Source organism: Micromonospora sp. NPDC050980 (assembly GCF_040653835.1).
Taxonomy (GTDB): domain Bacteria; phylum Actinomycetota; class Actinomycetes; order Mycobacteriales; family Micromonosporaceae; genus Micromonospora.
Map to the genome: position 1 here is coordinate 1 of NZ_JBFAGS010000023.1, position 57,671 is coordinate 57,671.

Here is a 57,671-nt window from a genome sequence, read left to right on the forward strand (position 1 = left end):
GAACACGAGGCCCTACACGCGATGACCCACCCGGTCACCGCACCCCTGAAAACCAGCTAACCAACTCTCCACCAAACCCGGGGCTTGACAGCCGGTCAAAGATTCCGTCCGGCAGGGTCATCATGTTGGAGTGGTAGGCGAGGTGGATACCCGGAGCCGCGCCTGTTTCAACGAGGAGATCGAGGAGACGGGCGTGTCCCCGCTGGAGGAACGGCTCGCCACCCGCGAAGTACACCCGGCGCAGCTCTCCGGCATTGGCTCGAAGGACTTCCCAGAGCTGCTGGTCATCGCGGTACGGGTCGATGTGGGCGGGTGCCCAGGACGGGTGCTGATCAAGTCCCCAGCGTGAGCTGACGGGGTAGCCGCACATGATGCATTTGAGGTTGCAGGCGTTGCCGAAGCGAAGGTCAAGGTACGTGGGGAAGTTCGGAACCGTTCCGCTGGCATCGGTTGCGGCCACCAGGCCGAGGATGTCGACGTCGTCGCCGATGATCTGGAGCGCTTTCTGACGGTACGATTCGCCGCCTGCGGCCTCTCGTTCATAGCAATAGGAGCAGGCATTGACCTGTTCTCCAGCGAGCATCGACAGGCGCGTCTGGCGCATCTTGGGGCTGTTGAACGCCTCCATGAGGCCGTAGACCCGTTCAGGGTTTTCCGTGGCGAAGCGCGACTTGGGCAGGCACCCCAGCGCGTCCGCATTGAGCGTGAAGTTTGGTTCGAGGTCGTTGTTGTAGAAGTCGAGGTGGTTCATGGATCGGTCGACGCAGCACCGTCCCCAGACTCCGTCGACCGAGCCGCACAGATGCACCCATGGGAAGATGCAGAACACATCGTTGTCAGGCAGGTCCACAGTTCCGCTCCTATCTCGACCTGGATTCGGACTTCCTTAGCGGCAGTGCGCAGTCCGCGCGGCGGCAAAGAGCGGCCCCTTTCGACCTGGGCTGGCTGGTGGATCACAACCAGACGTCTCCCCTGAGCAGGCGCTCGTAGACGGCAAGATATTCACGGGTGACTCGGTGGTGGCCCCACCGTTGCAGAGCGGCGGCCCTCACCTCGTCGGGCTGCGGCAGTGCTGCCAGCGCCTTCTCGGCGGCTTCCGCGGTGATGCCGTCCGCGCTGTCAGGCAGGACCAGGCCTACGTCAGGAACGATCTCGGGCAGGCAGCCATTGGCGGTGGATATGACCGGAGTGCCGCTGACAGCCGCCTCTGAGACGACGGTGGCGCCTGGCTCACTCCACACGTCCCCGAACGACCCACGTACCGGTTGCGACATGACGAGTATCGCGCGAGCACCGCTGATCAGTTCCAACCTGGTGCGGCCTCCGACGTCTCCGAGGTACTCCACCGTCCCCGGGTATTGCGTGGTGATTTCAGTTAGATACTCCGGTTCCCAGCTCGGACCTGCGACCCGTAGCGGTAAGCCTGCGGCTGCGGCGAATGCCGCAGCCTCCTTTGCCCCCTTGTGGCGTGAGACCCGTCCGAGAAACAGCAGGAAGTCCTGCTTCTGATCGGTGTAGAGGTGTCGCTCGGGGTTCACCGGCAGTCGGATCACGGGCGCTGTTGCTGATCCGGCACCCGTCCTCTGGGCCTCGGAGACGTACACGCAGTTGGTCCTGTACTGCGGGGTCCCGGTGAGGTGGAACGTGCTGATGGTTGGCGGGGTGGTCCTGGCGGGGCGCAGGTCGCCGTTGGTGTGGTCATGCACCACGTCGACGCGGTTGTTCGCCAACCACAGTTCGGTATCCGTGGCGTCGACGACATCGGGGACGGTCAGTCCCGACCTGGCTGGGCTGCCGGGTGCGCCCAGGAGCGCGAGTTCGCAGCCAGCGGCGAGTAGTCCGTCGATCAGGGTGGCGACGACCCATTGGATGCCGCCGTAGCGCTGTGGTGGAACTGTGATCCAGCGGGAGGAGTCGCCTGGTAGGCGGAACGGCGGGTTGAGTAACGCGATCTTCATTGCGATCTCAGGTCCTTCGGTCAAGAACTTGGCTGAGCGTCGTGGCCACCTCGCCGAGGCCCGCCGCCACGGGGGCTGCGTTGCCGTTGACGTTCCTGCTGATGACCTGGCTTCGTAGCTCTCGGTACGCCTCCACAATCTTCTGGTCGCAGCCCGACGGTGCGTCCCAGCCGTGGCTTGGCCGGATCAGCGTGGTGAGGCAGCCGAGGGCCCCTGCTGGTTCGATGTCGTGGTCCCATCGGTTTCCGACGACGAGCGTCTGCGCGGGCGAGGCCCGCAGCTTGTCCAGCGCCCAGCCGAGCAGGCGCGGATCCGGCTTGGCGTAACCGACGGTCGAATCGAGAGCAACCAGTTTGAAGGCGTCGCCGAGGTGAATTTGTCCCAGGGCCGCAGCGCACTCAGGTGGCTGATTGGCCACGACACAGAGGTCGTACCGGCCCGCGAGTTGGCGGACGGCATCGACGGCACCGGGTATTGGCTGCACCAGCTCACTCCACAACGCTCTTGTCTCCAGCCAACTCTGGCGGGCTAGTGGCCGCGAGAAGACTGTTCCGGCGCGATGGTGCGATGCCGGCGCTGCGTAGAAGACCTTCATATCGCGGATGAGGCTCGACGCTGTGAAAGACGGATCAGCCGTCCGCGCTCGGGCGAAGACCTGATGGATCCAGGCCAGTTCGAAGGGTTCGTCGAAGTAGATGACGCCCCCCACATCGAGGGCGATGAGCTGGACCGACTTCACGCTGCACCCTCGGTCAAAGGCCGGTGGCCATCGCTGCCGCCGCTTAGCCGGCCGGTGATCCAGCCGACCCAATCGCCTTCGACGCCGCAGGGAACCTCGATCCGTACTGCGGAGGCCAGCTCAACCGGCCCGTGCTCGCGCGCCCATGCCGCCGTCCGCGCGATCCCGTCCCCGAGGTTCGTCTCGGGCCAGGGGCCGAGCACCTTACGGGCGTGTGCGCACTCGGTATAGGCGGTGCGAACCTCCTCACGCGCCGGGAGGTGGACGATTGGATGAGCGGGCACCCCCATGGCGCAGCGGACTGCGTCCGCCAATTGCAGGACGGTCGCGGTCGTTGATGAGCCGACGTTGTAGACCTGTCCCCAGGCGTGCGGCTGGTCGGCGGCCACGAGGAACGTGCCGACGATGTCCCCGACGTACGTGAAGGCTCGGATCTGACCGCCGTCACCGTAGACGGTGATGGGCTCGCCTCTCATGATCTGATTCAGGAAGATCGCCACGGCATTTCGGTACGGATCGCACATGTTCTGCCACTCCCCGTACACGTTGTGCATTCGGAAGGCGAAGTAGGGCAACCCCTGCAGTCGCATGGTGATGTCCAGCTCACGCTCGACGGCGAGCTTCGCGTTTCCGTAGCTGTCCGCCGGATGGGCCACATCAGTCTCGCGCATCGGGAGCTGACCGTGGCCGTAGACGGCTACCGATGAGGCGAAGCCCAGGAAGCCGACCTCGGCGCGAAGCGCCGCGTTGATGATGTTGACGCTGCCCAGCACGTTGGCGGTGTAGTTGAGGCTCTTGACGGCATGGCTGATGCCCTCGGCGGCGAATGCCGCGAGGTGGAACACACCATCGAAGTGGTGAGTGCGAAACAGCCGGGACACGGCGATCTCGTCGGCGATGGAGGCCGTCACGAGTTCAGCCGCGACGGGAACCCTCATGCGGCTGCCTCCGCTGAGGTCATCGAGGACGACGACGTCGTCCCCCCGCGCTACCAGAGCCGCGGTGAGGTGCGAGCCTATGAAGCCGGCACCGCCGGTCACCAGAAACTGCGGCATGGTCTTCCTCCTTCCGGGTGGTCGCTAGCGCCTCAACGGGTGGCTCCACCCGCTCGGGCTTGCGTGGTGTCGGCCCAGAGGTGGCCGGGCTTCACGAGTTCGGCGGACGGGCGACGTAGGGAGCGCGCCACCGGCAGGGTCTCGGGTAGACGCCCGACGGCGAGCATCATGATCACGCTCTCGTGATCCGGGATCGCCGCGATCGATCTAAGCTGTTGATCGGTTTGGCGGTCGACGGACCAGTTCAGGCAGCACGTGCCGATGCCGAGAGCGTGGAAGGCGTAGACGAGTGACATGGCGAACATGCCGCCGTCGATCCACCCTTGGTTGCGCTCGCCGACGTAGACGAAAGTGCGCAGGTCGACAGTGATCACCAGGATTTGGCTCGCGGTGTGGCCGAACCCGGCGTTGCCGTTCTGGGTGGCGAGTACCGCGTCGGCGGCGTCACCTCGGGGGTAGACGTGGACCGACCAGCTCTGGCGGTTGCAAACCGACGGGGTCGACTGTGCGGCCTCGACCGCTGACTCGATCTCCTCCCATGTGACCGGGTCGTCGTCGAAGTGCCGGATGCTGTGGCGGGTGAAGAAGAAGTCGAGGCTGTCGAGCTTCGCGGCTTTGAGCACGGACTCCCGCGAGATGATCCTGGTGCCGCCCAGCGAGTCGCACGATCCCAGGCCGCCCGCGACCGTCGCGAGGTCGACGCGCATGCGTTGCACCCACAGCGGAGCCGCATCTGGACCGCTCGTGTGCCGTTCGATGTACTCGGTGATCGCGGCGGTCGCGGACCGACAAACGTTTAGGTCACCGCCGAGGGTGAGATAGGTGGTGGTGTTGGCCAGCAGTCGATTCACGATCGAGCGCCCGAACCATGGGCGCGGCTTCGGGACTGCCAGACCCTTCTCGATGCGGTGGGTGTCCACGGTGACCAGGGCACGGAGCGATGCCATGCTGCGCGGTGACATGGCAGCCGAGTGAGAGGCAAATCGGGCCGTGTCGTGGGCGAGTTGCCGGAGGATGTGAAGCGCGCTGCGCCACCGACTTCGATGCGGGCCGTCCGTCGTCGGTGGCCCTGGAAGGCGCGTGTCGTGCCGGTCGATGGCTGTCACGCGTGCGCTCCGAGGGTGTCCGCGACCCGGGCGAAGTTGGATCGCGCGCGGGTTCGGATCAGCGCACCGCGGTTGGCCAGCGCTGATCGCAGGGGTTCCAGGTCGATGCCGTCGCCAATGCGGGCGGCGGTCTTGTCGTCGGTGATGAAGGACTCCACGCCGAGGTGGACCTGATCGAGCGGGATCGTGTCTCCGTATGCGTCCGACAAGATCCCGAGGAACTTCTGCGAATAGCCGATGGTGACTGTCGGCACGCCGCTGGACAGGGCGGCGATGGCGGCGTGCATCCGCTCGGCGACTGTGAGAACGGACCGGGCAGTAATAGCCTTGTACTGCGCCGCGTTCAGCGCTCCCGGTACGGCCCGCACAAGCGGATGTGCGACGTTCTGTGCCAGGTCGGCGACCAGGCGGCGGTCGTCGTTGTGGGGCCGGGTGTCGTGGACATGAGGGAGCAGCAGGATCGGCAGCCGCCACCGTGAGACGAGACAGCTGATCAGACTCATGAGCGCCGACATGTGCTGTCGCTCGGACAGGCCACGCAACGCGGCGATGCCCTTGCTTGGAGCGAGGCACACGTATGGACATCCGGGCGGAACGCCTATTTCGGTGAGAAGTCCGTCGGCGTGTTCGGGCGGGGCGGCAGCCAGCAGAAACGCCGGATCCGCCGCCAGCGTCACGAGCTTGTCGGACAGCGCGAGGTCGTTGACCACATACCGCCGAGAGATCGTCTCTCTGATGGTCAGCACGGCGCAGTGCTGAGCCGTGGCGCACCATGCTTCCGCCTCAGCGGGATCGCTGAATGGTCCGATCGAGTGAGCCAGCATCGCGACCGGTACGTTGTGATTGTGCGCGGCGACCGGGGCCGCGAGGTACTTGGTGGAGACGCCGTAGTCGGCCGTGTGGAGGTCGCCCCCGGTAGTGACCACCAGGTCGGCGGAGGCGATGAGGCGCTCACGCCTGGCGGCGAGGCGGTGTTCTGGCTCGGGCGGGGCGGTGCGCAGGGATCGGGAGACGACGAATGGGTCGGCCACGCACTCGGCTTCGGGGAGGGCCAGCAGCGCGGCGTCCTGCTCAGGGGTTTGGGTCAGGACGGTGGCACGCCACGATCCGAACGTGCCGAGTCCTTCGATGATGCAGCGGACTAACGCTTCGACGCCGCGGTTCTGGCAGCTCGTTACGCCGCTGATGATGACGTGTGGTGGCACGCGACCCTCCGGCCCGTTGGCTACTGAAGAAACTTGAGGAGTTGCGTCAATACCTGCTCGTAGTTGAAGGCCGCGAACGCCCGGCGTTGGATCGTGGTGACGAGCCGGCGGTAGCGGAGCGGTTCACGTCGGATCCGTTCGAGCAGGTCAGTGGGCCGTGGGCCGAACAGCAGTTCCAACGCCTCGTCCCCGTACACCTTCGTGAGGTACGCGAGGTTGCTCGCGAGGACCGGCACGCTGCCGGAGGCGAGTGTCTCGAACATCCTGGGCGTCAGTAGCCCGAGGTGGGTCAGCAGCGGCCGGGTGAGCAGTGGGGTGATCGCCGAGCGGGACATCTCGGTGACCACCTGCCCGAAGGGCAGAGAAGGGGCCACCAGCACGCCGTGCCGCGCAAGCCAGCCGCGCTCAGAGCGCGACGCGGCTTCGTGGCCAGTGCACGCTTCACCGTCCCACCACCGGCCGCAGACGCGCATGCGGGACAGCGGCGGCCGTGACACGAGCGCAGCCTTGACGACGTCGGTCAGGCTGGTCCACCGCCACCAGTTGTTGCCGACGTACTGAAGCTCGTAGGCCAGCTGATCGGCAGGAGGGGCATCGGTGGCCAGGCGGACGATGGCGGGCATGCCGAAGTAGGGGAAGTACTCGGCACCGGCGGGTAGTGATCCGTCGACCCGGGGTTGGAGTACGACATCAGCCAACTGGGTGTAGAGCCGGGACCAGCTCGCATGGCTGTATCCGCTCGCGTTGTCGTCGGGGCCGAGGCTGACGAACGGCCCCCAGTGCCCGTCCGGGTCCACGACGAGGCGCCGGTGCCGCGGAATTCGCTCGCATAGCTCGAGTTGCTGGTCGGTGAGGAACTGGCGGCCCTCGAAGACAACCACGAGATGGGTCGCCCACCCGACGTCGTCAACTAGGGGAAGATGCGTCGGGACCTGAGGGTCCATCCGCGCGAGCTGGGTCGAGACGCCGATCTCGCACCCCACCGTGTCGGCGACTCGGGCGTACTCGGCGATCATGTGGCTTGATCCGGCGTTCCAATGGAAGTTGCCGGCGACGAGGATCCTTGGCGACGTCATCGTCCGGTCTCCTCCCAGCCAGCGGCGTCCGGGGGCGCGGCCGTGACCGTTCCCTCGCGCCTCGCGGTCGCCAATCGCAGTTGGCGATACTGGCGACGACGGGCGAGAACCTGCGGAGCTCGCACGGCGAGCCATCCCGCGGCCCCCACGGTCTCCACCGCTCCGATCAGCGGAGTCGTGCGACCTCCTACGCTGTTCCCCAGCAGGTCTCGGCGAAGCCACCGGGCGGCGAGCCGTGCAGCATCGGCAGGTGCCCACTCCACATCAGTGAGCAGGTAGTAGTAGCGGTTGCGGCGCATGTTGACCCGGCGGTACCGGCCGCGGCCGGCGCCTCCGCCGCCCTTGTGTTGAATGCCGAGATCCAGCGTGAGTGCGACCCGCCAGCCCGCCCACCGTGCGCGCCGGCACAGGTCGACCTCCTCGTAGTAGGTGTGGAATACCTCGTCGAAGATGCCCACGGTGCGCAGGGCCTCGGCGCGTGCGAACAGTGCGGAGCCTTGGACGTAGGGGTGTTCCAGCGTGTTCGGGGCCCGTCCTTCCATCGGGCTGGCCGGAGATGGATGGTCGGGCCAGTCGGCAGCGAAGGCGTGCCGCTCACCGGTCTGCAACGCAAGCGTCGACCAGTCGTTGTACTCGTTGAGGTCGGCCGAGGACTCATGGAACCGGTACTGCATCGGGCCGACGATCCCGTAGTCAGGCCAGCGCTGCATGAACTGGACCAGCCCGCGTACCAGCCCTGATGGCGAGCGGGTGTCGGGGTTCACGAGGAACACGTAGTCGGCCCCGGCGGCGAGGGCGTGCCGCATGCCGATGTTGTTGGCCCGCGCGAATCCGTAGTTGTGGCGGTTGGGAATGACCGTGATCTCGGGGAACTCGGAGCGGACGTGGTCGGCGCTGCCGTCGTGCGAGGCGTTGTCTACGTACATGACACTCAGGTCGATGCCGTCGGTGTCGCTGCCCAGGAGCGACGCGAAGCAGGTGTCCAACCATGGGCGTTCGTTGGTGCCGACCGTGATTGTCGTGACCCGGGGTGGCCGCGTGGGTGTCATGTCAGCCGTCCCTACCGGTCAGGACGAGCCCGACCGGGGCGAACTCGATGACAATGCTGCGCCGATACGCGGTGCTGGTGTTGGTTCGTGAGCCGTGCACGACCCGAACGTCGTGGGCGAGAACATCTCCGGCGGCGGCGGGTACCGGCTGGACCGGGCCACGCTCGCATGTCTGGGCGACATCGGCGTCGTCGGGAAGCAGGTGCGATCCGGGAACGAACTCGAGGCATCCGTTCTCCAGAACCGAGTCGTCGAGGAACAGACTGAGGTTGAACATCGTGTGCGCCGTTACAGAGGTGCGGTCGCGGTGCCAGGGAACACGCGCGGCGAGGCCAGGCATCTTGACGATCATGGCGCAGGCTGTGGCGTGGCCCCGGGTGCCGAGGATCTCCTTGGCCAGGGTGTGTAGCGGTCCCTCGGCGTAGAGCCGTGTGATTGGCGTGGAGCCCTGATTCTCCAGGTTGTGAACGCGGTACAGCACCGGCTCACCGGCGCCCGCTGCGTTGAAGAACCAGTAGTCGTCGGACCTGTATCCCTCATCGGCGAACCGACGCACTAGCCAGTCCGCCTCCGAGCGCAGCTCGGACAACAACGATTCGTCGACAGCGGCGACAGCGGCGAAGCCATCGGTCCGGAGCTGGTCGAGCATGGCACTCATCGATTCCTCCCCGAATCACAGGAGCCAGTCAGGCTGGACCAGCGGACGTTCCCTGCTCACCCGCTACCGTTTGGTGCGCGCGCCGCGCGGCCAGGACGATGTCGCACACCGACGGTGCGACGCGCTCGTTGATGACCTGTGGTGTCCCGAAGCCGGCGTCCGTGAGCGCCTTCAACAGAGAGGGACGGTCAAACCACAGCGTTGTCTCGGTCAAAGCGCGGGTCCGCGGCTCGGGGTGGTCTTCGTGGACGAGCTTCACCACGTAACCCTCCGTGTCGAACGTCGTGTCCGCGTCGCCCCAGTAGTGAGTAGACAGGAACAGGCCATCCGAGACGTCGGCGATGGACCGGAGCAGATCCCAAGGCCGCTGGAGGTGGTACAGCAGCCCTGTGCACAGCACCACGTCGAAGCGTCCCAGCGAGCGCAGGTCGAACTGCTCGACGTCGGCGTGAACCAGTCGTACGTTGGTAAGTCCGTGCAGCCCAAGGACGAAGCTCGCCCGAGACAGGTTGTCAGCGCGGCCCTCGACGGCAACTACGGTGACGCCAGGGCGAGATGCCAGCCGGATCGTGTCGGCACCCTCAAGGGCGCCAAGCTCCAGGATTCGCGTCGCGTCGGGAAAGACGTCGAAGAACGGGAGTGCCCGCCCGACTCTAGGTGGCGCCACCTGTGTATCGCGCGGATACGTGACGCTGTCGTACTCGAACCCGTTGACCCACGGCCCGAGTTCCGTCGCACGGCGTTGAATCTCGTCGGGTCTCACTCTCCGCTCCCTCACAGTTGACGATGAACGGGGGATTTTTCGATCTGGCCGGCCTTCAGCAGGGCAACCGCCCGTGTCCCGATCTTGAACTTGTGGATTGGTCGGACATCGTCGCCGAGCGGCACCCGCCTTCCCCGCGCGGCGATGACGATCACCGCATCGGCCGGTAGCACTGATGCGACGGCTCGCACCATCCCAGCCGTACCCGACTCGGCGTTCGTGCCATGCCATTCGGTCTGCTCGCCATACGGAACGTCGGTGATGACGATGCGAGGGGTACGTCCGTCGAGGACCGCACCGAGCTGAGTGGGGTCGAACGCGTCCGCCACCTGGGCGACGCTCGAGACGTCCCCGCCGTCGTCAGCGAGCCGCCGGCGGAGGCGATCGGCCGCCTCCGCCGCTTCCTCGTGTGAGGACTTGCCGTACCTCGCCGCCAGCTCGGCGAGGTCCGCTTCTCGGGCGCTTAGACCTGCCTGGGTGAGCAGCGTAAGGTTTCGCCGGGCCAGGGCTACCGCGCCATCATCGATGTCCGAGGCGATCACCTCGCTCACCTTTCGGCGGTGCAGGAACGCCAACACGGTGGACAGATAGCCGCTTCCGCAGCACGGATCCCAGATCGTCACTGGTTCGTGTGGGCCGAGGGCAGCTAGGCCCCGGAGAAACATCTCGGAGGCTAGCCGGACGGGGAAAGCCGGGTGTCCTGGAGCTGAGTGGAGAACGGAGCCGCTTGCAAGATCCGCGTAGTTGCGTCCAACCGTCTCGAACCGGTAGGCCATCCTGTACCTCTCATCGAGAACCGCTAGGCCGGCTCATATTTGGGTGCTGCCGGCGATAGCCATCGGCTAGAGCCTCGCAAACTACGCCGGCCACCACCACAGCCCCGAACAACGCGGTAAGGGTTGCCCGGCGCGGCGTGGAGCATCCTGCCTGCCAGTTGCGCGACCATTCCTTGCGAAGGCCTCCGCGGACAGCATGACGCCTGTGTTCGCTGCGGCCCTGCCAGAACGCACGGCGAAGTAGATACGCGAGCCGGAGCCGGCTCGCTGGGATGAGATGGCGAACCTCGACACCTGGAAGAACCTCTTGCTGCCCACCTCGCGAAACGAGAGTCCGCACGAATGTGGTGTCCTCCGCCGACCCCAGCGTCCCAGCTGTTCTTCCGAGTCGCTCGTCGAAATCAACTCCCAGCAGGCGTATGCGTTCGATGTCCATGCCTAAGAAACCGCCCCAGATAGAAACAGGGGTAATCGGACTGTGGGAGCCCAGATAGTGCAGCTGGCCCGCGCTGAGGAACCAAGGAGGGCGGCAGCTTTGGAAATCCGCGGTGATGCGAGCGCCGATAACATCAGCCCCGCGCGACAGCGCTGCCCTTGCGCATTCCACGGCCTCGCGAGTGGCGACAATATCGTCGTCCAGGAAGATGACGAGCCTCGTGACGCACTCTTTCAAGACCCGATTCCGGCTGTGCGCGAGCCCGCGATTCGTGTTGTTGGCGATTACCGTCATTGCGGGAGGCAGGATGCCAAAGTCGGGTGCGACTGGTATGCCGTCCATGACGACGAGAATTCTATCGTCCGGACCGAGTAGGCCGATACTCGACTGAATGACATTTGGAAGGAGGGACGGCCTGTTGCTGCATATGGCGAGCGTGATTGGCACCAGTTCCACGGACACGTCAGGACTCCAGCCATTTTTTGGTTATGGGGCCGAGGTGTTCTCTATGCGCGCTCTTTGGTGGCTCTTTGGCGTGCCGATTCGTACAGGACAACCGACCCGGCTGTAGCGGCGTTCAGCGAGCTGGCCATCCCTGCCATGGGTATCCGGACAAGGTGGTCGCAGGCATCACGCCAAGCCGAGCTGAGCCCGGTCGTCTCGTTTCCGACCAGCATCAGAGTCGGCTGGGTGAAGTCGTACTCCGTTGCCTGAGCCTCACCGTGCTCGTCGGTTCCCACGATTCGTACATCGACGCCGTCTGCTCGAATCGTCTCGACCCAGTCGAGGACCGGCCGGTGTGACGGCACGCGGACCACGGGAACTGAGAACAGCGAGCCCGTGCTGGCCCGTACCGACTTGGGGTCATAGACGTCGGCGGCATGGCCGGTGACGATGACGCCACTCGCGCCGAAGGCGTCCGCCGACCGGATCAGCGTCCCGATGTTTCCGGGGCTGGTGGGCCGGTCGAACACGACCGCGAGCATGTCGGGGCTAGTCGGGATCCGAGATAGGTCGTCGTCGGGCATCGCCACGATGGCGAGCAGCTCCGGTGCGTCGTCCATCTTGCCGCCCAACTCGAACATCAACTCGCCGGCAACGGCAACCTTGGTCGCGCGGGTCGCATCGAGGGTTTCGTGCGCCCAGGTCGACAGGTGCGCATCCGCGTTGTACAGAACCTGGCGGACCTGCCACCCGAGTTGGATCGCCATCCTGATGGGTCGGACGCCCTGAACGAGGAACTCGCCGCCGCGCTGTCGCTTGGTGCGATTGCTCAACAGCGCCTCCCACTGTTGGAACCGCGCATTGCGAGTCGTCACCCGTAGGACTGCCACCAACCCCGCCTCCATCGCGTCCGGCCGTTCGTTGTTCGGCACGCCGTGAAGTGGCCGCACATCCGACCTGGGCGGGCGAGCGCGTCGGCCGTCCCGGACGGCCGAGGCGGGCCACCGGCTGTGAGAGCAGACGAATGGCGCACCGGAACGTACAGAGCGTACTTGGGTGGGCACCGCACCCCGAACGCGAGCTCCGCGAGGAGTCCGTCCGGTCGCGGTCGCCTTCAGCCCAGCCTTGCTGCCTGGCATCTCAACTCCCATGCCGTGAACTTGCTCTTGGCCGATCTCCCCCGCTTCAGGTGGGGTCTGCAAAGTCGGTGTAGTCATGGTGGTGGATGCCGTCGCAGCTCGCTACCTCGGTACCCCGGACTGATGCATACAACTTGCCTTGTCTGCATCAGCGCGATTGATGTTCAGCGTCCTTGGTCAGCCTCCGCGGCGACCAGCGAGTTGCTCAGCTCGGTGGGGTGCACGGTCCGCACCGGTGAGTGCCCGCACGCGCCTTCTGGTGGCAAGTCGCACCGCGTCAGCGCAGTCAGGCCGGGTGGTGACCGCAAGGCACTGCAGCGCTAATCCTGGTCCCGGTGGTGGCGCCGGTGGGCCGGTGCCGTCGACCTGCGGCAAGGCTCAGCCGGTACACAGCAGCAGCCGTTCGGGGCAGCGGCGCCGGGGGATCGGCGGCGCGAGGAGCGGGTTCCGGGGAGCGACGCGGGCCCGGAGGGTTAGCCATTCCTCACCGGTACGGCGTCCAAGCAGCGTCGAGGTCGCCGTTGCGGAAGGTCCTCATACGATGCCGCCACTGATCGCCAAGAGATGGATTCCCTCGTAGCACTGGGAGGACGCTGGTCACTAGCTGGAGTTCACGGAGTTGGCGGAAGATGGGAAAGCCCGACCAGCCGGTGATGTCGAAGCCGTATGTCATGGCTAGCTTCTTTTGCGGGTTGCCGGGGTAGCCGAAGCGCAGTTCTCCGACTGCTACAGGCGTTAGGTCCCATTCGCGGGGTCCGTAGGCCGCAGAGTCAAAGTCGCAGATCACTGCACCCTCGGGCCCCGGGATGAGGTTGCCAAGGAAGCTGTCGCCGTGGATTGGCCCTGCCGGGAGGGCATATTCGAGGCGAGCGACCGCCTCTTCGAGTTGCTCGCACTTCGTCTCGAGGAACGTCACGACTTCCTGGGGCAGGCCGTCGGTCTCGGCGATGCGCTGCCGGATCGGAACTAGGGGTCGCCAAGGCGGGAGCGGCGTCTCCGGCGGCGGAAGGCTGTGGTAGCGGCGCAAAATTCGACCAAGGTGTGCTCCGGTCGGTGCGCGTCCCGTCGAGGAAACGCGCCACCAGAGGGTTGCCAGATGCCCATACGCCTCGACAGGCTGGTTGATCCCCGGAAACAGTCGCACAGCGGGCATACGGTGTCTGGCCAGCCACTCAGCAACGGTGATGACCTTCGACACCCGATCGCGAACCGTTTGCGAACCAGCTATCCGGACGACAATCGGTTCGTGGGGCAGGTCCAGGACGGCGTTGTTGGTGAACTTGATGAGTCTCGCCCCGGCGGACTCAAGGCCAACCTGGTCACAGATCGCGTGCAAGACGGTGCTGACGGCATCACGGCCGAGGGCGGGGGAAGCATCGCCCGGCCTGGATAGGTTAGTCACGATGCGGCCCGCAGGGCAGAAATCTCATCCGCAAGATCACGCAAATCCCCATCGTGACTTTCCGCGAGGCATCGAAGCGGTTCCATCCTGTCTATTGTCCGGACCGACCTCACCGTTGCTGCGTTGGCTACCGCCTGACGACCCGCGTCAAGGCCCCGGTCATGCTCCCCGACCCGCAGGCACGCAACGGCAAGAGCTGTCAGCTCGAAGATCTTGCTCCGGGCCATGCCTGGCCCTCGCATGGCGACTGCCTGTTGCAGGTAACCGACGCTGGCGTTGAGATCTGCGTCGCTAGGTGACATGAGGGCGGACAAGGTGACACCTATGGACGCATTAAGATCCGCCTCGCCGAAAAAGTGAACCCAAGTCGGCGCACTTTGGCGATCCGCGCGAGCAAATTCGTCCTGGGCGCGGCCGATCGATCGGTGCATCTGCTGCGGATCGTCGAGGAATGCATATGCCCACGCCTCGTTGACGCACAGCATGGCGACCGTCAGCCCAGAGCCTGAGTCTTGAGCAGCGATCTGGCCAAGCTGAAAAAATCGCAACGCTTCACGGTGCATGCCGCGATGTAGATGGAGGCGTCCCATTCGGTAGAGGACGTTGGCTGCCAATGAGAAGTCTTCGGCGTGCTTGGCCTGTTCGAGGGCGCGGGCGAAATGCTTTCGTGCTACGGAGTACATGCCGACGTCGAACGAGGTCCACCCAGCAAGGTTATGTAGGTCTGCCAGGGCTAGATGCAAGCGCGTGAGGGTTTGGTCGTCGCAGGTGGCTGTAAGGAGCTGCTGAGCCCAGCGAACCTGGGCTGCCACGGCGTCCCTGCAGGCTCCACCGCCGTGGCGGTAGTCCAGCGTGCGCATTGTGGCTGTGAGCGCCTCGATCTGCTCTATATCCCACACGCCAACGCGAGCAGGGGCAGGGGCGACCTGCCTGTCAATTGGCTGCCACCAGCGGGCGATCTCGTCGGGGGCAGTTCCCATCGTGACGTTGGCCGCATGGGAGAGGAGGCGCCTCACCTCCTCTCGTTCATCAGCGTGGGTTGAGCATGTCGCAGCGGCCAGATCGAGCGCGGTCTCAGTCGACTCGTCGTAGGCCACCCCCATGTAGCCGCGAGGAATGCCGAGGCCGTCGGCGATGCGGACCAAGACGTCGTGCGCCATGACCCGCCGGCCCTTGAGCACCTCATACACCTCGGACGCCGTCTGGCCGGTCAGGCGAGCGATCCTCCGTTGAGAAACCCCGACCCGCTGGAGCCGCTGGTAGATCGTCTTCAGGTCGCGTGAAGCCAGCGCCTGGCGCATCTCGCGATGTTCCCACACCGCAGGGGCTACGGCATCCGTAGATGCCTCGTCAGCGTTCATGTCGGTCCTCGCTGGCTCGAAAGGCTGGCCCGTCTCCGCAGGCTAGCCGCAGGCAGCCTCGAACGAAATCCCGACTTGCGGCGGCGACTAGCGCGACTAGGCACCCATGCCGCCTATCGAAGCAGATGGGTGCCCGTACTTACACGGTCCGTCATCTTGGGGAAACCTGAGGCTGCGACCGGCGGTGGGACAGGGTCGCTTCAGGATGGGGAGGAAAACAGATGACGCGTCCGCTGGTCAGACCTGGACACTTCCTGTGCAATGACGTGAGCGGGACCTGACGATGCCTCAGCGTCCGCGCACCCTTACCCCCGATGCGTCACCGAGGCACTTGTTTGGCGCCCTGTTGCGTGAATGGCGTCAGCTGCGTAATTTCTCACAAGCGCATTTGGCAGGACTTGTGTATGTCAGCGCCGACCTAATTGCCAAAGTGGAGAAGGCCTTCCGATGGCCGCCAGCGGGATTCGCCGCGCGTTGTGACGTGGTGCTGAATACCGGAGGCGTGTTGGAAGAACTGCTGCCGTTGGTGGACCGTGAGCGCTTGTCCCTTCAAGTAGCGGCAACCGCCGACGCTGGGATCGCTGCGATCGAAGCAGGTCAAGAACGTCCGGAATTGTCGGCCCATACGAGGAAGTCGCATGTCCTAGTTGGTGCGGTGCCGCTCGGCCCAGCCGATAAAGCCAGCCCGCGGGAGAGCGCATCCCGAGCGGCGGCGCTTGCGTCGCAGCGCTCCTCCTGGCGTGGACCTTCATGAACCGTCGAGGCCGTAGCGGTGTCGACAGGCTTCAGCGAGTCAGCGGGTTCGAGGTCTGCGCCCGCCTCATGCCCTCAAGTTAAGCCCATTCAGGCTCTCGAATCAGGAAGGAATGTTGTGCCTGTTGCCCGGAGGCTTGCGCTTCTGTTGCTGATCCCGCTGGTGGCGACTTTGGTGTTCGCCTCGTGGGGTGTGGCATCGACCAGCCGTCAGGCGCGCAGTGCCGATCACCTGCAGTCGCTGGTGGCCGTGTCCGCAGCGGCGGGTGGGGTCCTTCACGAACTTGACCGGGAGCGGCAGGTCGCTGCTGGGCTGGTTGCCGATCCGGCGGGTGGCCTTAACGGTTATCTCGAGCAGGTGGCGACCTCCGATCGGGCGGTGGACGCCTACCGCCAGCGCCGTGGCGAGCTCGATGCCTCGGAGAGGGTGGTGGGGCAGCTGGTGGAGCCGTTCGATGAGCAGTTGCGGTTGCTGCCGGCGGTTCGGGAGCAGGTCAAGGCGAGGGCGACGTCGTTGACTTCGGTGCTGGTGCGCTATCGGGCGGTGATCGCGCAGGGTCTTGCGCTGCGGGGGACTGTGGGTCAGGTCGGCGGCGCGGATGGTGTGGTGGCCGATCAGCTGCGGGTGGCTGCGGCGTTGTCGCAGGCGGGGCAGTACGCGGGTATCCAGCAGGCCGCTGTGGCTGCCGGCAATGGCGCCGTGGTGTCGCAGGCGGTGCAGCGGGAGTTGGCCGCGAACCGTGCCGGGTATGACGAGGCGCTGCTGGCGGTGTCGCAGCGGTCGACGGCGCGGTGGCAGTCGTGGTTGGACCAGGCGTTGTCCGGACCGCAGGTCCTCGAGGCGCAGCGTCTCGACGACGAGGTCGCCCGTACGCAGGTTGGTCAGCGGTTGCGGGTGAACGCGTCGCGGTGGGCGGCGGCCAGCGGTGAGCGGCGTGATCGGCTGCACTCGGTGCAGATTCGCGTCGATGCGGATATCGCCGCCGAGGTGGGACGGCAGCGCAGGCAGCAGTGGGTGACCACGGGCGTGCTGTCGGCTGTCGCGGTCGCGCTGGTCGTCGCTGCGTCGGTGTTGGCGTGGAGGCAGGGCAGGGCGTTGGCGCGACGGTTGCGGCGGGTGCGCGACGCGGTGACTGGGATGGCTGATCACGATCTGCCTGAGCTGGTGCGGCGGGTTTCGGAGGCCGACCCGGCGAATCCGTCGTCGATGCCGCCGGCTCCGGCCGAGTTGGCGCCAGCGCGCAGCAGCCGGGACGAGGTAGACGAGGTCACTGCCGCGTTCGACACCCTCGCGCTGACCACCTACCGCATCGCAGGAGATCTTGCCCGGCAGCGGCGGGTGGCGTCCGCTGCGGTCGAGGCGGTGGGCCGGCGCTGCCAGGGCATGACTCACCGCCTGCTGGAAGCCCTCGATACGGCGGAGCGCGACGAGGCCGACGAGGCGACGCTGGACACGTACTTCGTGTTGGACAACCTCGCGGCGCAGTTGCTGCAGTTCGTCCAGAACTTGTTGGTGCTCTCGGGCAGGTCGGTGGGCACCGTGCACCCCGAACCGACGCCGTTGGTGACGGTCGCTCAGGCGGCGCTGGGTCGGGTTCAGGAGTACCGGCGGGTGAACCTGGGCCTCATCGACGACCGGATCCTGGTGCCGCCGGCGATGATCGACGATCTGGTGCACCTGCTGGCGTCGCTGCTGGACAACGCCACCCGCTACAGCCCGAGCGAAACACTGATCACGGGGCACCTGCTGGGCAACCGGGTGATCATTCAGGTGACCGATACCGGCACCGGTATCACACCGGACCTGCTGGCGCGGCTCAACCGGGAACTGGCCGCGCCCGCCCCGCAGATCGAGGTGGACCACATCCGCCGGCAGGGCTTGGCCACCGTCGCGGTCCTCGCCGCATCTCACGGCTTGGCGGTGCGGCTGTTGCCGGCGCAGCCACACGGCACTGTCGCCGAGGTCGAGATCCCCGCTGAGCGGCTGCTGGTCACGATCCCATCACCGGTCGCTCTGCCCGCTGGCCCGATCGCCGGGCGTCGCCCGCCCGGCGGCACCCCCGCCTCCACCCTCACCCTGCCCAACCCCGCCCCGACGAGCCGACCGGCGGTCGTTCCCGCACCGCGCAGGCCTGATTCCCTGCGCGTCGGCGACAGCCCAACCCAGCCGCTGCCGACGATCACACGCCGGCCGCTGGCAGTGGAGCGAGAGGCCACCCCAGTGTTCGACGAGGCAGCGCGGCGGCGCCCGCCGTCGCCGTGGTTCGAGGACGGCGCCACAGTCCACCTGCAAGCCCCCACACCGCCGCATCCCCCTGCGGATGAGGGTGCCGCGACGACGCTCAACGGGCTTCCCGTGCGTCAGCCGATGGCGACGTTCACGCCGCCGCCGCTGCCCGCCCCTGAGCCACCTCGACGTCCCTCCGAGCGGCTGGCCGAGGCGGCAGCCGCCTACCAACGCGGCCTCGGCCGCCACACCCCTTCGGAAGGTCACGCATGAGCAATCACCTGAGCCAGCTGCTGAGCACCAACCTCGCCCGGATACCCGGGATCAGCCAGGCCGTGGCGGTGTCCGCCGACGGGCTGCTGCTGGCCTTCACCGGCACCCTCAACCGGGACGCCGCCGAACGGCTCGCCGCGATCGCCGCCGGCATGAACAGCCTCATCAACGGCGCGGCCCGTGACCTCGCCGGCGGCGCGGTCGAGGGAAACCTCACCACCCTGGAGAACGGGTTCCTCATGCTGGTCACCGTCAGCAGCGGCGCGTCGCTGCTGGCGCTGACCAAACCCGGCGCGGACATCGCCTTCGTCACCCGCGAGTTGCACCGCTTCGCCGATCAGGTCCGCGACCAGCTCACCCCGGCCTTCGCCGGGAACCTCGCCGCCGCCGGGTACGGCCCCCGGTGACCGCGCCCACCGCCGTGGCGGTGCGGGCCCCCGCCGGGCCGCCACGGTTGAAGATCGTATTGACCGGTCCGTTCGGCGTCGGGAAGACCACCCTCGTCGGCGCGGTGTCCGACATCGCGCCGCTGACGACCGAGGCGGTGATGACCGCCGGGAACACCGCCGACGACACGACGCACACACCGGCGAAGACCACCACCACGGTGGCGATGGACTTCGGCCGGCTGGAGATCAACGGGGTCACCGTCTACGTCTACGGCACCCCCGGGCAGCACCGGTTCTGGTTCATGTGGGACGCGATCGTCCGCGGCGCGGTCGGCGCGGTGGTTTTGGTCGACACCCGACGGCTGCAGGACTCTTTCCGCCACCTCGACTACGTCGACAACGCCGACCTGCCGTTCGTCATCGCCGTCAACCAGTTCCCCGGCGGCCACACCTACCCGGTTGACGCGGTCCGCGAAGCCCTCGCCGTCACTGCCGACGTGCCCGTGGTGGCCATCGACGCCCGCGACCGCGACAGCGTGCGTGACCTGCTCATCGCCCTCGTCGAGCACGTCCTCGCCCGCACCGCTCGGTCCAATCCCACGCGGGCCGCAGCCACGAGCCCCTGACCGGCGCCCGCGAACCCGCCATTCCCTGAACCCCTCTGGCAAGGAGCACATAATGACGACCAGATCGATGCGACGCCGGATCGCCGCGCTCGCGGCAGCCGCTGTCCTGCTCGCCGCTGCGGCCTGCACCGACAGCCCCGGCGACGCGGGCACGGTGAGGGTCGGGTTGTTGGTGTCGCTGTCGGGCACCTACACCACTGTCGGCGAGGACATGCAGCGCGGCTTCCGCCTCTACCTCGACACGCACGACGGCAAGCTCGGCGGCCGGAAGGTCGACCTCATCGTCGGCGACGAGGGCGACGGCCCAGCCACCGCCGTCCCCGCCGCGCAGAAACTCCTCGAACGCGACCGGGTCGTCGCGCTGACCGGCCTGGTCGGCGGAGCGACGGTCGACAAGGTGCAGACCCTCACCACCGCCAAGAAAATCCCCCTGGTCGGCGCGAACGCCCGGCCGGCGTTCGCCCCGGTCGGCGGGAAGGCCCGCGACCTCACCTACACGTGGCACACCTCCTACAACTCCGACGAGCCGGGCATCGCCATCGCCTCGCACATCAAGGCGCAGGTCGGCGACGGCGAGGTGTACGCGATCGGCCCGGACTACCAGGGCGGCTACGACGAACTGCGCGGCTTCACCGACACGTTCACCAAGCTCGGCGGGAAACTCGCCAACCCCGACGGCAAGACCGTGTTCACGCCGTTCCCCACGCGGAGAACTTCCTGCCGTACCTGAACAGGGCCGCGCAGGAAAAGCCCAAGGCTGTCTACACCTTCTACGCCGGCGCCGCCGCGGTCGCGTTCGTCAAGCAGTACGCCCAGTCCGACCTCAAGGACGTCCCCCTCTACGCGGCCGGGTTCCTCACCGAGGGGTCGGTGTTGACCGCGCAAGGCCCGGCAGCCACCGGGATCCGCAACGTCCTGAACTACTCGCCGACCCTGCCGAACCCCGCGAACCAGCAGTTCGTCGCCGCGTGGTCGGCCGCCGGGCACACCGGGCAGCCGACGACGTTCGCGATGGCCTCCTACGACGCCGCCGCGGTTCTCGACCGGGCACTGGCCGCGGTCGACGGCGACGTGACCGGTGAGGAGCTCAACAAGGCCATCGGCGAGGTGGGGCGGATCGTGAGCCCGCGCGGGGACTGGCAGTTCGAGCCCACCGAGCACCGGCCGGTGCAGCGCTGGTACCTGCGCGAGGTCAAGGCCGACGGGCCGGTGCTGTCCAACGTGCTCGTGCAGGACCTCACCACCCTGCCCGCCAGCTGAGCGCGACAGCCACATCGAGAGGGGTGCCGTGCGCGTGGACGCCTACCTGATACCCGCCGTCGACGGGATCGCCTACGGGCTGCTCCTGGCCATCGCCGCCGCCGGACTGACCGTCGCCTTCGGCGCGGGCGGGGTGCTCAACCTGGCGCACGGCACCCTGATCGCGGCCGGCGGCTACGTCGCCGCCGCCACCAGCTCCGGCACCTGGACCGGCCTCGTCCTCGCGGTCCTCGCCGCGACCGTTGCCGGTGCGGCCGGCGGCGGGGTGCTCGCCGCGGCGACCGCCGCCCTGCGCGGACGGGGGCATCTCGACCAGGCGCTGCTCACCTTCGGCCTCGCCCTGGCCGGCGGTGACCTGCTCACCACCGTCTACGGCCCCGACACCCTGCGACCCCGGCTGCCCGCCGTCCTGCAGGCCACCATCACCGTCGGCGGGCACCGCTACCCGGTCGACCGGCTCGCGGTCCTGGGCATCGCCGTCGTCGTCTGCGCCGCGGGGTACGTGCTGTTGCACCGCACCCGCGCCGGCCGGCTCATCCGCGCCACCGTCGACGACCGGGCCATGGTCGCCGGCATCGGTGTCAACCCCCGGCTGGTCGACGCGAGCGTCCTCGTCACCGCCGGGGCGCTGGCCGGGCTCGCCGGAGCGCTGTCCACGCCGATCCTCGGCGTCGGGCCGGGCACCGCCGACACCGTGCTGCTGCTGTCGCTGATCGTCGTGGTCTGCGGCCGGCTCGGCTCGGTGCCCGGCGCGGTCGCCGCCGCCCTCGCCGTCGGCGTCGTGCAGACCCTCGGCGTGACCAGCTTCCCGACGGTGGCCCCCTACCTGCTGATAGGCGCCATGGCCGCGGTGCTCCTCGCGCGTCGCACCAGCCTGCCCGCGCAGGCACGCCCGTGAACACCGCCACGCCGGGACCCACGGCGCCGTGGGTCAGCGCGCAGGCGGCGCGGTGGCGGTCGTGGGCGCCGGCCAGCCTCGCCGTCGCGGGTCTCTGCGCCGTCGCGGCGTCGGCAGATCCATACCTGCACGCCACCGCAGCCAGGATGCTGCCCCTCGCCGTGCTGGCAGCGAGTGTCGCCGTGGTGACCGGGCACGCCGGCCTGCCCACCCTCGCCCAAGTAGCCCCCTACGCCGCTGGCGCCTACACCACCGCCCGCCTCACCCTGGCCGGCGTCGACCTCGCGCTGCTGCACCTGATCGCCGCCGCCGCCGCCGGTGCGGCCCTGGCCGGGCTGCTCGGGGTGGTGCTGGTCCGCCACCGGGGCACCGTGGTGCTGATGCTCAGCCTCGCCGCCGCGGAGCTGACCGCCACCACCGCCGCGCAGTGGCGCAGCGTGAGCGGCGGCACCGACGGGCTCGCCGGCATCCCCGCACCTCGGCTGCTACCCGGCCTGCCGCCGCTGCTGGCCGACCGGGCGGTGCTGCTCTACGCCGCCGCGGTGGCAATCGCCGCCACCGCCGCGGCAGTGATCCTGCTCGGCGGGGACCGACGGATGCTGCTGGCGGCCGTGCGCGGCAACGAGGCACGCGCCGCCGCCAGCGGCCACCGCGTGTACGCCTACCTGTGGGCCGTGCACACCGGCGCCGGAGCGCTCGCCGGAACCGGCGGGGCGCTGCTGATCCACACCCACCGCTGGATCACCCCCGCCGACGTCGGGTTCACCACCGCAGCCCTCACCCTGCTCGCGGTGGTCATCGGCGGCGCGACCTCACTGCCCGGCGCCGCCGCCGGGGCGGTCGCGGTCCTCACCGTCCGCGATGTCGCCGCCGCCGACCTGCCCGGCCACGCGCCCCTGCTCCTGGGCGCCCTGTTCGTCGCCGCGGTGTACCTGCTGCCCGGCGGCCTGACGGCCCTGCCCCACCGTCTGCACCGTCAGCGGATCCTGCCCACCCGTCTGCGCCGTCAGCGCCACCAGGACCTGCCTGCGGGCAGCGGCGCGGCCCGACCCGCCGTCAGGAGCACACCGTGAGAACCGTCCACCGCGTCGACGTCGAGCCGGCCCCCTCCCAGCGCACTGCCACCGAGGTCGACCGCGCCCGCGGCAACGGCCTGGTCGCCACCGGCCTGCGCCACGCCTACCAGAGGCTGATCGTCCTGGACCTGGACACCTTCACCGTCGCCCCCGGCGACCGCCACGCGGTCATCGGCCCCAACGGCGCCGGGAAGTCCACCCTGCTCGACCTCCTCGCCGGCACCACCCGCGCGCAGACCGCGACGATCACCTACAACGGGCAGGTCATCACCCGGCGCAGCGGCGCCTGGCGGGCCCGGGCTGGCATCGGCCGCACCTTCCAACACCCCGCCGTCTACCCCGACCTCACCGTCCTGGACTGCGTGCGCATGGGCGGCTGGCACCACCGCCACCACCCCGACCGCACCCCCCTGGAAGTACTCGACCTCGTCGGCCTGATCGACCACGCCGACCATCCAGCCGCGGTCCTGTCCCACGGGCACCGCCGCATGCTCGACCTCGCCGTCGCCCTCGCCGGACAACCCCGCGTGCTGCTCCTCGACGAACCCGCCGCCGGCCTCACCGACACCGACACCGCGCGCCTGCTCGACATCCTGGGTGGGCTGCCGAGCTGGATGGCCGTGGTGCTCGTCGAGCACCACATGGACGTCGTCGCCGCACTGGCCACCTGGATCACCGTGCTGCACCACGGCAGCCGCCACACCGACGGCCCCGCCGACACCGTGCGCGCCGACCCCGCCGTCGCCGCCCTCTACCTCGGAGCGGGAGGCGACGATGCTGCGCACCGGTGACCTTACCGCCGGCTACCACCGCGACACCCCGGTCCTGCACGGCATCGACCTGGACCTCACCGCCGTCGCCGTGCACGCGATCGTCGGACCCAACGGCGCGGGAAAGACCACCCTGCTGCACACCCTCGCCGGGCACCTACGCCCCACCGCCGGGACGGTGCTCTGCGACGGCCGCGACGTCACCGGCTGGCGGCCCACCCACGCCGCCCGCACCGGTGTCGCCCTCGCCCCGCAGGGGAGGCGGCTATGGCCGTCGCTGACCGTCGCCGAGCACCTCACCGTCACCCGACCCGCCCGCCACCACCGCGGACCCGCCTTCGGCATTGACGAGGTGCTGAATCTGTTCCCCGCGCTCGCCGGGCGGCTGCACCACCGGGGCCATCAGCTCTCCGGCGGGGAACAACAGATGCTCACCATCGCCCGCGCGCTGCGCACCGCCCCCCGGCTGCTGCTCGCCGACGAGCCCACCGAAGGACTCGCCCCCACCGTGGCTGGTCAGGTAGCCGACGTGCTGCGGCAGCTACCCCAACGCGGTGTCACCGTGCTGGTCACCCTCCCGCACGTCCGCGCCGCCGCCGCGCTCGCCGACAGCGTGCACGTGCTGACCGCCGGACGGCTCGGCCAGCTCCTCGATGCGGGAAGCGGACAGGCCGAACGCCTGATCCGCGACCACCTCACCCTCACCAGCCCGCGCGCCGAATAGAGACAACATGCACACCCGCCAACCCATCCACCGCCTGATGCGGCACCGCGCCGCGCCACGCGTCGACGGCTACTCCGGCGGCGTCGACACCAGCAACCCGCTGCGACTGCTCGCACTCACGACAGCCCCGCGGCGCTGCGGCGCCGCCGCCGCGGGCGTCGCCGCAGTAGCCGCCACGCTGACTCTCGCCGGCATCTCGGCGCCGCCGAAGCTGCACATGCCAGCCCTGGTCGCCGCCGACAACAGCTGCGCGGTCCCGGAACCCGCACCATCTGCCGAGCTGGCCGCCACGGTCGCCGCGCCGTCGGCGACCGTCGTGGCGTACCCACGCGCGGCCCGACCTGTCCTGAACGCTCTGGCCCAGCGCATCACAGCGGACGCCTGCGACCCGGTCAGCGGCCGGTTCGACCTGGTGCGCCTGCGCGCCTGGCACCTCGACAAGGGTGGGCAGACGACGCGGGACATCGTGCGCTGGTATGACGACGACGACTCCGGCGCAGCCCTGACCAGCGAATACCCGGACCCGTGGCCGGGCGTCACGCACGACTTCTGGCCGCCCGGATGGCTCAGCGACCGCAACCTGTCGAAGGCGTTCACCAGCGGCGACTTCTTCCGCCACAACGCCGGTCTGCACACCAGCGACCTCGACGGCGACGGCGGACTCGTCACCGGTCTCGCCGCACTGGCCACCTGGCACAGCCCCGCACCATCAGGGCGGGCACTCGCCGTGACAGAACTGGCGTACACACCCGGGCTGGTCGCCTACCCCCGCACCGTCGACCGGGCCGGCCGCACCGGCATCGGCGTCGCCACCACCACCACCACCAACGGCGATGCCATCCAGCGGCACCTGCTGATCCTGCACCCGTCCACCGGACAGGTCCTGGCCTACGAGCGCGCCACCCGCACCCCCTCGGGCTGGCAGCCGTCGGCCTACCTGCTGTTGCTGACCCGTACCCACACCGAGCGCCGCTGGTGGGAACCACCCACCGCCGACGCCCTCGAGACGACGCAGCCGGCGAACCTGATGATGCCCCGCCGGCAGGGCCGCCACGTCGTCCACCCCGAGAAGCCCTGCACCCCCGAACCCCCAACCGCACAGTAAGGAACCGTCACATGACCGCCACCACCGCGGCGCAGCGCTACCAGTTCCGCAACACTCCCACCCAGCTGCACCCGCTGCAGGAGATGCTCGACCCGATCACCATCGACGACCTCAACCACGGCGGCATCACGCGCGGGCAGCACGTCCTCGACGTCGGTGCCGGAGCCGGCTCCATCGCTCGACACCTGTGCGACCTCGTCGGCCCCACCGGCAAGGTGATCGCCGTCGACCTCGACACCACCCTGCTGGCGCCCACCGGCGTCCTCGACGTCTACCAGCGCGACCTGCGCACCGAACCCCTACCCGTCGAGGCCGGCAGCGTCGACGTGGTTACCGCCCGCTGCGTGCTGGAGCACCTGCCCAACCGCCAGCTCCTGCTCGAGCAGATGATCACCGCGCTGCGCCCCGGCGGCCGAATCGTCCTCGGCGAGATCGTCTACGCCCGCACCACCGTCCCGCACGCCCCGACCGGCGGCGACGCCGAGCTGATCGTGCGGATCGTGCACGGCATCCTCGACGTCCTCGCCGACCGCGGCGTCGACCTGCACTGGGGCGAGAAAACCCCCACCCTGCTGCTCAACGCCGGCCTCGAGCAGGTCCACACCCGCTGGCTCGCGCAGACCTGGACAGGCGGCAGCCCCGGCTGCCGCCTGTACGCCGACAACGCCCGACAACTGCGCGACCAGCTCCTCAAGGCCGATTTCGTCGCCAGCGACCTGGACCGGTTCGCCGAGCTGATGGCCGACCCGACCGTGGTGGTACGCGGCTACGAGTTCGCCTGCACCACCGCCCGCAAACCCCGCTGACCTCACCGGACCGGGCGGCGGCACGCCCGGCCCGCGAACCCGCCCACCGCACGGCCTCGTCAGCCGTCAGCGGCGGGCGAGCCGGTCAACCGCCCGCAAGGGGAGGGCGGGAAGCCGGCGTGGCCGGCGGCGGCGCATCCCCCGTTCGCCGCCGCCGGCCATCTCCCAGCCCCACCAAGGAGAAGGGACGCCATGCGCTGCACGCTTCCGCCCGCCCGCAACGCCGCGCCAGCAGCTCGCGCCGGTGCCGTGGGCAGCGGCGGGGACAATCAGGCCATCACCGCGGCGCAGGGACGCGGCGAACAGGGACCCGACCGCGGCCTCGTGCCCAGGGACTGCCCCCAAGCCGCCTACAACCGCCTGTCGTGCCGCCACCGCGGTCCACGCCCCGACCCGGGGCAGCGGCGGCGCGTGAGGCGGGCATCCGCGCGGTGACAGCAATCGTGCCACGGCAGGAGTTGATCGTGCGGGCCGAGGATCTCGTCGCCGCTGGAGACCTCGGGGCGGTCGCGGCGCTGCTGCGGCCCGCGCTGGCGCAGGTCCGCGCCAACGCGGTCCCCGCGGCAGCCGTGGACACCGCGGTCCTCTACGCCCACGCCCTCACCGGCACCGGCCACCCCACCGCCGCAGCCGACTGGGCCGGCTGGGCGCACACCCGCAGCCGCCACCACCACGGCCCCGAGCACCCGACGACGGTACGCGCGCTCGGCGTCCTCGCCGCAGCGCTACTCGCCTGCGGGCGTTCCCGCCCCGCTGCCGCCTGCTACCGCGACCTGACCGCCGCCCTCACCTCCGTCGACGGCCCGAGCAGCCCTCGCACGCTCGCCGCCCGCGCCGACCTCGCCACCGCCCTGCACCACGCCGGGACCTGCGCCACCGCCCACGGCGAACTCACCGACGCCTGGCGCACCCGCCGCACCCAGGCCGGCGACAACGATCACCTGACGATCCGGATGCTCACCCGCCTGGCCGGGATGTACCGCGACTGCGCCGAACCCCACCTCGCCACCCACCACTACCGGCAAGCCCTGCACCTGGCCAGCGCTCACCCCGACCCGCTGCGCCAGCAGGTGCAGCATGCAGCGACCCGGCCACCCCGCCACGACCACGCGGCCGTCTGCACCTACCAACCCCCGTCAAGACGTGCGGCGTCGAACCCACGCCCCATCAGTTGACTTTGCCTGGCCCGAGGACCCCTCCGACATGCCGTTTCCCCGCAAGTACCCGCAAGAACTGATCGACGCCGCCGTCACCCGCGTCCACCAGCAGCGCGCGGCCGGCAGCCACCGCGCCGTCACCGCCGTCGCCCAAGAACTGAACCTGCACCGCCGGCTCGTGCAGCAGTGGGTCACCAACTCCCGCCCCACGACCACCACCACGATCGACACGGCGACCGAAGAACGAGTTGCAAGCGACGCCCCTGACGCACCGGCGCTACCCCTGGGCCTCCTGTGGTGCCGAATCTGCCGCCGGCCCATGACCGCCGTGCTCACCGCCGGTGAAGAGGTGGCTTACGAGTGCCCACCCGATTGCCCCCGCCCGGCCCTGCCCGCCGCGCGGATCGTCGAGGTGATCGGTCGCGCCGTGCTACGCCACGCACCGCACATCGTGCCCGCCACGGTCGCGCATCCACACAGCCCGCAGACGGCCGCTGCCTGCGCCGGCAGGATCATCAGCCGCGTCACCGCCGGATGCCACCCCGCCGACCTGCGCATAACCTGGCGTCCCGTCGTCAGCAGCACCGCGCCGCTCACCGAACACCTCGACCTCGCCCGCGCACTCGCGACCAAGAACCCCGCCCACGCCCGCGAACTCCTGCACGCCGCGCTCTGCGCCGTCGACCTCACCACCGCACCGGCTGACCTGGCACACGCCGACGCCGCGCACCTGCACGCCGAGGTGCTCATCCGCCTCGGTCACCCCACTGCGGCGATCCGCTGGGCCGCCTACGCCCACCAGGCCCACACGCACCTGCAAGGCCCCACCGCCGCCGTGACGCTGGCCGTCCTGCACACCCTCGCCGCCGCTCACCGGCTCGCCGGTCACCACCAGAGGGCCTACCACCTGTACCGCCACCTCGCCGAGCAACTTGCGGCCACCGCCGGCCCTCACGCCCACCCCACCCTCGCCACCCAAGCCAGCCTCGCTGTCGTCCTGCACGACCTCGGTCACTGCACTCCCGCCCGCACCCTGCTCGCCGACACCATCACCGCCCACCGCCGTGCCCACCCGGGGCACCCGGCGACGGCCCGAATGATTAGCCACCTCGAGCGGATGTGGCAGGACTGCGCCGCACGCAACCACGTGCACGCGCTCCAGGACCGCTGACAGCCCCAGCGGGCCACGAGGTGGACGTGGTGCTGGTGCCGGTGGGCGGCTGGGCTCTCCTCGGGCGTGGCGACGGCGGTGCGGGCGCTGCGGCCGGAGGCGACGGTGATCGGCGTGGAGCCGGAACTGGCCGCCGATGCCCGGGACTCCCTCGCCGCCGGGTCGGTGGTGGTGTGGGGTGAGGAGCGGACCTACCAGACGATGGCCGACGGGTTGCGCCTGCCGCCGTCGGAGCTGACGCTCGCCCACCTGTCCGCCCGGCTCGACCGCATCGTCACGGTCACCGAGGAGGAGATCCGCGCCGCGATGGGCCGGCTGGTCCGCGATGCTCGGCTGGTCGTCGAGCCGAGCGCCGCGGTGGCGGTGGCCGCCCGGCTGTTCCGGTCCGCCGAGATTCCCACCGGGCGTACGGTCGCGGTGGTCACCGGCGGCAACGTCGACCCGGGCGTGCTGGCGTCGGTCCTGCTCGACGAGTGTTAACACCCGGCGCTGCCGGGTGTACCGGTCGTCGTCGTGGTGGCTGGCAGCGGACTGCGCCCGCCGGTCGAAGTCGGTGCGGGCGGTCGAGCTGGTGGGGTTCTTCGCGGCGGCCGACTGAATACGGGCTTTGGCGTCCTGGGTCATCGGGGCCTTCTTCGCCGTGCCCTCAATGGTCCGCCCGGTCGGTCTCCGGACGGGACTGCTCAAGGCGGTCGCGTTCGCTCGATGGGTAGGGTGTCGGCCATGGTCGATGCCACTGGGCGCTTCACACCACGCGAAGTCGTCGAGGCGCACCTCATCGGGGTGTCCCTGCCCGCCGCCGCGAACCCCTCGTTCGACCGGGTCGCCGGCGCGCTGGACTGGCTTCTGGAGCAACTCGACCTCAACCCACGAGCCGTGCGGGGCTACCTGCTTAGAGGCCACGGTCTCTACGGTCGCGTACGCATCGATGTCTACCGCCTCGACCAGAAGACCATGATCGTCACCGGTGAAGAAGACCTCGCCGCCGCCGTGCGGCGGCTGTTGCCCTGCCGAGGTTGGTGGCAGCGGTTGCTGTCCACTCCCGGCAGGCCAGCCGAGACGCTGAGCCCCTGGCTGCCCAACCGCATTCTCAACGCCCTGCTGCGTGAGCAGCTCACTACCGTCGAGCAGCTCGCCGCGGTTCCAGACGCCGCGCTGCTCACCATCCGCGGCCTCGGCGCGTCGTCGGTGCAACCGATCCGTGAGGCGATCACCGCAGCGGCCGGACCCGTCGCCAACAAGCACGGTTGGCCGCTGCTGTCGCTGGCTTACGAGCAGCAACGCGAGCTGATGGCCCTGCTAAGCATTCTCACCGATCACGCCCGCGCCCTCGACGACCAGGACACCGCCGACCGCGCGCAGGAGTTCCTCACCCACACCCTCAACGTCGCGGCCCGCGCCTACGCCCGTCGCCCTGGCCAGGCGGTGGGCTCCCCGTGAAGACCCGGGTGGCCCCTGCCCCGTGTGGGTACGCCGCCGGGGTTTTGACCTTCCGCTCGGACCGCGCGGGCGCGGCAGCGCTGAAAATGGGTGAGCCCGCGCTGGACCCGAGGCGGCGTGCACCCCGGCACCGTCTGGTGGCCCGAAGGACGCCCCGGTAGTTTCAGCGGTTGACGACCTTCACTGTCTCCGATTGGGAGCGTCCGCCACGTGTCGCACATCGAGAAGATCGCCGGTGAATTCCGCGCGCTGATGGCAGGCGTGGAGCGTGCGAGGGGACTCGCAGCCGCCGCGGACAGCCAGGCGCAGGAGGTGACAGCACGAGCCGCGGCCGCGGGCTTCGCCGCAGTGGCTGCGGGCATGACCCGGGTGCGGACGGCGATCACCGGAATCCAGGGCGGCCTGGGTGGCCTCGCCGGGTCGTTCGGTGAGGCGGCGAAGGCAACCGCGGCGGTGCCCCGCGAGGCCACCGCACAGGAGACGATCGCCGCGCTGACCCCCGTAGTGAGCGCGACTGACAGCGCCCGTGACGCAACCACGGGTGCCATCGCCCAGGTAGGCGAGGCGCAGCAGCTCGTTGCCATGGTCCTGCAGGGCGGGCAGCCCGGGCCGCTGCTGCAGGCATTGGAGAGCGTGAAGCAGGTCTTGGTGCTGGTCGCTCAACGCGCCGGTGCTGCGCGGCAGTTCGCCGAAGCGGCGATCGCCGAGGCGCGACAGTTGGGGTCCTCGGGAAACTGACGGGGGCTGGCGGTCCCGCACCGGCCAGCCCTACCCCTCACGGCGACGCTGTTGAAACACCGACATCGTGGCGCAGGAAACCTACCGGTGTCCTGGGCGGATCGCCGACGGGACCGCGGACCATGGTCTCCCGCAACCAGAAGTCCGTGGTGGCGCAACGGTCGGTCCAGCTGGAGAACGAGTGCGCCGACACGGTTGCCGACAAGGGTTACCGCCTCCACCAGAACCCCACCAAGCAGGAAGTCGCAAACGCCCGTGCCAACACGGGCGATACGGGAGACCCGGACAAGAACCCTGACTATCTGATCGAAGGCCACGTCTTCGATTGCTATTCTCCGACCGCGTCCAAGCCCGTGCGGGGCATCTGGAGCGAGGTCTCCCACAAGGTCGGCGAGCAGCAAACGCAGCGGGTGGTGCTCAACCTCCAGGACTGGCGTGGAGACCTCGTAGCCCTGCGCAAGCAGTTCGATGACTGGCCCATACCAGGGCTGACCGAGCTGGTGGCGGTGACGACGAGCCGTGAGATCGTGCAGATCGTACGCCGGGCCTGAAGGAGGCAGCGCACATGGCTATCGAATTCCGACTGACCCTGGCGGGCGACATCCCGCTGGACCAGGTGGCGGAGATCGCCGCTCCTGAGGCCACCGAGAAGCCGGCACTTCCCGGTCATACGCGGCTGTTCAGCGCTGACCTCTACGAGCAGTGCGGGTACGCGGTCAGCATCACCGCGGGCACCCACGGCTACTACGACGCCGAAGACGACGACGGTTCCCGCTGGGAGTGGGAACCAGACACCCACGTCAACGTCGGCTTCCGCATGCGCGCCGACGACATGGGCGACAAGGGGATCCCGACCATGCTCGCGACCGTGGCCCGTGTGCTGCGCGGTCGGCCCGAGGACGCCGCACTGGTGCAGGACGGCAACTGGCTGCTGGTGACGCGCGTCGCAGGAATCGTGCGTAAGCACAACGTGGCCCTGTGGTACGACGAGACCTTCGACGGCATCCTTCCTGGCGGGTGAGGCAACCAAGCATCACCGCAGCTATCGACTTCCACCCGTGACCTGCGGTGCCTGAGGACGTGCCACACCCGATGGTGCGAAGGCGGCCTCGCATCCGGCTCCGGCTGCGTTAGCGTGGCGCTCTCTCTTGTGGCCGGTGGCTGGTGGCCGATGCGGGACAGGACGACGACTTCGCCCGACGGCTTGGCGGGCAAGATCAACGGTCGGGCCACCAGATGATGAGCCCACCGACTGGCGAGCGGAGCGATCAAGAATTCTGTCCACGACGTGGCTGGCGGTTCCGCCAACGCACCCACTGCGGCGCGTCGATGTTAGCGCTTCCCAATGGCCTGATTTGACCTGATCAGAAGAGCGGCGAGGCATGTGGGTGGAGGAGGCGGGGCGAAATGTCATGCCCGGCAACGAACATGACCGGCCCCTCCCGGAGGCGAGAGGGGCCGGGTTTCGCATCGGCGCCGTGGGCGGCGTGGGCGGCGTGGCTCGTTCGGTCGGTGGCGCTGTGCTGCTGTTAGGCGGCTTGATCGTTGCGGGGGATGAGGTCGGCGGCGGCGTCGGCGCTGCCGCGTTCGAGTTCGAGGATGACGCTGGTGTAGGTGTCGGAGGTCAGGCCGATGGTGGAGTGGCCGAGGGTTTCCTGGACCTCCTTCATGTCTGCGCCGCCGTGGCGTAGGTAGGTGGCGGCGCAGTGGCGTAGGTCGTGCAGCCGCACGGGCGGCAGCCCGGCTTTGGCAATGAGGTGATCGAAGCGGTCGCTGATGGTCTGTGGGTGCCAGGGCTTGCCGTCGGGGCGGACGAAGAACAGGCCGGTGTCGGGCCAGTCGTCGCCGCTGACGGTCTTCCACCGGCTGCGCATCTCAAGGTAGGCCCGCAGGACGGCGATGGTTTTCGGGCCGAGGGGCACCATCCGGTCACCGGCGTCGCTCTTGACGGGTCGCGTGATGGGTGTGTAGCCGACGGTGGTGATCTGTTCGACGACGGTGAGGTAGCCGGCGTCGAGGTCGACGTCGTGGTCGCGCAGGCCGCACGCCTCCCCGCGGCGCAGGCCGCGATGCAGGATGAGCAGGAACATCGCGTAGAGGACGATGTCCTGTCGTTCGGTGTAGTCGAGGAACCGCCCGGCCTGTGCGGGCACCCACACCATCACCGGGCTCGGCCGTTTGCCCGTGGCCTGCCAGTGCTCAACCGCCTTGACAGTCCACACCCGCGCCCTGGGTCGCTTCGCCGTGGGTAGTTCGACGCCGAGGGCGGGGTTGGTGGGGATCAGCTTGGCCCGGACGACGGCGTCGTTGAGGGCCTTGCGCAGGGTGGCGTAGAGCCGCTGAATGCTGGCGGCCTCCATCGGCCGGACGCCTTTGACGCTCGCGCGGACGGCGGGGTCGGTACTGGCGCGAGCGGCGCGGATGGCGTCCTGCTGGCGACCGATCGCGGTGAACATCGCCTCGATGTGCCCGGTGCGCAAGCTCTGGATGGGAATCTTCCCGAGGTGGGGGAGCAGGTACAGGCGGATGTGGTCGGAGTAGCCGCGCACGGTCTTCTCCGCCAACCCGCGCCGTCCATCCAGCCAGACGGTCAGGTACTCGCCGGTGGTGGTGGGAACGGAGGCGGGCACGCCGGCGCGGATGCGGGCGGCGACCGCGTCGCGGTCGGGCAGCGGCGTGCCGGGCCGGCAGGCGTGCAGCAGGTCCCCGACCTCGACGGCGAGGTCGGCCTCGCCGCCCGCGAGGTCGAGTAGCGCGCGGGCGTGGCGCAGTTCGGCGGTGGCGGTGTCGCGGCTGTCGAAGCCGGAGCGGCGCAGTTGCCGGCGCGGCTGCGTGGGTCGGACGGGCAGTTCGATCTGGTACCCCCACGCGCCGTGGGTGGGGTGCCAGCCGCCGCCGGGGCGGCGTAGTTTCGGGCACCGGCTGCCGAGCCGCTTGCCGGTGTCCGGGTCGGTGCAGGTGCAGCGCTTGGTCAGGGCCCCTTCGGGGTTACGGGCGCGGGTCACGGTTCGGCCTTCCTGTCGCCGCCGGTGTGCGGCGGGTCGATGCTGCTGATTTCGTCGTGGTGATCGACGCTTCGCATCCCGCTCGGGGTCAAGTCGCCGGGCGACGGCGGCAGGCCCAGGGCGGTGAGGATGCCGGCGACGGGCACCTTGTAGCGGGCGCCGACCCGCAGGACCGGCACCGGGAATTCGCCGGTGCGGGCGAGGTCGTAGGACAGGGCTCGTCCCAGGCCGAAGACACGACCGGCGGTGGGTAGGTCGGTGATCGCGCCGAGTGCGCGGATGCGCTCTTCGGTCCACACCCCGCCACCGCTGGCCGGGGTGCTGAGCGCTTCTGGGGGACCGATGTCGTGACTGGTCACGGTGATTACTCCGAATCGTCGAAAGGGAGAGGAGAGTGGAATCAGGTCGGACAGGTGTGGGCCTCGCTCGTGGCGGACCATCACGCGCCACCACACGTACTGCCGCGGGGCAGTACGTGTGATGGCGTCCTTGCTCAGGGTTGGTAGGTTGCGCTCGTGAGTCACGTTCGGGCGGCGCTCTACCTCGACTTCGATAACGTGTTCAGCGGCCTCTACAAGTTGGATCCGGACGTGGCCGTTCACTTCGCCGAGAACCCGGCGGGATGGCTGCGCCGGCTGGCGACGACGGCCACGACGGATGGCGCGCGGCGCTGGCTGGTCCTGCGCTGCTACCTCAATCCCGCCGGCTGGGTGTACCGCCCAGACCCGGGCGGGGAGCAGACGCGGTTGTACTTCTCGAAGTTTCGGCCCTCGTTCGTTCGAGCCGGCTTCGACGTGATCGACTGCCCTCGCTACAGCAGCACAAAGAACGCGGCCGACATCAGGATCGTCGTCGACGCCGTCGACGCGCTGTCCGCCGACACCCGGTACGACGAGTTCGTGATCGCCTCTGGCGACTCCGACATGACCCCTTTGCTGCAACGCCTGCGCCGCTCCGACCGGCGAACGATGATCGTGTCACCGGCCGACGCGGCTGAGGCCTTCACCGCGATCGCCGACCAGGTTCTCGACAGCCAGCAACTGCTGGCACTGGTGCAGGGCGAGTCGGTCGACCTCGACGACGAGCCCGACAGTGAGGTGGAGGAGGGGTTCGACGAGCATGTGGCCGCTGTCGACGGTGACATTCCTGCCTCTGGCCAGAGCGAGGCGTACGAGGCCTTCCGGTCAATCGTGACCCAGGAGTACACCGCAGCGACCGAGCCGTTGAACATGGCTTCGCTCGCTTCCCGGCTGCGGACGCAGCTCGGTCCGTCGGTCAGCGACAGCAACTGGTTCGGCTTCGGCAGCTTCGCCCGAGCCGTGGCGAGCCTGACGTTGCCGGACCTGCGGATGTCGCAGCACCTGCTCTGGGACACCAGCCGCCATCCGGCTCCGAAGGCCGTCACCGCGACGCCACCACGCGTCGCCCTGCCGGATCCCGTCGAGCGCTTGGGCGACCAGCTCGATCTGCCGCGGATGCCGCAACCCTGGTGGCCGGCGATCTACCGGACACTCGCGGAGTACGCCCAGTCTCAGCGGTTCAACTGGACCCAGTGCACCAGCTGGGCTCGTGACCACCTTCGTGAGCAGGGGCTGCCGGTCAGCCGCAACGCCGTCGGGTTCGTCGTGCGGGGCACGTCGTTCGGCGGTTGCCCGTTGCACCGCCAACCTCCACCGGCAGCCGACGAGATCGCAGTAGCGTTCGTCGGCAACGTTCTCAGCCGCGCCGACGCAGCGGAGATCATGTTCTCCGACGATGAGGTCGCGACGGTCCACGCCTGGCTGGGCGCACCATCTGCCAACAGCACCGAGCAGGTAGGCCGGACGGAGAATCCGTCGTAGTGCGTTCCACCTGCGGCGACCGCTGGTCACGCGCGCACCTCCCACCGACGGGGGCACAGCAATAGCCGCAACGCTGCGGCAGCCTGTTGGGGGACGACGCCGTTGCCGAGAACCCGTAGTGCGGCGGTGCGCGGCAGCCCGAGAGTTGGGTCGGTGACCCAGTGCTCGTCGAGGCCCATGAGCCATTCCACGAACGGCGGCGCCAGGACCGGTTTGCCGTGCCGCCCCGGTTGGGTCGGCTCCGGCACGGGCCGTCCGAGCTGCAGCTCCCACCGGGCCACCGCCGCGGCGTACACCCCCCACCGGTCGGCGTCGGGCTGGCCCAGCCCGGCCACGGTGGTGCGCAGGTCCGCGCCACCGTCACCGTGCTTACCCGGCCCGTGTGCGTCGGAGGCGCGCGGAGTAGGCAGCGTCCGGACCGGAACTTGCACGGCTGCCGACGGCAGGGTGAGGTCGCCGTGCGACCCGCGTTGCCCGGGGCAGCCCTTGGTGCCGTCGGTTGCCCTGGGGGTGGGCAGCAGTACCTGCGACAGCGGCGGTCGCCATCCGACGCCGGCCCGTCGGCCCGGGGTGCCGGTGTCGCTGGCTCTCGGCGTCGGCAGCAGCCGCGCCGCGTCGCTCGGCGCCCGGCCCGCGCGCCCGGTGGGCGTGGTGCGTCCGGCGGTGGCGATCGCCGAGGACCGGCTGTCGGCCACTGTCGGCGTCGGCAGCAACCGCGAGGCGATGCCGGCCAGGGACGGCCGGCGGGCCGCCCCCGCCGAGGGGGACATGTTCGACCCGTAGGCCACTGCGGTCGGCGTCGGCAGCAGGCTGTGACGGGTGCCGGCCGGCTCGACCAGGTCCGGCAGCCCGTACGGGTGGCCGGGGCCCTTGCCGTCACGGGCGCACGGTGTCGGCAACGTCCGAACCCCCTCCCACTGGCTCGGCGGGAGTGGCCAGCAGGAACAGCCGGTCCCTGCGGTGGGCGGCACCGACGTCGGATGCGCGTAGGCATAGCCAGCTCGTGTCGTACCCGATCGCGGCCAGATCGGCGTGGACGACGTCGAGTCCTCGCCGCAGGAGGGCAGCGACGTTCTCCACGAAGAGCAGCCGCGGTCGAAGGACGCGAACGGCTGCGGCGACGTGGTTCCAGACGCTGGAGTGCTCGCCGGTGATACCGACGCGTTTTCCGGCGTTGCTGATGTCCTGGCAGGGAAATCCTGCGGTGACGATGTCGACGGGCGCGACCTGCGTCCAGTCGACGGTGCGGATGTCGCCGAGGTTGTCGACGTCGGGCCAGTGGTGGGCGAGGACGGTGGCGGCGTGCCGGTCGGTCTCGGCGTACCAGGCGAGCTGGCCGCCGAGCACCAGTTCGACGGCCATGTCGAGCCCGCCGTAGCCGGTGCAGACCGATCCGATGCGGGGGGCGGTGGTGTGGGCAATGCTCACGCCACCTCCCCGCGCCCGGCGTCCGCTGTCGCCGGCTCGTCGTGGGGGCAGGTCCACGGCCCACAGCCCGGCGCATCCCCTGGTCGGGGGCGTGGGCGCAGCTGCACCTCGTCGAGCGGCACCCGCTGGCGGTGCAGGAAGAACTGCCCGCGCAGCGGGTGCCCGTCGGCGTTGGCCCGCGCGGAGCCGTTGCGGATGGCGCGGTCGAAGGCGACCGCGTCGGCCCACTCCTGCGGGCTGTGCTCGCGCATGGCGAGCCAGAAGCCGTCGTCGTGGAACGGGCAGCCCACGCACGACGACTTCGGGGTGTCGGCAAGACCGTGCTGGGCCAGGAAGCGCAGGCAGTCGGTGCGCCGCCAGCCCAGGTCGAGCAGCGGGTGCACGTTGCGCATGTAGGCGACGTCGGAGTCACGGGCCCGGCCGATCTCATCGAGGCTGATCCCGATCGCGACCTCCGCCCAAACCCCGGCCGGCACTCGCGTCGGGTGCGGGTAGCCCAGCCGGCGCCGCACCTCCGCCTTGATCGGTTTGATCTTGTACTCGCCGGTGCACTGCCGGCGGGCCATGCCCCGCTCACCGTTGGGTCCCAGGGTGAACAGGGGCATGGAGGCGAACCTGTGGCCTGGGTCGAGCGCGTCAGCCCGGATGTCACCGGTGCTGACGCGCACGACCTCGATGCCGGCCTGCCGCGCGATGCCGGTCAGGCGGTCCAGATGCCGGTAGACTGCTGCTGGCTCCCAGCCGGTGTCGGCGAAGATCGCCGCGTCGAACCCGGGGATCGCGCCCTGGGCGGCGAGCAGCAGGAGCGTGGAGCTCTGCACGCCGGCGCCCAGGGACAGGTAGCGGTGGGTGGGTGCGCTCACACGACCACCTCGGTTCCGTCCTGCGGCGGCGCCTGCTTGGCGAAGATCAGGACGTCCTCGTGCGCGATGAGGTGCATCGGCACCCCGGACGAGCGGGCCTTGCGGACCTGCTGGAGCTGGAAGAACGACGGGCGGGCGACGAGCTGCCCGTCACGGACCGCGGCTAGCAGGGCGATGCACCGCTCGATCGGCACGAGCCCGGCGCGCAGCCCGGCGGCGATGACGGCGCTGGGCAGGTCGACCAGCTCGCCGCGCTTGCGCCACGGCCTGGCGGTGACCACGACGACGCCGCCGGGTCGCAGCAGGGCGGCGCAGCCGGCCAGGATCTGGGCGAAGCCGTCGGCGAGGCCGGTCAGGTCGCGGTAGGCGAGGTTGCCCCGGTCCTCGCCGTCGTTGTACCGGTCGTCGTACTTGACGACCCCGTGCTCGCCGGGTCGGACGAGGCCGTGGACGGTCGGCCCGTAGGGCGGTGAGGTGACCACGAGCGCCACCTGCCCGGTGAGTGCCTTCGGGACGAGGGACATCAGTCGGGTCGCGTCGCCGCGGATGACCGACGCGCGTCCGGTGGCGCCCTGGTCGTGGGCGTGGCGGATGTTGGCGTCGGCGATGTTCGACCATTGCGGCTCGTACTCGATGCCGAAGGCGTCGCGTCCGGCGTGGACGGCCTCGACCAGGGTGGTGCCGATGCCGCACATCGGGTCCAGGACCAGATCGCCGGGCTGGGTGTAGGCGGCGATGGCGTGGGCGGCGATCGCGGGAAGCATCCGGGCGGGATGCTTGACCGATTCCGGCACGTAGCGTCCGCGTCGCTGGACGGGGCCGGTCGACTGGGCGGTGGCCCAGACGGACAGACCCTCGGGGTCGGCGCGGTGGCGGCCGTCGTACCTACGCTGGCGGCCTTCGTAGTCGCGGCGCCGGCCCGGGTAGTCCTCGCTGGCCGCGGGGCTGCGGGTGTCCGGCTCGTTCGGGTCGGATGGTCCGGTGGTGGTGTGCTCAGGCACGGCGCTCACCGCCGTCGCGGCGCCGCCGCGACTTGGCTGCGGGAGCCGGGTGTGGGGTGAAGACCATCAGGTCGGCGTGCACCCGCAGGTGGGCGACCGACCACTGCTCGGGGTTGGCGTGGGCCAGGGTGAGCAGTTCCTCGTCGGCGACGTGGTAGACGAACTGGTCGCCGTCGGTGTCGGCCTCCACGGCGACGATGTGCTGCAGGTAGCCCAGTCCGGCCCGGGAGGCGGCGGCCACGAGCGGCCCGAAGTCCTCCGGCGTGGGCTGCGTGCCGGCGGGCACGCCGACGACGAGAACGAGGCAGCCGCCGGGGCGCAGTAGCCGCGCGCCTGCGGCCAGCAGCCAGGCGAGGCGGACCCGGGCGGTCGTGTCGGCCTCGTGCAGCGGCCAGGTGGCGACCACCAGGCTGGTGGCCGCGTCCAGCGGACCGTCGTCGGGCGGCCGGACGACTGCGGCGTCGGCGCCGGGCAGGTCGGGGTCGGTGAGGTCGTCGCCGAACCAGTCGCCCAGCTCGGGCGGCTCCTGCGCGTCGCCGCCATCCGGCTCGCCGGGCGCGGTGCGCGGAGTGGTCTCGGTCGTGGCCGCCGGCAGGCCGGTGGTGGCGGGTCCGATGACCAGGGTGGAGCTGTCGGTGAACCAGGCGCGGTGGTGCTGGCGCCCGCCTCGGGCGCAGACCGGGGACAGGGCGTGATCGGTGGTGAAGTCGACGACCGCCTCCCCCGGCCGGCTGTACGCGGCGACGAGGCGGTAGGCCAGACGGGTGGGTAGGCTGGTGTGGGTTTCGGCGTCGGTACGGGCCGTGCGCCAGACCGTGATCGGCACCGGCGGATCGCCGGCGACCAGGTCGATCAGTGTGGAGTCGGCCGGCTCGGTGTGGCCGGCCGGGTGGTGCGGGTGCGGCGTGTGCTCGCTCATGTGCTGTCGGCTCCGCGCCGCGCCGTGAAGCGCTGACACCCCCAAACCGGGTTTTGTGAGCCCCTGCGAACACTTGCCGAACCCACAAGCACTCACAACGCTCGACCCGCCATCAGCTTGTGCTGATTTCCGTCACGTTGTCGGTCGCTCGCGACGTGACGAGCCGTCGGCAGCCGCCCTACCGCGACGGGGCCCGGCTTCACGCCGGCCACCTTCTGTCAGTGACGCTGTGTCACTGACAGAAGTGATGACGGGTGCGGACGCCGGTGCGGAGAACGCTTCGGACGTCGACGTGGACAAGCGCTGTGACCAGCACTGTGAGACGCGTCGGGCGCCGCGTGTGGGCGGCGATGTCATCGACGCGGCATCGCCTGTCACAGGGTGCGGGATGTCCAGCGGTGACAGCGCGCCTGCGACTGTCACGGGCACTGCCGAGCCCGCGCGGGTCGTCGGCGACAGGGTCGTGACAGTGGCGCTGTGAGGCGACCGGATTGTCACAAGGGACCTTGCGCGTTGCCGGTGAGGTCGTGGACGCCGTGTCACGCGGTCGCGGCGCGCGGCTGTGCCACCGCCTGCGAACCGCGCGGTAACAGGCTCTGTCAGGGGTGTCACAGGGCAGGTCAACCGGCCTTTGTCAGACTCCCGGCCAACGATCAGCGGCGATGGAACGTCGTGCGTAGGGGCCACTGACAGCAGGCCGGGACGACGGCGGTGATCGGCGCTCTGAACAGCTCTGTCAGTTCCTTGTGAGCCGTCTGTGGCGCAATCGAAGCCGCCGGTCGCCGTGACATCGCCGGCGACGGCATCGCATCCCTTCGGTGTCACAGGAGTGTTGACATGAGCGTGTCCGACGCTACGAACTGGCCGACTTCCGCCCTCGACGCGGCGGAGACCGCCTTCGCCGCGCTGACCTGCGAGCCCGCGCCGCTGGTCCTCGACTGCACGGCGTTCTTCTTCGACACGAAGCTCCCGCAGCCGGTGATGGCGCTGCCGGCGCTGCGGGACTGGCTGCTGCGCCACCCCCGCGCCTACACGGCGCGTGACGAGGTGTGGCGGGAGCTGATCCGCCGCGCCCGGCTCGACGGGCCGCACTGGGTCGTCGCCGCGGTCGGCATGGCGATGCCGGCGCTGCAGCAGTACGCGGGCCAGCTGTGCGAGGGCTACGACGGCGACCCGGCGGATATCGACGCCGAGATCCTGACCGGGTTCCTGGCCGCGCTGCGCGACAGGGCGGACCTGACCAAACCCGCGCCGTACGCGAGCCTGTGCAAGGCGGCGTGGCGAGCCGGGCGGGACCTGCGGCTGCAGCAGCAGGAGTACGTGCCGGTGGAGGACATCGAGCACGTCGCCCCCGGCCCGCGCACCCCCCGGGTGCCGTACGGGCATCCGGACCTGCTGGTCCGCCGGGCGGTGACTCTCGGGGTCCTCGATCCTGAGGACGAGCAGGCCTACATCGACGTGCGCCTCGGGCGCCGGGCGATCGAGCCCATCGCCGTCGCCAACGGCGTCAGCGTGGATGCCTTGCGCATGCGGCTGTCGCGCATCGACATCCGCATCGCCGAGGCCCTCGCCGACGGGCTGCTGACCGGGGTCGCGTCGCCGGAAACCACGGAGCGACTGCGGCAGCGGGCGGAGCAGCGCAGTCGGCGCCGGGCCGGACGTGCCGCCGCTGCCCGCCGCGAAGCCGCCCGGCAACACGCCGCAGCAGCCGCCTGACCCCGCTGGCCGAGAACGGCCGTGGCCCGACGTGCAACGTCGCGCCACGGCCGTTCTCGTGTGCCCGGTGCCGCTCGCGGCGCAGCTGCTCCACAGGCAGCGCCTGCGCTGGAGCAGATCGAGGGGGAAGGGATGGCGCTTATTTCTCAGTCGACCTGCCCCGCAGTCACGTCCTGCAGGGCACCGTTCGGCCCGTTCGCTTCCGCGGTGAGGACCTGTCCGCCGTTGTCAGGAGCACTCGGCTCAGGGTGGACCGAGGCGGCCTTGTCAAGAGCTGTGAGCGCCGGCGGCGCTCACACCGCTCCCAGGCATCCGATTCCGATCCGGCTGTGAGTCCTCGCCCGCCAGCCCGCGCTGTCGCCGGTGAAACAAGCCTTGACCTGCGATGTGAGTCCGCACCAGAGCGGTGTGGGCGCGGGAAGTGTTCGCCAGGGCTCACAAATCCCGGTTTGGGGGTGCGGGACTTTTCGCGAGCCGTACCGCTCGCCGGTCCCGCCCGCCGCCGGGCGACACGGGCAGCCGCGATCCACGCGCCTCGGGTGCCGCGCCACGTTGATGCGCTGACACCACATTGATGACCGCAACCCACCCATGAGGGAGGACGAGCTCCTCCCGGGGCTCACGCGGTTCGCGCGCTTCTCGCCTGCGCCCGGCGGCGGTCCCATCGGACCGCTTCGAGCAATCGCCGCCCCCGGTCACGCCTGTTCGTGGCCGGGGCGCGGCGGGAGGTGAACCGCAATGTCCCGCACCCCACACCGCACTCTCCGAATCCCGCGAGCCGTTCGTCTCGCACTCCGCGCCGCCGTACCGCTGGCCGGCGTCGGCCTGTCGCTCGCCCTCCCGACCGCCGCGCACGCCGATCCCGGCGGCGGCGTCTACCTGGCGGCGAACTCGCTGCCAGTCGTGATCGCCAACCTGCAGAACTGGGTCATGGGCATCCTGGCCGCCATCGCCACCCTCTTCCTTGTCCTGGCCGGCGTGTACTGGGCCACCGCCGGTGGTGACCCGTCGCAGGTCGAAAAAGCCAAGCTCGCCCTGCGCAACGCGCTGATCGGCTACGGCCTGGCCGTCCTCGCACCGATCCTGCTGCAGGTCATCCAGGGCATCGTCGGGGGCTGATCATCATGGGATGGTTCCTCGACCAGGCTCTTGATTGGCTCACCACAGCGATCCTGGCCAGCCTCAACACCATCTTCGACCTCATCACCAGCATCCTGCTCACCACACCGAAGGTCACCGTGCTGCCGCAGGTGCAGGCGCTCACCGGCCGGTCGGTCTGGATCGTGGACACCGTCTTCGTGTTGGCGTTCGTCGCCGCCGGCGTGCTCGTCATGGTCGCCGACGGCGGCGAACAGTCCCGCTACACGGTCAAGGACCTCCTACCGAGACTGGTCGTCGGGTTCACCGCCGCGCACTTCTCCCAGTTGGCCTGCGACCAGCTCATCGATCTCGCCAACGCCCTGACCGCAGCGATCAGCGAGGGCGGCTACGACGGCGACGGCGCATTCACCGCGATCCGCAGCCACCTCGCGGCGGCCCAGGACCGCACTGTCCCGCTGTTGTTCCTGGTCCTGATCCTCATCATCACCGCCCTCGTCGTGACGGCCGCGTTCCAGCTGATCGGCCGGTTCGTGGCGCTGCTGGTGATGACGAGCATCGCGCCGCTGGCGCTGGCCTGCCACGCGCTGCCGCAGACCGACGGTCTCGCCCGGCTGTGGTGGCGCGCCTACGCCGGATGCCTGGCGATACCCGTGGCGCAGGCGTTCTTCCTCACCGCGGGGCAGCAGACACTGCTCGACCCGGCGACCATGCTGCCCGTGTTCGGCCTGCCCGTCGACCCGGGCGGCACGCTGAACCTCTTGGTCGTGGTGGTGCTGCTCTGGACCACCGTCAAGATCCCCGGGCTGATGGCCCGCTGGGCGGGCCAGACCGGACGCGGCACGAGCACCATGCTCGGCGCGGTCGTGCGCGTCGTCGTGGTGCAGCAGATCGCCCGCACCATCCCCGGCCTGAACACCCTACGGAGGACTATCAAATGACCCGAGCCGAATCCGAAGCGCCCATCAGGGCACGCATGCACGCTGACGTCGACGCCCCCGACAAGGTCGCCTACGGCCTGACGTTCCACCAGCTGGCGATCGTCGCCGCCGGCGCGCTCTGCTTCTACGCCGTATGGCGCACGCTGCACGGCGTCGTGCCCGAGCCGGTCCTGATCGGCGCCGGTGTGGTGCTCGGCGGGCTGGTCACCGGCCTGGCGCTCGGCCGCCGCGACGGCCTGTCCATGGATGTGTGGCTGCTGCACGCCATCCGCCACACCCGCACCCCCCGATCACTGTCCACCGCCGCATCGACCGACGCTGGCGCACCGCCGGACTGGATCGAGACCCCCAGGAGCGGCCGGGTGCCGCTGCCGGCGCCGCTGCGGCTGCCCGCCGACGCCATCGACGACGACGGAGAGGTCAGCCTCGGCGGTGCGCGGGCGGCGATCGTCGGCACCACCACCGTGAACCTCGCGTTGCGCACCCCCGGCGAGCAGGCGGCGCTGATCGACGGCTGGGGCCGGTGGCTCAACAGCCTGTCGACCCCGACGCAGATCGTCGTGTCCGCGCAACCGGTCGACCTGGCCTCCCACAGCCGGGCCCTCGCCGCCGCCGCGCACGCCCAGCCGCACCCGCACCTGCGCGCGGCGTGCGGCGATCACGCCGCGTTCCTCGGCGACCTCGCCGCCCGCCGCGACCCGCTGCGCCGGCAGGTCCTCATCGTCACGGGCACCGCCGCGGGCGAGCACGGCCACCACGCCGCGCGGCGCCGCGCCGACGACACGGTCCGGGCCCTGTCCGGCCTCGGGGTGACCCCACGGGTGCTGGACGGCCCGGCGGTCACTGCCGCCCTGGCCTGCGCAGCCGACCCGTACCGGCCGCCGCGTCCCGGCGGCCTGGCCGCGCCCGACGCCGTCATCACCGTCGCCGCACCCACCCGCACCCGCACCAGGAGGAGGACTTCATGATCAGGAAGAGAAGGTCTGGCGGCGACAGCGCACAGTCCCAGCGGGGCTCGCTGGCGTCGGCGGTCGCGCCGGCCACCGTCGAGGTCACGCCCCGGTGGCTGCGCGTGGGCGACGGGTTCGCCGCGACCCTCGTGGTGACCGGCTACCCGGCCGAGGTGGGACCTGCGTGGCTGGAGCCGCTGCTGTCCTGGCCGGGCCGGCTCGACCTCGCGGTGCACATCGAGCCGCTGCCCGCGCCGATCGCCGCGTCCCGGCTGCGCAAGCAGCGGGCACGGCTGGAGTCGTCCCGGCGGGCCGACTCCGAACGCGGCAAGCTGGCCGATCCCTACGTCGACGCCGCCGCGCACGACGCCGGTGACCTGGCCGAGCGGCTGGCCCGAGGCGCGGCAAAGCTGTTCCGCGTCGGCCTGTACCTGACCGTGCACGCCCGCACGGAAGACGAACTACTGGAGGCGTGCGCGCAGGTCAGGGCCGCCGCCGCGTCGACCCTGCTGGAGGTGCAGCCCGCGACGTGGCGGCAGCTTCCCGGCTGGACCACCACCCTGCCCCTGGCCACGGACGGGCTGCGGATGCTGCGCACCATGGACACCCAGGCCCTCGCCGCCGCGTTCCCATTGTCGAGCCCGGACCTGCCCGCGCCGCTGCCCGGCGACCCGCCGGCCACCGGCGGTGTCCTCTACGGCGTCAACCCCGCCAGCTCGGGGATCGTGTGGTGGGACCGCTGGGCGCAGGAGAACCACAACTCGGTCGTCCTGGCCCGCTCCGGGGCCGGGAAGTCGTACTTCGTGAAGCTGGAGGTCCTGCGCAACCTCTATCAGGGTGTGCAGGTCGCGGTGGTGGACCCTGAGGACGAGTACCTGCGCCTGGCCGACGCGGTCGGCGGCAGCATCGTCCGGTTGGGCCTGCCCGGCGTGAAGATCAATCCCCTGGACCTGCCGGTCGGTGACCGGCGTCCCGACACGCTGACCCGTCGCGGGCTGTTCCTGCACACGCTCATCAGCGTGCTGCTCGGCCATCAGCCGCCACCGGCGGAACGCGCCGCGCTGGACCGGGCGATCCTCACCGTCTACCGGGCCGCCGGGATCACCGCGGACCCGGCCACCCACCACCGGCCCGCGCCGCTGCTGCGCGACCTCACCGTGGCGCTGCGCGCTGACGACGACCCGGCCGCCGCGACGCTGGCCGCCCGGCTCGCGCCGTGGGTGCAGGGCAGCTTCGCCGACCTGTTCGACGCACCCACCACCCAGGCCCCGGTCGGACACCTGGTCGTGTGGTCGCTGCGGCACTTGCCCGACGAACTGCGCACCGTCGGCACCCTGCTGGCGCTGGACGCGATCTGGCGCACGGTCGACGCCCCGCAACGCCCGTCACGGCGGCGGCTCGTGGTGGTCGACGAGGCGTGGCTGCTGATGCGCGACGGCGAAGGCGCCCGCTTCCTGTTCCGCATGTCGAAAGCGGCACGCAAGCGCAACGCCGGGCTGACCGTCATCACCCAGGACGCCGCCGACGTGCTGGGCACCGATCTCGGCCAGGCGGTGGTGTCCAACGCCGCCACGCAGGTGCTGCTGCGGCAGGCGCCGCAGGCCATCGACGCCGTCGGTGAGGCGTTCGGGCTCACTGACGGTGAGCGGCGGCTGCTGCTGGCGGCCCGCTGCGGCCACGGCTTGTTGATCTCCGGGGTTAGCAGGACCAGCTTCGAGTCGGTCTCCTCCGACGCGGAGCACGCCCTGGCGACGACCGACCCGGCCGAGCTGGCCGACCTCGACGAGGAGGACGACCTGTGACACCACCGACCGAAGCCTTCAGAGCAGCGCTCCTGTCACCGGCGCCCGGGCCCACCATCGGCCCGGGCGCCGATCCTATCCCGCCCCCCACCGGACCCGCGTCGGCGCTGGTCGACGCCGCCGCGTGGGCCACACAGCGGCCGTGGCTGGCGGCTGTCGCCGCGGCCCTGCTGATCGCGTGGATCGCAGCCCGGAACCTGGTCGAAATGTGGCGGCACCGCCACCACGCCCGCGGCGCGCGGCTGGTGACAATCGCGCCGCCGCCGGAGGTCGACCCGCACAGCGCGCCAGCGTTGTGGGCGAACCTGGCCGGCGTGCTGACCCCGTCGCGGCGGCGGCGCCTGGTCCACGGCGCTCCGCACGTCGTGTGGCAGTACACGTGGTCCGGCCGGCAGCTGCTCATCTCGATCTGGGTGCCCGGCACCGTCCCCCCGGGGGCGGTCGAGGCCGCGGTGCGGGCGGCGTGGCCCGGCTCGTCCACCACCACCGACGACAACCCACCGCCGCCGGTCCCCCTGGAGGCGCGTCCCGCGGCGGGTGGGCACCTGCTGCCCGTGTACGCGGAGTGGCTGCCGCTGTCCACCGACCACGACACCGACCCGCTGCGCCCGCTGATGTCGGCCGGCGCGCAACTCAAACCCGGCGAGTACGCGTGCGTGCAGATCCTCGCCCGCCCGGCCACACCCCGGCGGGCGGCGCGGGCCCGCCGCGCGGCCGGGCGGCTGCGGGCCGGCAAGAGCGCCGTGCCGGCGGTCAACCCGGCTGCGCCGGTGCTGTGGCTGCTGGAGGCGTTCCTGCCCGGCAGCGGCGGCATCGGCCGCACCGCGGCGCCCGCCGCCCGTCGGGATCCCACCGTCGAGCGCGACGTCCGGGCGATCCTGGACAAGACCGCGCACCCGCTGTGGCAGACCGGCATCCGGTACGCGGTCGCCAGCACCAGCCGGCGGCCCGGCGCCGACCCGCGCGGGCGGCTGCGGGGTATCGCGGACACGATCGCCTCGGCGTTCGCCATCCACACCGGCCGCAACCGGCTCACCCACCGCGCCCGCATGCCCGCCCCGGTGGCCGTCCTCGCCGCCCGCCGCCTCGGCCCGGGATTCCTCACCTCCGCCCCGGAACTCGCCGCACTGGCCGCCCTGCCGCAGGATCTCGCGGTGCCCGGCCTCGACCGGGCGCGGGCCGCGTCGATGCCGGCGCCGGTCGCCGTTCCCGGCGGCGGGCGGGGGGTGAAGATGCTCGGCGACGCCGAGATCGGCGGGCACAGCGTGGGGCTGTCGGTGCCGGACGCGAGGTATCACATGCATGTGATCGGCTCCACGGGCTCCGGCAAGACCACCCTGCTGGTCAACATGGCCCTCGACGACATCAAGGCCGGCCGCGGCACCGTCGTCATCGACCCGCACGGCGACCTCGTCCTGGACATCCTCGACCGGCTCCCCGCCACCGTCGCCGACCGCGTCGTGCTCTTCGACCCCGACCAGGACAACCCGCCGACGCTGAACCCTCTCGAGGGCGACGACCCCGACCTGGTGGTCGACAACCTCGTGTCGATCTTCGGCAACATCTTCGCCAAGGCGTGGGGACCGCGGATGGACGACGTCATGCGGGTGGCCTGCCTGACCCTGCTGCGCCACAACAACGTGACCCTGCAGCACATCCCCCCACTGCTCAACAGCCCCCAGTTCCGCTCGGCGATGACGGTGGACCTCGACGACCCGGCCGGGCTCAGCGGCTTCTGGCAGTGGTACGACAGCCTCAACGACAGCCTGCGCTCGCAGGTCATCGGACCGGTCCTCGCCCGGTTGCGCGCGTTCCTGCTGCGCGACTTCGTCAAACGCACCATGCGCTACCCCCGCTCGAGCTTCGACATGGGCCGCGTGCTCAACGGCGGCGTGCTGCTCGTCCGCATCCCAAGGGCGTGCTCGGCGAGGACACCAGCCGACTGCTCGGCTCCCTCGTCCTCGCGCAGGTGTGGCAGGCCGCCACCGCCCGCGCCGGCGTCGCACCCGACCGGCGCCGCGACGCCAGCCTCATCATCGACGAGGCCCAGAACTTCCTGACCTTGGCCAACAGCCTGGACACGATGCTCGCCGAGGCCCGCAAGTACCGGCTGTCGCTCGTGCTCGCCCACCAGGACTTGGCCCAGTTTCCCCGCGACCTCCTGGCAGCGGCGTCGGCCAACGCCCGCAACAAGGTCTACTTCACCGTGGCGCCGGAGGACGCGAAAGTGCTGTCCCGGCACACCCTGCCGGAACTGGGCGAGCACGACCTCGCCCACCTCGACGCGTACACCGCCGCCGCACGCCTCGTGGTGAACGGCCGGCAGACGCCCGCGTTCACCATGAAGACCCGGCCGCCGAGGCCGGTCGTCGGCGAGGCGACCGCCATCCGCCAGGCCGCCGCCGCGGCGGTACCGAGCCAGGACACCGGCGCCGTCGACGACCTCGTCGAACGGCTCAGCCGCAAGCCCGACGACAAGCGGCGCTCCCGTCCGAAGGGCGACCGCAGCTGAGGAGTCTGTCAGGCGGTGGCGTCGCCCGGGTCGCGCACCGGCTCGCCGCCGGGATCGCCGCCGGTGACCGCCGCAGGCTGGCAGGACGGTGCTGACCTGGCTGTCAGTGCCGCACACGCTCCGTGACAGGCCCTCCGCACCGACCTCTCCCTCTCCAGACACCCCTCCCGATCGGGAGGGGAACCCCATCTTGCCTAGGAGCAAACGTCGTGTACTCCCGTGTTCCTCCTGCCTCCAGCAGCCCGGATCCGCTCGCGGTGTTCGGTCGCATCGTTCCCCGCGACCACGCCCTCCTCGGGCTGCTCGCCGAGCATTACCTGTTGTCCACCGACCAGATCACCAACGCCTTCTTCGACAACCGGCGCACCGCCCAACGGCGGCTGACGATCCTGCACCGCCTCGACGTGCTGCACCGCTTCGGCCGCAGCGGCGCCCACGGCCGGTACGGGTCGCTGCTCTACACCCTCGGACCCGTCGGACTGCAACTGCACCCGACGACCTACCACGACCCGAACGGGCTCGGCGGCAAGGCGCCCCGCAGCTCCCTGGAGCGGGCCAAGCGGATCGCCGCCAGCGGCCAGGTCAACCACCTGCTCGGCGTCAACCAGTTCTTCACCGACCTCATCGCCACCGCCCGCCACACGCCCGACGCCCTACTGTCGCGCTGGTGGTCCGAGCAGCACGCCACCACCGTCTACGTCCAGGCCGGCATCCGCCCCGACGGGCACGGCGTGTGGACCGCTGGCGGCACCTCGACCGGCTTCTTCCTCGAGCATGACAACGACACCGAGAACCTCGCCCGGGTCGTGGCCAAGCTGCGCGGATACGAACGCCTCACCACCTTTGGCCCCCGCTACCCCGTGCTGTTCTGGGTCCCCAGCCGCCGCCGCGAGGCCAGCCTGCTCGGGGTGCTCGGAGGGCTGCGCACCGCCAGCCCGATCGCGACCGCCGTCCACGGCCCGGACCCGGCGGGCCGGGTCTGGACCCTCGTCTCAGACCTCACCCACCGGCGGTACCTGCACGAGCTGCCCTGCGACCACGGACCCGACACGGTCACCAACCCGCAGCGCTTCGACGACCTGTAGGGCTCACACCGCAGGCCAGCGGGCGCCGGACAGGCCAGCCTGGGCGCCTGCGCGCAGGCTGACCACCGTCCGCGTCTGTCAGCAAGCAAGACCGTCTGTGAGACCGGGAAAGTCTCACAGCGTCGACGCCGACGACGGCCCACAGCGGGTCGGGATGTCTCACAGCGCAGGTCAGCCCCACTTTTCGGCGATCAATTCGTCGGATGGGCCTGACAGATCAGGCCGCTACCGTTCACGGCACTAACACCACCTCATATCTCCACCCGGTCCGGTCCCACCTCGGAACCACCGCCGCACCCACCGGTGCGCCACGCCCACCCGCCCCACCCCGGGGCCGGTCGGCGCCGCGCCGCGCGGCGACCGCAGGTCGCACCGCACCAACCCGCACCACACCTCACCCCGCAACCGACCCACGCACCCAGTGGGCCGGTCATCTCCGCGCGCCCTGACGCGCCAACCTGCAAGGAGGACCCCTTATGGCCAAGAACGCGACCCGCAAGGTCACCGAGCCTGCTGTCACACCGACGGCGACGATTCGCACTATGATCGTCTGTGTGCCGGGCGACCTGCCCCGCGAGTCCCTGACCGCACACCAGCTCGACCGCAACTTCGGCGTGCAGGGCACGCTGTCGCCCCGATTCTGGGCCAGCCCCGCGGTGCACCTGTGGCAGCGCAGCCAGATGTTCGGACTGCGCAAGGGCCGGCCGGCCTACTGCGCGGGCGGACCGGCGCGACTGCTCGACCTGACCGGCATGCGTCACGCCGCCGCCGTCGGGGCGGGCATCCGCCACCAACTGTTCAGCCGCGCCGTGCACGGCACCCGCAACGCCACTCCGTGGCACGTCTACGAGGCCCGCCACCTGGCGGACCCGCAGGAGTACCCGTGGGACAAGGCCGTCGCGGACTTCAACAACCAGCCCCGGGTCAACGCGATTCGGATGCACAACGCCGCCACGTACGGCGCCGGGCAGATCGCCCTGAACGAACTGGAGATGTATCAGGCCGGCTGCATGGCCTACCAGCACCACAGCGCCCTGACCGCGGTCGCGGGCGACGCGCTGATCACCGCCGAAGGAGCCAGGCTGGCCCCGGCCAGCGACGCCATGGCCGACCGGGTGACCTACCTCGAACAGGCCAACCGACTGTTCGCCGCCATCGATCCCGACCAGCGACTGCTCGCGGTCGCGCTCTGACTGCGCCCCGGACAGGAAGGAGACACCCCCGATGGGCCGCGTCATGTTCCTGCTCGACGAGGTCGAGCACCTCGCCGACGCCTGCGTCCGCGCCCAGCGTCGCAGCGCGGCGAACCGCGCAGCACCCCACCCGGCACCCGCGTTGCGGGTGATGCACGACGAGTTCGGTCAGATCTACCTGACCGGCACCAGCACCTACACGGGCGAGAATCACCGCCTGCGGCCCGTCACCTCCAGCCTGCTGGGCTGGCAGGAGATACCGGTGCTCGCCGGAGAGCTCACTGGCAAGCGCTACCGACGGCTGTACCCGGGCCGTCTCGGCGACATCCCGCTGTACGGGCCGAAGCACCACCTGCTGCACCTCATCCAGACCGGCGTCGACGCCGGCTGGAGCACCTTCGTCGTCGACTACCTCGACGACACCGTCATCCCCGGCGTCGGCCGCGGGCGCTTCCACGCCCCGCGCTGACACCTGCCGGAATCGACCGGGCCAGCAGCCGCCATCCCCGAAGGATGCGCGCTGCTGCCCGGTCGGCTCCGCCAACCACCTCACCCCTGCTTTTGGAGTGGGAGGGGACCGGCTCAGCATGAGAATCGGTCCCCGGTTCACGCTCATCCCTGACACCGTCCGGGAGTTCGCCGAGCCGTCGCAGCCGCCGCGCATCACGCCGACCCCGTCGATGACGAATCCGCCGGCCCCGCGCTGCTGCTCGTCGCCGACGACGGCGTCTACCTCCTGTCCAACGGCCTGCGTAACCACCCCGGCCCGAGCAGCCTGCGGACTCCACCCGTACGGGCGGTGTTCGCCGAGCACCTCGGCCACAACCAGCCGGCCCCACAACCGGAACGACCTGCTGATCGCCCCCTGCCGTCGCGCCGGCCAGGCACCCACCACACCGAGCAGCTCCGCCGCAGCCAGCAGTGGCCGCGACGCCTTGATCATCACCATTTGCGATGACCAGCCAACCGTCTCGGCCACCCACGTGTCCGAGGCGCCGCATCTCGCCTGAGCTTGCCAGCCGCCCCAGGCGGGGGCGCCCATTGCGCCACCGGCCGGGCGAGACGGCCGTTCTTTCCCTCTTCCAGGTCCAGCACGGCCTCGGATCCCGCGAGCGCCTGTCAGCAGGCCGTGGTCACACCCCACCAAAAGCCAACGGCGACCAATCCCTGGTCGCCGCCCTCACCCTGTCTGAAGGGACAAGCAACATGATCCAACTCCCGATCTGCCCTGTCTGCAGCGAACCGGTCACAGACCAGCCCGCCGAGAACTGGACCAGCGCCTACCGCGGTGGCAGCGCCCCGTGGTGGCATCTGGCGGACAACACGCCCATCTGCGCGGCTGCCGACGGCAGCCACGCCCAGGCGGCCTTCGTCGAGGACGGGCTCCCGGCCGACAGCGAGACCAGCAGCTGGATCGACGCGATGAGCCACCTGTTCGCAATCGACGGCCCCTGCGACCCCGCCCGGCTGGGCAGCGCCATCACCGCAGCCGAGCACCTCACCCGCTGGCTGCACACGGCCACCGGGCCGTTGAGCGCGATGCTGGCCCTGCCGACGCCCTGCGACGTCGCGTCCCTGGTCGGGCACCTGCACCGCACCACGCGGCTGCTCGCCCGGGTGCACGCACAGACCGGGTCCTACCTGCTCGACCAGGCCCGCCAGGCACACTTCACCGGCCTCGACGACGACAGCGAGGTGCGCGGCGAGGTCGTCGACGTGACCCACGACGTCGGCACGTGGCTGCAGATCGCAGCCAACTGGTCCGCCCAGGCGGCGCAGGAGACAGGCGCCGCCTGGTCCAGCGCCCGCACGGTCGCTGCCCTGACAGCCACTTCCGCCGGGCGAAGGGACGAGAAGCGATCGTCCTCCACCGCGGCCGGCACGGAACACCAGGAAGACCAGCAGTGACCCGCGCAGCGCCCACGCCGGCGAAGGCGACGCCACGCCGCGAGGGACGACACTGGTCGACCGCAGCTGCGGCGAGCGCAGGGGAGACTTTGACCTCAGCAAGATTCCGCCGCGCCTGCGACAGGTCCTCGACGACCTGCGTGCTGGTCGCCGCGACCCGGACCCCGGACGGTTGGCGCCACGCCGGCCGAGACCAGCCGACCTGCTCCCGCCGTGGCGGTATCCCGGCCGCCCTCGACCGCAGGGTGCCCGGCTCGACCCGGCCGAGTGGCCGGTGGCGGTGGTCGATGCCCACGGCTGACTACACGCCGCCGCGAGGCAGCACGGCCGTGTTCTCCGGCCGGTGGTTGCGCTACGAGCCGGTCCCCGGCTTCCACCGCTACTACGAGGGCTACCTCGCGACGGTGACCGGCTGGTGGAACGGCGCCTTCGAACTCACCCTCGACCGCGAGGCGGTGACCGCCCTGGTCCAGACGTTCGCCGCGATGGGCAACTACGTCGGCGGTGACTGGCACACCGTCGACTTCGACGGGCACACCCTCACCGTCGCCCGTCCGGTGTCCCTTGGCAGCGGCGTCCACCTCGTGCAGCCCACTGCAGGGCGGTACCGGATCGGCTGGGGCCTGCCGTGGCGCCCGGTCGACCCGAGCCGCTGCGACCGCGTCTTCGGCCAGCCGTAGCCGCACGGCCGCCAGCACAGGGCGTGCAAGGCCCTGCCCGAGCGTCGACGGCGCCGGCGAGATCCGGTGATCGCACTTGATCACGAGGCGCTGTCGAAGCATGCATGGAAGCACGCCACATCCCGGCATACCGATCAGCAGTCCCAAGGGGAGGACAGATGGACCACACAACCGACCAGACTCCGGCGCCCAGCGCCCTCGACAAGGTCGCCGCAGCTCTGGCAGAACTCGGCCGAGAAACGGCCGCCGCGATCGCACAGCGCGCCGGCGTCGGCTACTCGACGGCCACCAAGCGGCTTCGCAAGCTGGAGGAAGACGGCCAGGCCGAACCGTTCCGCGCCGCCGACGGCCGCACGCTCTGGCGGCACACCGCGACCGCGGCGGCCAGCACTGACAGCGGCGACCCGCCGGCAACCACGACCGACGCCAGCGGCGACCCGCCCCACGCACCCGCACCGACCGACGACGACGCAGGCGAGGCTCAAAGACCGGACGAGCCCCCCGCGCCGGCGCAGGAGACGGGGGCCGCCGTGGCGGCGGAACCGGACGACGGGTCAACCAGCATCCAGCCGGACGACGTACACCCACCAACGCCAGACAGCGACGCGGATCGGCCGACCCCGCAGGACCAGCCGCGTCAGGCGGACAGCGGCCTAAGCGAGGCGACCGCAACCGACGCCGAGTCCACCCCGGCCGACGCCGAGGCCCCGGTCGCTGCCGACACATCTGGTGAGGCAGATTCCGAACCCAGCACGGACCCGGAAGGCAGCGACGGCTCCACCCGGCCCAGCAGCCCAGCTGAGGCTGCGAGCGCGTCGGGTGGCGAGAAGCCACGCCGGTCCAAGGGCAGCCTGCGAGGGGCCATCCTCGACGTGCTCGAAGCCCACCCCGACCAGCCGTTCAAGACCAGCCAACTGTGCAAGGCCATCGACCAGGCCAACGACGGCAGCGGATCTGCCAAGGCCAGCGCGGGCGCGGTCGTCAACGCCCTGCACAAGCTCGTCGCCGACCACCTCGCCGTGCAGGTCGTCGAGAAGCCGGCGGCCTTTCAACTCGCCCCGAAGACCGACTAGCAGCTAATCCACCGCTGGTAGCCCGGGGCGGGCGTCGAACTTGGCGGAACCACGCCCGCCCCGGTGCTCCTTTACCGACAAGGAGCGACATCGAGTGTCCCACCTGACCTCCTATCTCACCGCGGCCGGCGGAGTCCTCGCCGGTCTCGCCGCCGCAACGGCACTGCTCGTCCGGCAGCGGCAGGTCATTCACCATCAGCGACAGGCGCTGGCCGATCGCGACCGCGGCCGGTCCTACTGGCACCGCTTGGCCACCCACAACGACACGACCGGCCTGCCGAACCGGCGGGCCCTGTGGACCCACCTCGAGGCCACGTTCTCGCTCGGGGAACCGCTTGGGCTCATCCTCATCGACCTCGACGGTTTCAAGCAGGTCAACGACACCTACGGCCACGAGCACGGCAACGACCTGCTGCACGAGGTCGGCCGCCGCCTGATGGCCCTCGGGCCGTCGGTCGCCCTGGCCGCGCACCTGGCTGGCGACGAGTTCGCCCTCGTCGTGCACGGCGACGTCGGTGAGGTCGATACCGCCGCCCAGGCCGCCCACCGGCGCATCTCGACGCGCCCCTACGAGATCGCCGGCCAGCAGGTGACCGTCACCGCCAGCGTCGGCTACGCCGCCGCCGAACCCGGCATGCTGCCGCGCGACCTTCTGCACGCCGCCGACCAGGCCATGTACCTGTCCAAACGCAAGCGCAGCGGCATCCGCGCCCACGACCCGAGCCACGTCACGCCGCCGTGTCCCGTCACCCGCTACCGCGACCTGCGGTAACACGCACCCGGCGCAGCACTAAGCCTCCGCAACCACCTGGAGCCCCGCAGGCCGATCGGCCTGCGGGGCTTCGCGTCCGTCAAGGAGCCGATCCCCGTGATGTCCTTCAACGCCGTCCACGCCCTGACCGGGTGCCTGCTGCACATCGAGGCCAGCGCCGACCTCCTCGGCTGGGGCCGCCCGCCTCTCCTGCTGCTCGTCCAGGACCGGCCCGCCCCATCCGCAACCAACGGCACGAGGCGCCAGATGCGCGCCGTCCACCTACCGCTGAACGACACCCGCATGGGCCGCTACCGCGCCGGACTCGCCGATTTCCTGCCGGACCTCGCCGCCGCGCTCGACATCGACCAGCCGGTCGCCCGGCCCACGCTGGCCGCCTGCGTCGACATCAGCCTGATCGCGGACCTCCTCGCCGATCCCACACCCGGACTCCGCCTGTTGGCCTGGGCCGTCTGCTACGAGGACGTCCTCGTCGCCTCCGACGGCCCGCACGAGATCCGCCGCGTCGACGCGGTCGACGCCGACCGCCGCAGCTACCAGATCACGAGGCTGCGGGGCGAACCGCACCCCGTGGTCTGCATCGACGACCACCTCGACCACGACGACACGCCGGCCACCCGCTCTGCACTGGCGCGCCTCATCGAGAGCACCAGCCGGCCCGATCGGTCCACGCCGACGACCTCCTGAAAGCCGCCGACGCCACGCCGGCGAGCGCGGCTCCCGACCTCACCCCGCGCGGCGGACACCGTGCCCTACGGCACCACCCAAGTGAACGACTTGACCTTCGCCTAGAGAAGAGCGTCGATCAAGCAGGTCATTGCCCGAGGCGGCCATCAGGCGAAACGCCGGTTGGACGGTGACCCAGGCCCAGAACCCGACGGAAGGTCACCCGCAATGTCTGACCGCAGCCGAATCCGCCCGTCCCACCGCGCCCTCCTGCCCAGCGACGTCACCGACCCCCTGCTGTGGCGGCTGGCCGTGGACGTCCTCACCGCCCACCAACCCGGACCCGGCGACCGGTGCGCCAACCTGCAGTGCGCCGACCAGGCCGGGCCCTGTTCGGCGGCCAGGCAGGCACAACGGGCAATGGGCGCCGCGCGAGCCGCGCAACCGACACACCTGCCGCAGCCGGCACCCACCCGAGAACCCGCGCCACAGCGGCCGGTCCGCGACTGCGGCGGTTTCGTCGGCTGGTTCACCGCCGGTGTCGCCGCCACCGCCACGCGCCTACGAACGCGGATCCCGCAGCGGCTGCCCCGCCGCGTCCCCGGCGCCACCCTGATCACCGCGTACGCCGCGTAGCCGCAGCCCAGACGCACCGACCACGCCACCGAACCCCCGACCAGGAGGAACTCGTGACCTTTCGCACCGAGACCACTCTCGCCGGCTACGCCCGAGCCGCCGTCGAGATGAAGACCCGCATGCACGAGTACTGCGCCAGCACCGCCGGCGGAGAGTACACCCGGGCCTTCGTCGAGACCCTCCTCGCCAGCCGTCCCGAAGACCACGGCGACGAGGCGCATCCCCACCAAAAGCTCACCGACGTCATCAACCGCGCCAGTAGCGCGGTCTGGGCGCAGGGCGAGGCATACGTGCTCGCCCCCGCCATGACCGCCGTCGTCGCCGCAGCCGCCGAATCCCTCGACCTCACCGGCGACCTCCTCACCGCCGACGCCGCCCCCACCGACGGTGGCGTGCTCTTCCTGCCCGAGGCGATCTACCACCGCGACCTGGCAGGACAGGTCAGCGCCATCGCCGCGATCACCTGGGCCACCATCGCCTCCCCCAACGGACGGTCATGGCTGATCTGCGGCTGGGCACACCGGGACGACCCCGAGGACCCCCACGCCACCCGCATCCAGGGCTACGCCCGCCAAGACCCGACCCTGCTGTCGCGCCTCGGCCCGTACGTGCTGACGAACCTGGACATGCTGCCGATCGCCGCACCCGTGCCCGCCGTCGCACACCCGGACATCGACGAGCCCGACCGCGACTGGGAGACCGCACCCGACGGCCGGTACGTCATCGCCGACGCCACCGCCCGCACCCGCGTCTGCGCGGCGATCGCCTACGCGTTCTGGCGCATCCAGGCCCAACCCATCAGCGTCGCCGCGCCCGCACCACTGGACCGGCCCGCCCGGCGCCGCGCCGCACGCGCCCGCATCGTGCACGACACCCGCGTCGTGATGCTGCGGCGCACCTCGGCGTTGACCGAGCCCACAGGCGGCCCGCCCAAGTGGCACTACCGCGTCCGGTTCGTCGTACGCGGCCACTGGCGTCGCCTCATCGACAAGCACGGGCAGG

Annotated in this window: 56 protein-coding genes and 2 pseudogenes (1 of these 58 running past the window's edge); 36 read left to right on the top strand and 22 right to left on the bottom strand. The window is 70.3% G+C overall.

Annotated features, from left to right (window positions below):
- Positions 1-34 precede the first annotated feature (34 nt).
- The 15 genes from AB0H28_RS25395 to AB0H28_RS25465 all read right to left on the bottom strand — a co-directional run bounded on the left by AB0H28_RS25395 (position 35) and on the right by AB0H28_RS25465 (position 15,167).
- Positions 35-850 (bottom strand): twitch domain-containing radical SAM protein, encoded by an 816-nt coding sequence (locus tag AB0H28_RS25395; RefSeq protein WP_358044984.1) that lies wholly within the window; start codon positions 848-850, stop codon positions 35-37.
- Positions 851-953: 103 nt separating this feature from the next.
- Positions 954-1,958 carry a glycosyltransferase gene (locus tag AB0H28_RS25400; protein ID WP_358044987.1) on the bottom strand — a complete coding sequence of 335 codons (1,005 nt, stop codon included), beginning with the start codon at positions 1,956-1,958 and terminating at the stop codon, positions 954-956.
- Between the two features lie 7 nt (positions 1,959-1,965).
- On the bottom strand, positions 1,966-2,697 hold the full coding sequence (locus AB0H28_RS25405) for an HAD family hydrolase (RefSeq protein WP_358044990.1): 732 nt from the start codon (positions 2,695-2,697) through the stop codon (positions 1,966-1,968).
- Positions 2,694-3,752, bottom strand: coding sequence for an NAD-dependent epimerase/dehydratase family protein (locus AB0H28_RS25410; RefSeq protein ID WP_358044993.1), 1,059 nt, complete (start codon positions 3,750-3,752; stop codon positions 2,694-2,696). The genes AB0H28_RS25405 and AB0H28_RS25410 overlap by 4 nt, the downstream gene beginning before the upstream one ends.
- 32 nt (positions 3,753-3,784) lie before the next feature.
- Positions 3,785-4,672: a nitroreductase family protein gene (locus AB0H28_RS25415; protein ID WP_358044996.1), complete on the bottom strand. Its 888-nt coding sequence runs from the start codon at positions 4,670-4,672 to the stop codon at positions 3,785-3,787.
- 182 nt (positions 4,673-4,854) lie between these two features.
- Positions 4,855-6,063 carry a polysaccharide pyruvyl transferase family protein gene (locus tag AB0H28_RS25420; protein ID WP_358044999.1) on the bottom strand — a complete coding sequence of 403 codons (1,209 nt, stop codon included), beginning with the start codon at positions 6,061-6,063 and terminating at the stop codon, positions 4,855-4,857.
- A 20-nt stretch (positions 6,064-6,083) separates the two neighbouring features.
- Complete coding sequence (locus AB0H28_RS25425; RefSeq protein ID WP_358045002.1) at positions 6,084-7,139, bottom strand: glycosyltransferase; 1,056 nt, start codon at positions 7,137-7,139, stop codon at positions 6,084-6,086.
- A complete protein-coding gene (locus tag AB0H28_RS25430) occupies positions 7,136-8,188 on the bottom strand; it encodes a glycosyltransferase family 2 protein (protein WP_358045005.1) in 1,053 nt (350 codons plus the stop codon). The genes AB0H28_RS25425 and AB0H28_RS25430 overlap by 4 nt, the downstream gene beginning before the upstream one ends.
- Position 8,189: 1 nt before the next feature.
- Complete coding sequence (locus tag AB0H28_RS25435) at positions 8,190-8,846, bottom strand: phytanoyl-CoA dioxygenase family protein (RefSeq protein ID WP_358045008.1); 657 nt, start codon at positions 8,844-8,846, stop codon at positions 8,190-8,192.
- 28 nt (positions 8,847-8,874) lie between these two features.
- Positions 8,875-9,609 (bottom strand): class I SAM-dependent methyltransferase, encoded by a 735-nt coding sequence (locus AB0H28_RS25440; RefSeq protein ID WP_358045011.1) that lies wholly within the window; start codon positions 9,607-9,609, stop codon positions 8,875-8,877.
- An 11-nt stretch (positions 9,610-9,620) separates the two neighbouring features.
- Entirely contained in the window at positions 9,621-10,385 is a 765-nt protein-coding gene (locus tag AB0H28_RS25445; protein ID WP_358045014.1) for an rRNA methyltransferase, read from the bottom strand.
- A 10-nt stretch (positions 10,386-10,395) separates the two neighbouring features.
- Positions 10,396-11,283, bottom strand: coding sequence for a glycosyltransferase (locus AB0H28_RS25450; RefSeq protein ID WP_358045017.1), 888 nt, complete (start codon positions 11,281-11,283; stop codon positions 10,396-10,398).
- Positions 11,284-11,327: 44 nt separating this feature from the next.
- Entirely contained in the window at positions 11,328-12,158 is an 831-nt protein-coding gene (locus AB0H28_RS25455) for an RNA methyltransferase (protein WP_358045177.1), read from the bottom strand.
- Between the two features lie 730 nt (positions 12,159-12,888).
- Entirely contained in the window at positions 12,889-13,806 is a 918-nt protein-coding gene (locus tag AB0H28_RS25460; RefSeq protein WP_358045019.1) for an aminoglycoside phosphotransferase family protein, read from the bottom strand.
- Entirely contained in the window at positions 13,803-15,167 is a 1,365-nt protein-coding gene (locus AB0H28_RS25465) for a helix-turn-helix transcriptional regulator (protein ID WP_358045022.1), read from the bottom strand. The genes AB0H28_RS25460 and AB0H28_RS25465 overlap by 4 nt, the downstream gene beginning before the upstream one ends.
- Before the next feature lie 283 nt (positions 15,168-15,450).
- On the opposite strand from AB0H28_RS25465, the gene AB0H28_RS25470 reads away from it, so the two are divergent.
- From AB0H28_RS25470 to AB0H28_RS25560, 19 genes and pseudogenes are all read left to right on the top strand, one after another.
- Positions 15,451-15,921: a helix-turn-helix domain-containing protein gene (locus AB0H28_RS25470; RefSeq protein ID WP_358045025.1), complete on the top strand. Its 471-nt coding sequence runs from the start codon at positions 15,451-15,453 to the stop codon at positions 15,919-15,921.
- 147 nt (positions 15,922-16,068) lie between these two features.
- On the top strand, positions 16,069-18,420 hold the full coding sequence (locus AB0H28_RS25475) for a nitrate- and nitrite sensing domain-containing protein (RefSeq protein WP_358045028.1): 2,352 nt from the start codon (positions 16,069-16,071) through the stop codon (positions 18,418-18,420).
- The gene (locus AB0H28_RS25480; RefSeq protein WP_123111405.1) at positions 18,417-18,827 is read left to right on the top strand and encodes a roadblock/LC7 domain-containing protein; all 411 of its coding nucleotides are present in this window, start codon (positions 18,417-18,419) and stop codon (positions 18,825-18,827) included. The genes AB0H28_RS25475 and AB0H28_RS25480 overlap by 4 nt, the downstream gene beginning before the upstream one ends.
- Positions 18,824-19,435, top strand: coding sequence for an ATP/GTP-binding protein (locus tag AB0H28_RS25485; protein ID WP_358045031.1), 612 nt, complete (start codon positions 18,824-18,826; stop codon positions 19,433-19,435). Before AB0H28_RS25480 ends, AB0H28_RS25485 begins: the two co-directional genes overlap by 4 nt.
- A gap of 52 nt (positions 19,436-19,487) precedes the next feature.
- The gene (locus AB0H28_RS25490) at positions 19,488-20,165 is read left to right on the top strand and encodes an ABC transporter substrate-binding protein (protein WP_358045034.1); all 678 of its coding nucleotides are present in this window, start codon (positions 19,488-19,490) and stop codon (positions 20,163-20,165) included.
- The gene (locus AB0H28_RS25495) at positions 20,162-20,695 is read left to right on the top strand and encodes an ABC transporter substrate-binding protein (RefSeq protein ID WP_358045180.1); all 534 of its coding nucleotides are present in this window, start codon (positions 20,162-20,164) and stop codon (positions 20,693-20,695) included. Before AB0H28_RS25490 ends, AB0H28_RS25495 begins: the two co-directional genes overlap by 4 nt.
- A gap of 34 nt (positions 20,696-20,729) precedes the next feature.
- On the top strand, positions 20,730-21,593 hold the full coding sequence (locus tag AB0H28_RS25500) for a branched-chain amino acid ABC transporter permease (protein WP_358045037.1): 864 nt from the start codon (positions 20,730-20,732) through the stop codon (positions 21,591-21,593).
- On the top strand, positions 21,590-22,666 hold the full coding sequence (locus tag AB0H28_RS25505; protein WP_358045040.1) for a hypothetical protein: 1,077 nt from the start codon (positions 21,590-21,592) through the stop codon (positions 22,664-22,666). The genes AB0H28_RS25500 and AB0H28_RS25505 overlap by 4 nt, the downstream gene beginning before the upstream one ends.
- Positions 22,663-23,460: an ATP-binding cassette domain-containing protein gene (locus AB0H28_RS25510; RefSeq protein WP_358045043.1), complete on the top strand. Its 798-nt coding sequence runs from the start codon at positions 22,663-22,665 to the stop codon at positions 23,458-23,460. Before AB0H28_RS25505 ends, AB0H28_RS25510 begins: the two co-directional genes overlap by 4 nt.
- Complete coding sequence (locus AB0H28_RS25515) at positions 23,444-24,163, top strand: ATP-binding cassette domain-containing protein (RefSeq protein WP_358045046.1); 720 nt, start codon at positions 23,444-23,446, stop codon at positions 24,161-24,163. The genes AB0H28_RS25510 and AB0H28_RS25515 overlap by 17 nt, the downstream gene beginning before the upstream one ends.
- A 37-nt stretch (positions 24,164-24,200) precedes the next feature.
- The gene (locus AB0H28_RS25520) at positions 24,201-25,268 is read left to right on the top strand and encodes a hypothetical protein (protein ID WP_358045049.1); all 1,068 of its coding nucleotides are present in this window, start codon (positions 24,201-24,203) and stop codon (positions 25,266-25,268) included.
- An 11-nt stretch (positions 25,269-25,279) separates the two neighbouring features.
- Positions 25,280-26,074 carry a methyltransferase domain-containing protein gene (locus AB0H28_RS25525; RefSeq protein WP_358045052.1) on the top strand — a complete coding sequence of 265 codons (795 nt, stop codon included), beginning with the start codon at positions 25,280-25,282 and terminating at the stop codon, positions 26,072-26,074.
- Between the two features lie 431 nt (positions 26,075-26,505).
- A complete protein-coding gene (locus AB0H28_RS25530) occupies positions 26,506-27,249 on the top strand; it encodes a hypothetical protein (RefSeq protein WP_358045054.1) in 744 nt (247 codons plus the stop codon).
- 28 nt (positions 27,250-27,277) lie between these two features.
- Positions 27,278-28,402, top strand: a complete 1,125-nt coding sequence (locus AB0H28_RS25535) for a hypothetical protein (RefSeq protein WP_358045056.1) — start codon at positions 27,278-27,280, stop codon at positions 28,400-28,402.
- Positions 28,403-28,419: 17 nt separating this feature from the next.
- Positions 28,420-28,882: pseudogene (locus AB0H28_RS25540) on the top strand (pyridoxal-phosphate dependent enzyme); the annotation flags it as partial.
- 243 nt (positions 28,883-29,125) lie between these two features.
- Positions 29,126-29,842, top strand: coding sequence for a DNA-directed RNA polymerase subunit alpha C-terminal domain-containing protein (locus AB0H28_RS25545; protein ID WP_358045059.1), 717 nt, complete (start codon positions 29,126-29,128; stop codon positions 29,840-29,842).
- Between the two features lie 210 nt (positions 29,843-30,052).
- Complete coding sequence (locus AB0H28_RS25550; protein ID WP_358045062.1) at positions 30,053-30,580, top strand: DUF6244 family protein; 528 nt, start codon at positions 30,053-30,055, stop codon at positions 30,578-30,580.
- 149 nt (positions 30,581-30,729) lie between these two features.
- Positions 30,730-31,131 carry a hypothetical protein gene (locus AB0H28_RS25555; RefSeq protein WP_358045183.1) on the top strand — a complete coding sequence of 134 codons (402 nt, stop codon included), beginning with the start codon at positions 30,730-30,732 and terminating at the stop codon, positions 31,129-31,131.
- A gap of 14 nt (positions 31,132-31,145) precedes the next feature.
- Positions 31,146-31,601, top strand: coding sequence for a SitI3 family protein (locus tag AB0H28_RS25560; RefSeq protein WP_358045065.1), 456 nt, complete (start codon positions 31,146-31,148; stop codon positions 31,599-31,601).
- A gap of 508 nt (positions 31,602-32,109) precedes the next feature.
- On the opposite strand, the gene AB0H28_RS25565 is transcribed toward AB0H28_RS25560, so the two are convergent.
- Positions 32,110-33,585: a tyrosine-type recombinase/integrase gene (locus AB0H28_RS25565; protein ID WP_358045068.1), complete on the bottom strand. Its 1,476-nt coding sequence runs from the start codon at positions 33,583-33,585 to the stop codon at positions 32,110-32,112.
- The gene (locus AB0H28_RS25570; RefSeq protein ID WP_358045071.1) at positions 33,582-34,025 is read right to left on the bottom strand and encodes a hypothetical protein; all 444 of its coding nucleotides are present in this window, start codon (positions 34,023-34,025) and stop codon (positions 33,582-33,584) included. Before AB0H28_RS25570 ends, AB0H28_RS25565 begins: the two co-directional genes overlap by 4 nt.
- 75 nt (positions 34,026-34,100) lie before the next feature.
- Between AB0H28_RS25570 and AB0H28_RS25575 the strand changes: the two genes are divergently transcribed.
- Positions 34,101-35,426 (top strand): NYN domain-containing protein, encoded by a 1,326-nt coding sequence (locus tag AB0H28_RS25575; RefSeq protein ID WP_358045073.1) that lies wholly within the window; start codon positions 34,101-34,103, stop codon positions 35,424-35,426.
- A 26-nt stretch (positions 35,427-35,452) separates the two neighbouring features.
- On the opposite strand, the gene AB0H28_RS25580 is transcribed toward AB0H28_RS25575, so the two are convergent.
- The 5 genes from AB0H28_RS25580 to AB0H28_RS25600 are packed head-to-tail and all read right to left on the bottom strand — an operon-like array spanning position 35,453 to position 39,637.
- Positions 35,453-36,325: a hypothetical protein gene (locus AB0H28_RS25580; protein WP_358045076.1), complete on the bottom strand. Its 873-nt coding sequence runs from the start codon at positions 36,323-36,325 to the stop codon at positions 35,453-35,455.
- Positions 36,303-36,854 carry a DNA cytosine methyltransferase gene (locus AB0H28_RS25585; RefSeq protein ID WP_013289213.1) on the bottom strand — a complete coding sequence of 184 codons (552 nt, stop codon included), beginning with the start codon at positions 36,852-36,854 and terminating at the stop codon, positions 36,303-36,305. Before AB0H28_RS25585 ends, AB0H28_RS25580 begins: the two co-directional genes overlap by 23 nt.
- Positions 36,851-37,717, bottom strand: coding sequence for a hypothetical protein (locus AB0H28_RS25590; protein WP_358045079.1), 867 nt, complete (start codon positions 37,715-37,717; stop codon positions 36,851-36,853). Before AB0H28_RS25590 ends, AB0H28_RS25585 begins: the two co-directional genes overlap by 4 nt.
- Positions 37,714-38,718, bottom strand: coding sequence for a DNA methyltransferase (locus AB0H28_RS25595; protein ID WP_358045082.1), 1,005 nt, complete (start codon positions 38,716-38,718; stop codon positions 37,714-37,716). The genes AB0H28_RS25590 and AB0H28_RS25595 overlap by 4 nt, the downstream gene beginning before the upstream one ends.
- Positions 38,711-39,637, bottom strand: a complete 927-nt coding sequence (locus tag AB0H28_RS25600) for a hypothetical protein (protein WP_358045085.1) — start codon at positions 39,635-39,637, stop codon at positions 38,711-38,713. The genes AB0H28_RS25595 and AB0H28_RS25600 overlap by 8 nt, the downstream gene beginning before the upstream one ends.
- Positions 39,638-40,474: 837 nt before the next feature.
- Here AB0H28_RS25600 and AB0H28_RS25605 point away from each other — a divergent pair.
- The 16 genes and pseudogenes from AB0H28_RS25605 to AB0H28_RS25680 all read left to right on the top strand — a co-directional run.
- Positions 40,475-41,353 carry a hypothetical protein gene (locus AB0H28_RS25605; RefSeq protein ID WP_358045088.1) on the top strand — a complete coding sequence of 293 codons (879 nt, stop codon included), beginning with the start codon at positions 40,475-40,477 and terminating at the stop codon, positions 41,351-41,353.
- A gap of 738 nt (positions 41,354-42,091) precedes the next feature.
- A complete protein-coding gene (locus AB0H28_RS25610) occupies positions 42,092-42,472 on the top strand; it encodes a pilin (protein ID WP_358045091.1) in 381 nt (126 codons plus the stop codon).
- Positions 42,473-42,477: 5 nt separating this feature from the next.
- Positions 42,478-43,392: a hypothetical protein gene (locus AB0H28_RS25615; RefSeq protein WP_358045094.1), complete on the top strand. Its 915-nt coding sequence runs from the start codon at positions 42,478-42,480 to the stop codon at positions 43,390-43,392.
- Between the two features lie 35 nt (positions 43,393-43,427).
- Positions 43,428-44,360 (top strand): PrgI family protein, encoded by a 933-nt coding sequence (locus AB0H28_RS25620; RefSeq protein WP_358045097.1) that lies wholly within the window; start codon positions 43,428-43,430, stop codon positions 44,358-44,360.
- Positions 44,357-46,144: a DUF87 domain-containing protein gene (locus AB0H28_RS25625; protein ID WP_358045100.1), complete on the top strand. Its 1,788-nt coding sequence runs from the start codon at positions 44,357-44,359 to the stop codon at positions 46,142-46,144. The genes AB0H28_RS25620 and AB0H28_RS25625 overlap by 4 nt, the downstream gene beginning before the upstream one ends.
- A 107-nt stretch (positions 46,145-46,251) precedes the next feature.
- Positions 46,252-48,656 (top strand): annotated as a pseudogene (locus AB0H28_RS25630) (ATP-binding protein).
- 209 nt (positions 48,657-48,865) lie between these two features.
- Complete coding sequence (locus AB0H28_RS25635) at positions 48,866-49,741, top strand: replication-relaxation family protein (RefSeq protein ID WP_358045103.1); 876 nt, start codon at positions 48,866-48,868, stop codon at positions 49,739-49,741.
- Positions 49,742-50,283: 542 nt separating this feature from the next.
- The gene (locus AB0H28_RS25640) at positions 50,284-50,934 is read left to right on the top strand and encodes a hypothetical protein (RefSeq protein WP_358045105.1); all 651 of its coding nucleotides are present in this window, start codon (positions 50,284-50,286) and stop codon (positions 50,932-50,934) included.
- A 31-nt stretch (positions 50,935-50,965) separates the two neighbouring features.
- On the top strand, positions 50,966-51,403 hold the full coding sequence (locus AB0H28_RS25645) for a hypothetical protein (RefSeq protein WP_358045108.1): 438 nt from the start codon (positions 50,966-50,968) through the stop codon (positions 51,401-51,403).
- Positions 51,404-51,975: 572 nt separating this feature from the next.
- Complete coding sequence (locus AB0H28_RS25650; protein ID WP_358045111.1) at positions 51,976-52,842, top strand: hypothetical protein; 867 nt, start codon at positions 51,976-51,978, stop codon at positions 52,840-52,842.
- A 287-nt stretch (positions 52,843-53,129) separates the two neighbouring features.
- On the top strand, positions 53,130-53,522 hold the full coding sequence (locus AB0H28_RS25655) for a hypothetical protein (RefSeq protein WP_358045114.1): 393 nt from the start codon (positions 53,130-53,132) through the stop codon (positions 53,520-53,522).
- Between the two features lie 104 nt (positions 53,523-53,626).
- Positions 53,627-54,595 carry a MarR family transcriptional regulator gene (locus tag AB0H28_RS25660; RefSeq protein WP_358045117.1) on the top strand — a complete coding sequence of 323 codons (969 nt, stop codon included), beginning with the start codon at positions 53,627-53,629 and terminating at the stop codon, positions 54,593-54,595.
- A 94-nt stretch (positions 54,596-54,689) separates the two neighbouring features.
- Positions 54,690-55,367 (top strand): GGDEF domain-containing protein, encoded by a 678-nt coding sequence (locus AB0H28_RS25665; protein ID WP_358045120.1) that lies wholly within the window; start codon positions 54,690-54,692, stop codon positions 55,365-55,367.
- A 99-nt stretch (positions 55,368-55,466) separates the two neighbouring features.
- Positions 55,467-56,054 (top strand): hypothetical protein, encoded by a 588-nt coding sequence (locus tag AB0H28_RS25670; protein WP_358045123.1) that lies wholly within the window; start codon positions 55,467-55,469, stop codon positions 56,052-56,054.
- Positions 56,055-56,261: 207 nt separating this feature from the next.
- On the top strand, positions 56,262-56,669 hold the full coding sequence (locus AB0H28_RS25675; RefSeq protein ID WP_358045126.1) for a hypothetical protein: 408 nt from the start codon (positions 56,262-56,264) through the stop codon (positions 56,667-56,669).
- Positions 56,670-56,722: 53 nt separating this feature from the next.
- Positions 56,723-57,671: the 5' portion of a hypothetical protein gene (locus AB0H28_RS25680; protein WP_358045129.1), read on the top strand. The gene runs 89 nt beyond the window's last position; the window shows 949 of its 1,038 coding nt (coding positions 1-949); it begins with the start codon at positions 56,723-56,725; its stop codon lies beyond the right edge, outside the window.

Bases quoted from the DNA above. Each gene is read 5' to 3' on its own strand.
- AB0H28_RS25490 (WP_358045034.1), top strand. From the start codon at position 19,488: ATGACGACCAGATCGATGCGACGCCGGATCGCCGCGCTCGCGGCAGCC.
- AB0H28_RS25520 (WP_358045049.1), top strand. From the start codon at position 24,201: ATGCGGCACCGCGCCGCGCCACGCGTCGACGGCTACTCCGGCGGCGTC.
- AB0H28_RS25480 (WP_123111405.1), top strand. From the start codon at position 18,417: ATGAGCAATCACCTGAGCCAGCTGCTGAGCACCAACCTCGCCCGGATA.
- AB0H28_RS25435 (WP_358045008.1), bottom strand. From the start codon at position 8,846: ATGAGTGCCATGCTCGACCAGCTCCGGACCGATGGCTTCGCCGCTGTC.
- AB0H28_RS25625 (WP_358045100.1), top strand. From the start codon at position 44,357: ATGATCAGGAAGAGAAGGTCTGGCGGCGACAGCGCACAGTCCCAGCGG.
- AB0H28_RS25545 (WP_358045059.1), top strand. From the start codon at position 29,126: ATGGTCGATGCCACTGGGCGCTTCACACCACGCGAAGTCGTCGAGGCG.
- AB0H28_RS25655 (WP_358045114.1), top strand. From the start codon at position 53,130: ATGCCCACGGCTGACTACACGCCGCCGCGAGGCAGCACGGCCGTGTTC.
- AB0H28_RS25470 (WP_358045025.1), top strand. From the start codon at position 15,451: ATGCCTCAGCGTCCGCGCACCCTTACCCCCGATGCGTCACCGAGGCAC.
- AB0H28_RS25615 (WP_358045094.1), top strand. From the start codon at position 42,478: ATGGGATGGTTCCTCGACCAGGCTCTTGATTGGCTCACCACAGCGATC.
- AB0H28_RS25605 (WP_358045088.1), top strand. From the start codon at position 40,475: ATGAGCGTGTCCGACGCTACGAACTGGCCGACTTCCGCCCTCGACGCG.
- AB0H28_RS25515 (WP_358045046.1), top strand. From the start codon at position 23,444: ATGCTGCGCACCGGTGACCTTACCGCCGGCTACCACCGCGACACCCCG.
- AB0H28_RS25610 (WP_358045091.1), top strand. From the start codon at position 42,092: ATGTCCCGCACCCCACACCGCACTCTCCGAATCCCGCGAGCCGTTCGT.
- AB0H28_RS25660 (WP_358045117.1), top strand. From the start codon at position 53,627: ATGGAAGCACGCCACATCCCGGCATACCGATCAGCAGTCCCAAGGGGA.
- AB0H28_RS25645 (WP_358045108.1), top strand. From the start codon at position 50,966: ATGGGCCGCGTCATGTTCCTGCTCGACGAGGTCGAGCACCTCGCCGAC.
- AB0H28_RS25430 (WP_358045005.1), bottom strand. From the start codon at position 8,188: ATGACACCCACGCGGCCACCCCGGGTCACGACAATCACGGTCGGCACC.
- AB0H28_RS25640 (WP_358045105.1), top strand. From the start codon at position 50,284: ATGATCGTCTGTGTGCCGGGCGACCTGCCCCGCGAGTCCCTGACCGCA.
- AB0H28_RS25400 (WP_358044987.1), bottom strand. From the start codon at position 1,958: ATGAAGATCGCGTTACTCAACCCGCCGTTCCGCCTACCAGGCGACTCC.
- AB0H28_RS25560 (WP_358045065.1), top strand. From the start codon at position 31,146: ATGGCTATCGAATTCCGACTGACCCTGGCGGGCGACATCCCGCTGGAC.
- AB0H28_RS25670 (WP_358045123.1), top strand. From the start codon at position 55,467: ATGTCCTTCAACGCCGTCCACGCCCTGACCGGGTGCCTGCTGCACATC.
- AB0H28_RS25410 (WP_358044993.1), bottom strand. From the start codon at position 3,752: ATGCCGCAGTTTCTGGTGACCGGCGGTGCCGGCTTCATAGGCTCGCAC.
- AB0H28_RS25425 (WP_358045002.1), bottom strand. From the start codon at position 7,139: ATGACGTCGCCAAGGATCCTCGTCGCCGGCAACTTCCATTGGAACGCC.
- AB0H28_RS25525 (WP_358045052.1), top strand. From the start codon at position 25,280: ATGACCGCCACCACCGCGGCGCAGCGCTACCAGTTCCGCAACACTCCC.
- AB0H28_RS25675 (WP_358045126.1), top strand. From the start codon at position 56,262: ATGTCTGACCGCAGCCGAATCCGCCCGTCCCACCGCGCCCTCCTGCCC.
- AB0H28_RS25465 (WP_358045022.1), bottom strand. From the start codon at position 15,167: ATGAACGCTGACGAGGCATCTACGGATGCCGTAGCCCCTGCGGTGTGG.
- AB0H28_RS25620 (WP_358045097.1), top strand. From the start codon at position 43,428: ATGCACGCTGACGTCGACGCCCCCGACAAGGTCGCCTACGGCCTGACG.
- AB0H28_RS25600 (WP_358045085.1), bottom strand. From the start codon at position 39,637: ATGAGCGAGCACACGCCGCACCCGCACCACCCGGCCGGCCACACCGAG.
- AB0H28_RS25535 (WP_358045056.1), top strand. From the start codon at position 27,278: ATGCCGTTTCCCCGCAAGTACCCGCAAGAACTGATCGACGCCGCCGTC.
- AB0H28_RS25570 (WP_358045071.1), bottom strand. From the start codon at position 34,025: ATGGTCCGCCACGAGCGAGGCCCACACCTGTCCGACCTGATTCCACTC.
- AB0H28_RS25445 (WP_358045014.1), bottom strand. From the start codon at position 10,385: ATGGCCTACCGGTTCGAGACGGTTGGACGCAACTACGCGGATCTTGCA.